Origin of the sequence: Yoonia sp. 72 (assembly GCF_034652275.1) — a bacterium.
In the GTDB taxonomy this organism is placed as follows: domain Bacteria; phylum Pseudomonadota; class Alphaproteobacteria; order Rhodobacterales; family Rhodobacteraceae; genus Yoonia.
On record NZ_JAXIWG010000003.1, the window covers coordinates 445210 to 499626 of the forward strand.

Genomic DNA, 54417 nt, shown 5'->3' on the forward strand with positions numbered 1-54417 from the left:
ATGGCCTATACCTATCTGGTACCCAGCTGGGTCATCGTCTGGGGTGTGGCACTGGGTGGTGTAATGCCGCCCGCCATCGTCATGGCGGGGCTTGGCGTCACGATTGTGGCGCTGGTTCTGCTTCTGCGGGAAGACTAGCGAATTCGCGGTCCAGAAACGCCTCGAACGCGTCCAGATCGACAGGTTCCATCTGCCCGAACCCCGCCATCCAGACCGAGGCCGCGCGCAAGGCATCGGGTTCGAGCTTGCACCATTTCACGCGCCCGCGCTTTTCCTGACTGATCAGGCCTGCGGCGGTCAGCACGCCCAGATGTTTGGAAATCGCCGCCAGCGACATCGCAAAAGGCTCGGCCACATCCGTCACCGCCATATCGTCCTCGAGCAGCATCGACAGGATCGCGCGGCGCGTGGGGTCTGCAAGTGCTGCAAAGGTAATATCAAGTGTGGCGGCCATGTCTGCGCATATGCGATCCATTGATAAAACGTCAACCATCCGGTTGAATATGGATATACGGCAGAACAGGCGCGCCACACCCTTCTTCCAGCTTCATATTTCAAAAATACTCAATTAAAACAAATGTTTAATGTGATTTTGTCGTAGCTTGACTCTGTGACTGCACCACCCTAAACCCACGACAACCTTCCAAAGGGGCCTGACCGATGACGGAACCGCAGGACGCAGATCGCCTGAAGGCGCTCGAGGCGAAGATTGCGGCGCTCAAGACACCGGCCAAGGTCAAGGACCATTCGGAAGAACATTATTCTCAGGCACAGCTTGCCTGGCGGATGGTGGTCGAACTCGTGGCCGGTCTTGGGATCGGTTTCGGCATCGGATACGGACTGGATACCCTGTTTGGGACCATGCCGATTTTTCTGGTGATATTCATATTCCTCGGCCTTGCGGCGGGTGTGCAGACGATGATGCGCTCGGCGGCCGAAATACAGTTGAAGCAGCAGCGCGCTGCACAGGAAAAGGGTGACGCAAGTGGCGACTGAACCAGAAACCCAAGGTGGTCTTGTCTTCCATCCGCTGGACCAGTTCATCGTCAAGCCAGCTTTCGGTGATGGCGCGATCAACTGGTACACTGTGACCAACGTCACCGTCTGGATGGGGATCATCCTCCTGGCGATCTTCGCGCTGTTCGTGCTGGGCAGCCGCGGCCGCGCGATCATTCCGTCGCGGGTGCAGTCGATCGTCGAACTGATGTACGGCTTTATCTACAAGATGATCGAGGACATCAGCGGTAAGGACGGGGTCAAGTATTTCCCCTATATCATGACGCTGTTCCTGTTCATCCTGTTTGCCAACTACCTTGCGCTGATCCCGATGTCCTACAGCCCGACCTCGATGATCGCGGTCACGGCGACGCTGGGTTTCGGGGCCTTCATCGCGATCACGATCCTTGGCTTCGTCAAGAACGGCATGTCGTTCCTGAGCCTGTTCTGGGTCTCTGCCGCACCCTTGCCGCTGCGGCCGGTCATCGCCCTGATCGAGATTATCTCTTACTTCGTGCGCCCCGTCAGCCTGTCCATCCGACTGGTAGGCAATATCGCGGCCGGTCACGTCGTTCTGAAAGTGTTCGCCGGCTTCGCGGCGGTCACGCTGGCAAGCCCTGCTGCAGTGCTTGGCATCGTCGCCATCTATGGGCTGGAGGTGCTGGTCGCCGGCATCCAGGCCTATGTTTTCACGATCCTGATCTGTGTCTATCTCAAGGACGCACTTCACCCGCATCACTAACACCGGATGGGTGAGATCACCCATCCTACCTCTCAACTTCCAATCGTAAGGAGAATTCACATGGAAGGCGAACTCGCACATCTGGGGGCCGGTCTGGCCGCATTCGGTTCCGGCTTTGCAGCACTCGGCGTCGGCAACGTGGCTGGCAGCTATCTGTCGGGCGCTTTGCGCAACCCATCGGCAGCCGCTGGCCAGACAGCCACGCTGTTCATCGGTCTGGCATTCGCAGAAGCGCTGGGGATCTTCTCGTTCCTCGCTGCACTTCTGCTGATGTTCGCAGTCTAAGACACGACCCAAATCCTTACGACCGGCCGACGGGTGTGAACCCTGTCGGCCGGTAAACCTGCAAGGTATCCGGGGACCATCATGGAAACAGAGACAACAAACATTGCAGGGGCCTGCGTCGACGCTGGTGGATATGCCATCGGCATGCCGCAGCTTTGCGCCGAATGGATGCCGAACCAGATTTTCTGGCTGCTCGTCACCCTTGTCGCCATTTTCTTCTTGCTGTCGCGTATCGCGTTGCCGCGGATCGGTGCGGTCCTTGCGGAACGTTCCGGCACGATCACCAACGACATCGCCGCCGCGGAAGACCTCAAGAACAAAGCGGCCGAGGCAGAAGCTGCCTATGAGCAGGCGCTGAAAGATGCCCGCGCCAAAGCGCAGGAGATCATCGCCAAGGCCAAGGCCGAAATTCAGGCCGAACTCGACATCGAGATGCAAAAGGCCGATGCCGCCATCGCCGCCAAGACGGCCGAAAGCGAAGCCGCCATCGGCGAGATCCGCGACAGTGCCATCAAGAACATCACCGCGGTCGCCAAAGACACGGCCAAGGAACTGGTGCTGGCCATGGGCGGCACTGCCGATGCCAAGACCATCACCGCCGCGGTCAACGCGCGGATGAAAGGATAAGTCATGCGAATTCTGGTCACCGCCCTTTTCGCTGCTGCTGCCTCGCCTGCATTGGCGGCGGATTATCCTTTCGTGTCGCTGCGGAACACGGATTTCGTGGTTCTGATCGCCTTTGTGATCTTCATCGGCATCCTGCTTTACTACAAAGTACCGGCACTTATCGCTGGTTTGCTGGACAAACGTGCGGCCAATATCCGCGCCGAACTCGACGAAGCCAAAGCCCTGCGCGAAGAAGCCATGGCGCTGCTGGCCTCTTACGAGCGCAAGCAGAAGGACGTGCAGGTGCAGGCCGACCGGATCGTTGCATCCGCCAAGAAAGAAGCGACCGAGGCGGCCGCTGCCGCCAAGGAAGAGATCGCGAAATCCATCAGCCGCCGTATGGCTGCCGCCGAGGAGCAGATCGCATCCGCACAGGCCGCCGCGGTCAAGGACGTGCGTGATCAGGCTGTGACTGTCGCCATCGCCGTTGCGAAAGAGGTGCTGGCAGGCCAGATGGATGCGAAATCCGCAGGCGCGCTCATTGACGATTCTATTGCTGTCGTCGCTGACAAGATGCACTGACGCAGCAATTGCCGCGATTTACAAAGCCCGCGTGCCGCAAGGTGCGCGGGCTTTTGCGTTGACAGGCAAGGGTCTGGCTTGAAGACTGCGGCGCAACTTGTGCAGGAGAAGGCTTGATGTCGCAACTCGGGCGCGGGCTTGGCGCCGCTGCCGTCTATATCCTGTGCATCCTGATGGCGACAGCCTACAGCTATCGCTATGCCGATCCGCCAGCGGACGTGCCCGCAACGCTTGTCAGGCTGTTTGTGTTGCAAATCCTGCTGGTGCTGGTCTGTGCGATCTTCGTGGCGCGCTTCGGATCGTGGCGGGTCTTCGGCTTTGGCCGTGTCAACTGGCCCGCGTTAATCTGGCTGTTCCCGTCCTTTGTGGTGATGGGCGCGATGGCGGCAGGGCTGGCGCCCGCGTGGCAAGCAGGGGCGTTCGAAGGGCTGGCCCCCTGGGTCTGGGTCTTGCTGATCGGAGTGCCGTTATTGATCGGTTTTGGCGAAGAGGTGATGTTTCGCGGAATCCTTTTGCGCAGTGCGCAAAGGACCCTTCCGGTCCCGCTGGCCATGACGCTGAGCGCTGTCTTGTTCGCCGCCATGCATGCTCCGTCCGGCCTGATCGCACAGCCCGCGTCGGCGACCTTGCAAAACACGCTGTTCGCTCTGACGGTGGGGCTTTTTCTTGCCCCAGTCGCTTTGCGGCTGGGCAACCTGTGGCCGCTGATCATCTGGCACGCGGTCTGGAACATGCTGGTGTTCGCCAGCCAGATCGCAGGGGTCCAGCATGGCTTTGTGCTGATCGGTGTTCTTATTCAGGCGGCGGTGGCAGGCTGGCTCTGGCGGGATTTCGTGCGCTATCCGGTCCGTCTAGCGTCGTAATTCGTGCTGGAACCGCTTTTGCGCAAAGGTCTCGTTGCGATCGACCTTTTGCTGGTCGGACAGCGCTTGTTCGACATAGTTCAGATGCGCCTCGACCGCTGTGCGTGCGGCGACGGGATCGCGCGATTGCAGGCCGGTGTTGATCTGGCGATGCTGGTCCAGCAAGGCATCCCGCGTCGTGCGCTGCTTGAACATGATACTGCGGTTGTAGAACACGCCTTCGCGCAGCAGGTCATACATCGACCGCATCATGTGCAGCATGATGATGTTGTGGCTGGCTTCGATAATCGCAAGATGAAAGCTGGCGTCAAGGCTCGCCTCTTCGGCCGGATTGCGTTTCTGGTGGGCGGCTTCCATTTTCTGAAAGATCGTGTCGATGACCTTCAGATCCGTGTCGGTGCCCAAACGCGCGGCGCGTTCGGCGGCAAGCCCCTCCATATCGCGGCGAAAACTGATGTAGTCGAAGACCGCTTCGTCATGCGATGCAAAAAGCGTGACCAGTGCGGGCGAAAAAGCGGAGCCAAGCACATCGGCGACGAACACACCTGCCCCTGCACGCGACACCAGCAAACCGCGTTCCTGCAGGTCTGCCAAAGCCTCGCGCAGGGACGGGCGCGACACATCCATTGTCTCGCTCAATTCGCGTTCTGACGGCAGGCGTTCGCCGGGGCGCAGGATACCGCGCAGGATCAGCCCTTCGATCTGGCGGACAATTCCCTGTGACAGTTTTTCCTGAAGAACCGGCTCGAACGGCATGCGCATACTTTCCATATTGGTCAGATCACATGACCACATTTTGCCTGCCGTGATCAAACGAAAAGGGGCCGCGTCATGCGGCCCCTTTGCAGGTGGATAGCCCGAAAATCAGTTCGGGGTGATGATGATTTCCACGCGGCGGTTCAACTGACGGCCTTCGGCGGTGGCATTCGATGCGATCGGCTGGTTCAGGCCAGCACCGATCGACCGGATACGGGCCGAGGACACGCCACCGCTGCGCAGAACGGCGGCAACTGACTGCGCGCGACGCTCGGACAGATCCTGGTTGAATGCGGCGGAGCCGACGTTGTCGGTGTGGCCGATCACGTTGACGGTCGAGTTGGGGTAGTTGTTCAGCGACCGCGCCACGATCAGCAGGTCGTTCTGGGACTGTGCCGACACCTGGGTGCTGTTGGTTGCGAACAGCAGGTCCTGCGACAGCACGACGACAAGGTTGTTGCCGTTGTTGGACACGCCCACGTCGTTGCGCAGCGCGCGGCGCAGTTCTTCGGCCTGACGGTCGAGGCTGCTGCCGATCCCGCCGCCGACGCCTGCACCCAGTGCCGCACCGACCAGCGCCGCACGGTTGCGTTCGCGCACTGTGCCGTCGCCGCCGACGATGGCGCCTGCAGCCGCACCACCCAGTGCGCCGATCAGTGCACCCTGACGGGCGTTTTCGCCCTGATTGGGCATTCCGGGGTCACACGCTGCCACGAGCAGAACAGAAGAGGCGGCAATCGCGAGCGGAAATTTCGAAAAGATCATGACAGTGATTCCATTACTATGAGTGCGCAGACCTGCGCTGTTTACACGCTCTCTTATGCCAACAAGCGTGATGCTATCCAATAACGCTTTTACAGGAGCTTTGGTTCCAGAACTTTTTCGCCGGTCTGCGTGCCTGCGTCAATGCGCGCGGATTCCCATGCCAGCATCGCCCGTTTGACCGGCAAACCCCAGTGATAACCGCCCAATGCGCCTGACTTGCGCAAGGCCCGGTGGCAGGGGATCAGCCAGCTGACAGGGTTGCGCCCGACGGCCGTGCCGACCGCGCGCACGGCTTTGGGGTTGCCGATGGCCCCTGCAATTTCTGCATAGGTCGTCACATGGCCCGAGGGAATCGCCAAAAGCGCCTCCCATACCTTGAGCTGGAACGGCGCGCCGATCATGTGCAACCGCGTCTCGCCTGTCATACCAAGCGCGGCCTCGGCCCAGTCGCGCAAGGCAGCGGGGTTTTCGACGAATGTCGCCGAAGGCCAGCGGCTGCACAGATCTTCCATCGCGGCCTCAGTGCCGGTTTCGGTGGCAAAAGCCAGCCCGCAAATCCCGCGATCCGTCCCCATGACCAGCGCAGGGCCAAAGGCGCTGTCAAACCAGCCCCAGAAAATCGTGAGCCCCGCGCCGTCGCGCGCATAATCACCGGGGCTCATCGCCTCCCAGCGCAGGAACAGGTCATGCAGACGCCCGCTGCCCGACAGCCCGATGGCATGGGCGGTGTCCAGCGTGGTGAACCGTTCTCGCAACAGGGTCTTGGCATGCGACAGGGTCAGATATTGCTGATAGCGTTTGGGCGACACGCCGACCCATGATGAAAACAGCCGCTGGAAATGCGCAGGGCTCATCTGCATCTGCGCCGCCAGATCGGCCAGCGACAAAGGCGCATCACCCGCCGCATCGATCAGCGCGATGGCGCGGCGCATGACGTTGTAATGATAGGTATCCATGTGTTCCATACCGCCGACCCTAGTGATTCCGCGCGCGCCCCGCGACCCGAATATTGCGCATCCTGCGCTTGCCCAGCCGCAAAGGGCGTTGCATACCAAAGTCATGGCAAAGCAGCTTGATTATCATTCCATCCGCGCGATCTTTGCGCGCTTTCAGGCCGCCGAGCCCGAGCCGAAAGGCGAGCTTGAGCATGTGAACGCCTATACGCTGGTCGTAGCCGTGGCCCTGTCGGCGCAAGCGACCGACAAAGGCGTGAACAAAGCCACGCGCGCGCTGTTCGCAGTCGCTGACACACCGCAAAAGATGCTGGATCTCGGGCTGGACGGCGTGACCGAACATATCAAGACGATCGGTCTTTTCCGCCAGAAGGCCAAGAACATCATCAAGATGAGCCAGATCCTTGTCGACGATTTCGGCGGCGAGGTGCCCAATTCCCGCGCCGCCCTGCAATCTCTGCCCGGCGTGGGGCGCAAGACTGCCAATGTCGTGCTGAACATGTGGTGGGGCCAGCCCGCGCAAGCGGTGGACACGCATATCTTTCGCTTTGGCAACCGCAGTGGTGTTGCACCGGGGCGCGATGTCGATGCGGTTGAACGCGCGATTGAAGATCACATCCCCGCGGATTATCAGCTGCACGCGCATCACTGGATGATCCTGCACGGGCGCTATGTCTGTGTCGCACGCAACCCCAAATGCGGTGTCTGTCTGATCCGCGATCTCTGTCTCTTTGAGGAAAAGAACCTATGAAAAAGTATCAGGTTGTCGGCATCGGCAATGCCATGGTCGATGTGCTGGCGCGTGCCGACGACGGATTTCTGGACACCGCTGGCGTGCAAAAAGGGATCATGCAACTGATCGACATGGACCGTGCTGTGGCCCTTTACGACCGGATCGGTCCGGCCAAGGAGATCAGCGGCGGGTCGGCGGCCAACACCATCGCGGGGATCGCGCAACTGGGCGGGCGCACCGCCTATGTCGGCAAGGTCAAGGATGACCAGTTGGGCGCGATCTTCGCCCATGACCTGCGCGCGCAAGGCGCCGATTACGCGACCCGCCTGGCGCCAAAGACCGAAGTGGCCGAAACCGGACGCTGCATCGTGATCGTGACGCCGGATGGCGAGCGGTCGATGAACACCTATCTCGGCGTGACCGAATTCCTGTCCCCCGACGATATCGACGAGGCCCAGATGGCCGATGCCGAGTGGATCTACCTGGAAGGCTACCGTTTCGACGGCCCCGACAGCCATGCGGCCTTCGCCAAGGCGATTGCTGCCTGCAAGGGGGCGGGCGGGCGCGTGTCGATCACCCTGTCAGACCCGTTCTGTATCGAACGGCACCGCGATGCCTTTGCTACGATGATCCGCGACCATGTGGACTTGCTGTTCTGTAACCGTGCCGAAATGTTGTCGATGTACCAGACCACCGATTTCGAGGCTGCCTTGGCCCGTGCGGCGGCAGAGGTGGACACCGTGGCCTGCACCGACAGCGGCAACGGCGTGCATATCCTGTCGGGTGGTGCACGCTGGCATGTGCCTGCCGTGCCCACCGCTATCGTCGATGCGACAGGGGCGGGCGATCTTTTCGCGGCAGGGTTTCTTTGGGGGCTGACCGCAGGGTTCGATCTGGAAACCTGCGGCAAGATGGGCAATCTCGCCGCGTCCGAGGTGATCAGCCATATCGGAGCGCGGCCGGAAACCGATCTCAGGACGCTGTTTGCAGAACACCGGCTGCTTTGAGCCAGCGCCGGTCGAGCGCATCGATGGCAGCGGAATCGAAGCGCTCTTCCTCTTTCCAGTACTTGCCGGACGGGACGTAGTAGCCAAGCCGCGCTTCTTCGGCCAGTGCGGCCTCGGCTTCTGAACGCTCATAATGCAGTGGTTGCGCGATCGCTGCGGACTGCGGCGTGCTGCGCGGAAAAACCAGTCGGCTTTCGTCCTGCGACAGGTTGACGACAGCGCAGCCGCGCGACGCTGCCATGACCATGAACCTTGCCGATTTCGCCTCGAGCGAGCGTAGCGTGACATCGGCGCGCAACGGGTCGGCTGTGCCGGTGCCGTAGAAATGGGTCTGGCTTTGCGCGGGATAGACCATGTCGCAACCCATCATCGCGATGACACGCGGCCGGAGCGCGGCAAGCGCCCAATAGCCTGCGGTAAAAGCCATCGTGCCACCGGCATAGACAAAGCCGCCCAGTTCGTTCTGCAAAGGCACATAGTCGGCGGCCCTGATGATCCGCTGCTCTGGTGCCAGCGCGCGCGGCATACGTTCGGCCGGAAAGTCATCAGGATGGATCAGGTCGTCCCAATCGGTACGCACTGCCCAGGCATTGTTGATCGCAACGATGCGGTCGAACGGGTGGCGCGGCCAGTCACGGGTCTCGACAACATTGGGGCCGCTGCCCAGCACCAGAACAACCGACATCGCCATTTTCCCCGTTGCACCCGATGGTTGGCAGATAAGGCGGCGCGTGCCGTTGTCGAGAAAAACTTTGATGCCTCCGGCGGGGATATTTGGGCTCGGAAGATGAAAAGATAACCGCCACCCGATGCGTCAGTCGCCCGGCGCTGCACAAAAGGTGACGGCATCTTCGTCGGCGGTCATCGGCATCCCTGCCTGTACCGCGCGATGATCGTGCCGGATTAACCTTAAAATCTCATTAATTTGCATCTTCCGAGCAAAAATATCCTCGGGGGTGAGGCGCGCCAGCGCCGAGGGGCAGATAGCCCCCTTACCGCCCCAGCTTGGCATGCACCTCGTCGAGGTCAATCTCGCCCACGGGCATCTTGTTGGCCGGATTTTCGAAATCGTATTTGAACAGCCGGAAATCGCGTTTGTAGATTTCATAGACCAGATGCATCGACAGATCGTCGAAATAGTCCTCGACCGGATGCAGCCGCTTGGGGCCATGCCCTTCACTTTCGTTAAAGCGCGGGATGCTGGCGAGGTCGATCGCATGGGGCCGCTCGGTCCGGTCCAGCACCTCCTGCATGCCTTCGTCGAACCTCTCGGTCCAGAAGATGTGATCGTAGCGCCCGCCGTTGGCGATATAGGTCGCGATATGGCCGGACATGGCGGACCAGTGGATGTCGGGGTCCATCGGTTTGCGCCAGCGGATCGTGTCGCGGGCGAACAACAGAAAGCGCCGGAAGCTCTTGATCTGGTCGAAGGCGAAACCATCCGCCGGATTGCCCACATCGATCCCGTATTTCTGGATCAGTTGCGGGACGAGGTTCCCGCGATAGTAATTGCCGTTGCGCTGCACGCCGCAGATCTTGTCGAAGAAGGACGACAGGATGCGGGTATAGGGGTTGCGCACGCAGGTGAAGGCATAGCTTTTATGCGCCAGCACATTGTCGCGGATCGGTTGCTGGCTGTCCTCCAGCGCCCATTTGTGCAGGCCCGACTTTGCGTCATGAATGTCGCCGTCGAAGAACGTGCCGTGATCGGAATAATACATGATCTGTCCGATGGTCGAACAGGCGCATTTCGGCACCACGCGGTAGACCATGCTTTCGCTGGTGGTCATCCAGATTCCGGGGAAATTGGCCACGAAGATGCTCCTTTGCGGCAAGATGATCCAGCCTTGCCACATAAAGGCAAAGAAACCCTGTCATTTCAACGCATCTTCGCGCTAAGACGCGACAAAGCCGCTTCTGGAACGATCTGATCATCATGGCACGTATCGCGTTCATCCTGCTTTGCCACAAGGACCCTGAGGCCATTCTGGATCAGGTGACACAGTTGACGGCTGCAGGCGATTATGTGGCGATCCATTTTGATGCCTCGGCTGCAGCCGCTGATTACCGCCGGATCGCAGCTGGGCTGGCGGAGAATCCCAATGCGACTGTCGTCAAGCGTCGTGTCCGTTGCGGCTGGGGCGAATGGAGCCTGGTGGACGCCACCTTGCGCACATTGCAGGTGGCATTGGATACCTTCGACCGCGCGACCCATTTCTACATGCTTTCGGGCGATTGCATGCCGATCAAATCCGCCCGCTTCGCGCACCGGTTTCTGGACGAGCACGACAAGGATTTCATCGAAAGCTTCGATTTCTTCAACAGTGACTGGATAAAGACCGGCTTTCGCGAAGAACGGCTGATCTATCGCCATTACTTCAACGAGCGCAGCCAGAAACGCCGATTCTACACGGCCTTCGCCCTGCAAAAGCGGTTCAATATCACCCGCCCCGTGCCATCCGGTATCGACGTGATGATCGGCAGCCAGTGGTGGTGCCTGCGGCGCCGCAGCGCCGAGGCGGTGCTGGATTTCACCCGCCAGCGCCCTGATGTGACGCGCTTCTTTCGCACAACATGGATTCCTGACGAGACTTTCTTTCAGACCCTCGTGCGCCATCTGGTGCCCGGCCGCGAGATCGAGAGCCGCACGCTGACGTTTCTGATGTTCAGCGATTACGGTATGCCGGTGTCGTTCTATAACGATCAGGAGGATCTGCTTCTGGCGCAGGACGCGCTGTTCGCGCGCAAGATCAGCCCCGACGCGATAGGGCTGAAAAGGGCGCTGGGCGCGCTTTATGCCAGCGACCGGACGGATTTCACGATCTCGAACGAGGGCCGCACCCTGTTCAAGTTCCTGACCGAAAGGGGCCGCACTGGCCGCCGTTTCGCGCCGCGATTCTGGGAGGCGGAAACAGCAATCGGGGCCGGACGTGCCTTGCGGATCATCGTGTGCAAGAAATGGCATGTCGCCAAACGACTGGCCGAAGCGATCCGCCGCCACACGGATATTCCGGCCTTCGATTACCTGTTCAACGAAGAAAACACCCCGCTTCCAGATATGGGGGGCATCGAAAAGTCGCTGGCGAAACGTGGCAGGCATCGCCGTGCCTTCATGCGGATGCTGCTTGATCATGAAGGGACCGACCAAGCCGTGATCTGTCTGGATACATCCAGCCTTGATCTGATCGCCGATTTCCATGCCGACCGCGCCGATGTCCGCCTGCTCGAGATCGAATGCGCACTCGGCGACGACTATCTGATCGGCCATGCGATCCGCGTGGGATTGGCGGGGCCGCAGACGTCGTCCGGCACTTTCGCCCGCTTGCTGCCCACGATCCGGCGTGACATGATGCATGAACGCGACGCGATCCGCGATGCCCGTTTCAAGAATGCCGGCCGCCTGCGTGAAACCGCGACCGAGGCCGAAAACGCCGCAGCGATCGCGGCGTTCCTTGAAGTGGATAACGCGACCGCGCTGGCGCTGGCGCAGACGCCGCACCTGTTTGTCGATTGAGGAAGACCGATGACCTTTGACTATGACGACCAGAATATCTTTGCGAAAATCCTGCGCGGGGAAATCCCCAACCAGACGGTTTATGAAAACGACCATGCGCTGGCCTTCAACGATATCAACCCCCAAGCGCCCGTGCATGTGCTGGTGATCCCCAAGGGGGCCTATGTCAGCCTTGACCATTTCGCGCGCGATGCGTCACCTGCCGAACAGGCCGCTTTCATGCAGGCCGTGGCCGAGGTTTGCCGTCTGACCGATGTGGCGCAAGGGTTCCGCGCCATCGCCAATGCCCGCACCCATGGCGTGCAGGACGTGCCGCATTACCACCTGCATATCATCGGCGGGCGGCAATTGGGGCGGATGCTGCAAGGCTGATGTCACGATGTCAGTGACAGGAACACGTCTTCGAGGTCAGCCTCGCGGCTTTGCACGTCCTTGATGATGATCCCCGCCTCGCGCACCAGTGACAGGATCGCATCGGCAGGGGTCGCGCCTGCGCTGTAGGTAAAGCTGAGCCGCCCGTCGTCATGCGCCTGTCCGGTGATCCCCGCTGGCAGGGCGGGCAGGGCGGCGGCCTGCGTCGGCGTGATGACCAGTGTCTTGCTGTCGAGCCGCCCCAAGAGGTTGGCGGTGCTGTCGCGGATCACCACAGCGCCGTGGTTGATGATCGCGATCTCGTCGCACATTTCCTGCGCTTCTTCGAGGTAGTGGGTCGTCAGGATGATCGTCATGCCCTGCTGGTTCAGCTTGCGCACATTGTCCCAAAGCATGTTGCGCAGCGCGATATCGACCCCAGCGGTTGGTTCATCGAGCACAAGGATCTGGGGGCTGTGGACCAGCGCCTTGCCCAGCAAAAGCCTGCGCCGCATCCCTCCCGACAATGAACGTGCATAGGCGTCCGCCTTGTCGGTCAGCCCGATCAGATCAAGGATTTCGGCGGTCCTGCGCTGCGATTTCGGCACACCGTAAAGCCCCGCCTGCACGTCCAGCGACCCCGCGGGCGTGAAGAACGGGTCAAGATTCGGCTCCTGCGGCATGATCCCGATGGCCGCGCGCGACTGGCGCGGGTTCTTGTCCTGATCGAAGCCCCAGATTTTCACCGATCCGGCCGATTTCACCACCAGCCCTGCCAGAATGTTGATCAGCGTCGATTTGCCCGCCCCGTTCGGCCCCAGCAGGCCAAAGATCGTGCCGCGCGGGATCGCCAGGTCGATGCCCTTCAGTGCCTCATGCGCGGGTGCGCGGGCGGTGGCGGCATAGGTTTTGCGCAGGCCCGTGATTTCGATGGCATTGTCGGTCATGCTGGTCTTTCCCCTGTGTCGCGGCTGCGGTATAGGGTGTCACATAAGGCGGGCGGCGCCCCGCGGCAATCAGACAGGCAAGATCCATGACCACACCCGCCCCCGAGACCCGCATCGTGCAAGACTGGCGCGTGTCCTGTGACGGTGGCGAAGGCGCGCTTGGCCATCCCCGCGTCTGGCTGCAGATCCCCGAAGGACGCGGATGGATCGAATGCCCCTATTGCGATGCCAAGCTGATCCACAAGGATTTCGAAGGCAAGGTCTAGCTGATCGGAATATCGCCCTGCACGCAGGGCAGGGCGGCACCAAAGGCCCCCTGCGGCGTCAGGAATTGCAGCACGTTCTCACCGGACCAGACGCGGATCGCGCGGCCATCGCTGGTTTGGCCCTGACCGATCACGGTGCCGGTGATATTGTCCTGATTGTAATAGATCACGTCGATATCGGTCCCGTCGTCGCAGGACAACTGCGACAAACCTGTGCCCATCGGTCCGTTCGAATCCCATGTGCCGCGACAGGCGGCACCGTCCGACATCAGGCCCGTGACACCTCCTGCGTCCCATCCGCGCGCCTGCCCGTCGAATGTCACCCCCTGATCACCGACGCAGGCCAGCACGCGCACGCAGTTCTTGGTGCTGAAAGGCACGTTGCGGCAAATGCTGCTTTCCTGCGCGGCAGCGCTGCTGGCGGCAATGACGGCTGGAAGGATCAGGCGGATCATGGCAAAACCTCTCGGAGCGGATAAAAGGATCATAACGATGGCGCACACATTCGGCAAAGGCTGTCACCTGCATCTGATCGACGGATCGGCCTTCATCTTTCGCGCCTATCATGCGCTGCCGCCGCTCACGCGCAAGTCCGATGGTCTGCCGGTGGGGGCGGTCAGCGGCTTTGTGAACATGCTGCAGCGCTATGTCGAAAACAATTCGGGTGCCGATGCAGCGACCCATGTGGCGGTGATCTTCGACAAGGGCAGCCACACCTTCCGCAACGACATGTTCGACCAGTACAAGGCCAACCGCGAGGCGATGCCCGAGGAATTGCGCCCGCAGATCCCGCTGACGCGCGATGCGACCCGCGCCTTCAACATCGCCTGCGAAGAAGTGGAAGGCTTCGAGGCTGACGACATTATCGCGACCCTTGCCCATCAGGCGCGCCGTGCGGGGGGCCGTGTCACCATCGTCAGTTCCGACAAGGACCTGATGCAGCTTGTCGGTGACGGCGTCGAAATGCTCGACCCGATGAAGAACAAACGCATCGACCGCGACGGCGTGTTCGAGAAATTCGGCGTTTATCCCGACCGCGTCGTCGATGTGCAGGCGCTGGCAGGCGATTCGGTCGATAACGTGCCGGGTGCGCCGGGTATCGGGATCAAGACCGCCGCCTTGCTCATCAACGAATTCGGCGATCTGGAAAGCCTGCTCGACCGCGCCGGCGAGATCACACAACCCAAACGCCGCGAGACACTGGTGAACCACCGCGCGCAGATCGAATTGTCCAAACGGCTGGTGCAGCTTGATTGTGACATGGTTTTGGATTTCGGGCTGGATGATCTGGAAATTCGCAAACCCGACCCCGACACGCTCTTGGCGTTTCTGGCCAAGATGGAATTCCGCACCGTTTCCAAACGGATCGCGGACAAGCTCGGCGTCGCGGCCCCCGTGATCGAGGCGCCAGCCCCCGCGACCGAAACCGCAGCCGCCGAAGCCGTCCCCTTCGATGCGGACAGCTATGAATGTGTGCGCGATGCCGCCGCCTTGCAGGTCTGGATCGACCGGATTTACGAGGCTGGCCATGTCGCCGTTGATACCGAAACCACGAGCCTTGATGAAATGCGCGCCGATCTGGTCGGCATTTCGCTTTGCGTAGAAGCGGGGCAGGCCTGCTACATTCCGCTTGCGCATAAGGCGGGGGCGGATGACCTGTTCGGCTCGGACGCCAAGGCCGAAGGGCAGATGGACATGGCGCAATGCCTCGCCATGCTCAAACCCGTGCTGGAGGATGCAAGCATCCTCAAGATCGGGCAGAACATGAAATACGACGCCAAGATCTTTGCGCTCTTGGATATCCACGTCGCGCCCATCGACGACACGATGCTGATGTCCTACGCGATGCATGCAGGCCTGCATAATCACGGCATGGACACGCTGTCCGAACGCTATCTGGGGCACACGCCGATCCCGATCAAGCCGCTATTGGGCACCGGCAAATCCGCCGTGACCTTCGACCGCGTGCCGGTCGCCGATGCGGTGAAATACGCCGCCGAAGATGCCGATGTCACCCTGCGCCTGTGGCAGACGCTCAAGCCGCAACTGCATGTGAACCGCGTCACTACCGTCTATGAAACACTGGAACGCCCGCTGGTGCCGGTGCTCGCGCAGATGGAAATGCACGGCATCAAGGTCGACCGCGATACCTTGTCGCGCATGTCCAACGCTTTTGCGCAAAAGATGGCGGGGTTGGAGGACGAGATCCAGAAAATGGCAGGCCGCCCGTTCAACGTGGGCTCGCCCAAGCAGCTGGGCGAAATCCTGTTCGATGAACTCGGCCTAGCCATGCCCGACGGCAAACTGCCCGCCAAAGGCAAGACGGGTGCCTATTCCACCGGTGCCGATGTGCTCGAAGACCTCGCCACGATCCACGACCTGCCACGGCGAATCCTCGACTGGCGGCAATTGGCGAAACTGAAATCGACCTACACGGACGCGCTGCAGGACCATATCAACCCCGACACGGGCCGCGTGCATACGTCCTATTCCATCGCGGGCGCGATCACGGGGCGGCTCGCCTCGACCGATCCGAACCTGCAAAACATCCCCGTCCGGTCCGAGGAAGGGCGGCGCATCCGCGAAGCTTTTGTCGCAGCCCCCGGCAATGTGATCGTCAGCCTTGACTACAGCCAGATCGAATTGCGCATCCTCGCGCATATCGCGGGGATCGACGCGCTGAAACAGGCGTTTCTGGACGGCATCGACATCCATGCGATGACGGCGTCGGAAATGTTCGACGTGCCGCTGGACCAGATGACACCCGATATCCGCCGTCAGGCCAAGGCGATCAATTTCGGGGTGATCTACGGGATTTCGGGCTTCGGCCTCGCGCGCAACCTGCGCATCCCGCGTGGCGACGCCCAAGGCTTCATCGACCGCTATTTCGAGCGCTTCCCCGGCATCCGGCAATATATGGATGACACCATCGCCTTCGCCCGCGACCACGGCTATGTCCAGACCCTGTTCGGCCGCCGGATCAACACGCCCGAGATCAACGCGAAAGGCCCACAGGCCGGTTTCGCCAAGCGCGCCGCGATCAACGCGCCGATCCAGGGCACCGCTGCCGATGTGATCCGCCGCGCGATGATCCGCATGCCCGCCGCGATCAAGGACCTGCCCGCCAAAATGCTGCTGCAGGTGCATGACGAACTCTTGTTCGAGGTTGATGCCGCCGCCGCCGAGGATCTGATCGGCATCGCCCGGCAGGTGATGGAAACCGCCAGCGACCCTGCCGTCAAACTCGACGTCAAGCTGGCCGTGGACGCAGGCCAAGGCCCGAACTGGGCCACCGCTCATTGACGAAGGGCGCGAGGTAAACCCCGCGCCCCCGACTTCTTTTTTCCAAAAATACTCCCGCGCGGAGCGCTCCGTCGCGGCAGCGGCGGATCAGTTCACCGACTTGGCTTCGACCAGATTGGCCTCGGACGGGCGCGCGGGTGCAATCGCGATCCGGCGGGGTTTCAGCGCCTCGGGCACTTCGCGCACCAGATCAATATGCAGCATGCCGTTTTCATGCAACGCACCCGTCACCTGCACATGATCGGCCAGATGGAACCGGCGTTCAAAAGCGCGGGTCGCAATCCCGCGATGCAGGAACTTGCGGTCGCTGTCGTCGCCGTCCTTGCGGGCGGTGACATGCAGCGCGCGGTCCTTCACCTCGATGGCAAGCTCGTGGTCTGCAAAACCTGCCACGGCGATGGAAATGCGCCAGGCGTCATCGGCGGTTTTTTCGATATTGTAAGGGGGATAGCTGTTCTGGCCCACATCACTTGCCAGCGCGCGGTCCAGCAGGTCGGCGATCTGGTCAAAGCCGACAGTGGCACGGTAGAGCGGGGTCAAATCAAAACTACGCATAGGGTCATCCTTTTCATCAAGCGATAACATTGTATGGCCTTCCGCAACCGGACAGGCCGTTGTCGCAGGGCCCGTCAGTGGCACCCTGCTGCTGATGATTTGGGAAAGGATCAGATGCGTTTCAAGACCCTAGTCGACGGTCACGAACTTGGCGCCGGTGTCGTTCCGCTCGCCCAGTGTCATCACCCGCTGGCTGCCGCCGGGGCGCGCTGGCCCTTGGGATGCGAAATGCGCCATCAGCGCGGTCAGCGGCCCTTCGAGGGACGTGCCCAATGACACCTTTTCCCCGCCGACATGCGCCATTGCCGACACGACCGAGGCGATCCGTGTCTCGCCGTCGCGCAGGATAAAGACGGGCGACCCGCTTGACCCGTAATCGACATCGCAGGTCATGATGATCACGCCGGTCTGACGGCCAAGAACATTGCACACTTCCTGCAGGCTCGGGGCCTCTTCGCGGCCACGGCCGTAGGACACGACCCCGACCTCGTCCCCTGTCAGCGGACGTTCCGCGATCAGATAGGGGCGCAGGCGCGTTTCGCGGATCGGGCGGTCCAGTTCCAGCACAGCGATATCCATCGCCACGGCCGAAGGGCGCGTCATCCCCTCGTCATGGGTGTAATCAGGATGCGCCACCGCCCGCGTCACGCCGCGCGTCGCGGCTGCGCGCCCGTCGCGCAGGCCTGCGCGAAATTCGAACCTGTCCGCCGCGATCAACGAACCGTCGGTGTCATAAAGACAATGTGCCGCCGTCAGGATCAACCGCTCGCGGATCAGCGCCGCCGTACAGAACCCCTTGCCCGCGATATCAAGGCGCCCCACGGCCTCCCAGCCCTGGCTGTCCTGCCGCGTCTGCAAGGTGACAAGCCCGCTTTCCTGCGCCGCCACCGCAAAGGCGCCGGTCAGAACCATCAAAGCTGCCGCGAACACCTTGCGCATCTTGTCTCCAATCATCGGCCGATGGCGGAATGATACACAAGGCGGACCCGTGACGCTAGCGCAGGATCGGCACGGGCGGCGCGGTCTTTCCGGGTGCCGTCAGCGCAGGCGGCTGCGGCCCGCCTGTCGCCCAGTCGAGCAGTTCGACGGTGTGGACAATCGGCACGCCCGTGCCGCTGCCGATCTGCATCATGCAGCCGATATTGCCTGCGGCGATGATATCGGGCACCAGCGCCTCCAGCGTTTTGACCTTGCGGGCCTTCAGCTGCTTTGAAATCTCGGGCTGCATCAGGTTGTAGGTGCCTGCCGACCCACAGCACAGGTGGCTGTCGGCGGGTTCGAGCACGGTAAAGCCGGCCTTTTTGAGCAGGTCTTTGGGATAGGTCTTGATCTTCTGGCCATGCTGCAAGGAACAGGCGGCATGATAGGCGACCTTGGTGCCTTTGTCGGCACCCGCAGGCAGGTCGAGTTTCATCAGCACTTCTGACACGTCCATGGCAATGGCGGCAACCCGCGCGGCATCGGCGGCCAGCGGATCGTTGCGGAACATATGTCCGTAATCCTTGACCGTCGTCCCGCAGCCCGAGGTGTTGATGACGATGGCATCCAAGCCCCCCTCATCCATCTCGCGCACCCAGGCGCGGATATTGGCCGCCGCCGCCGCGTGGCTTTCCTTTTCCTTGCCCATGTGATGGGTCAGGGCCCCGCAACAGCCCGCCCCCTTTGCCACGACGACTTCGGCCCCGAAACGGGTCAGCAAGCGGATCGTGGCATCATTGATATCGGTGTTCAGCGCCTTTTGCGCGCAGCCCGTCATCAGTGCGACGCGCATCTTTTTATCGGCGACGGCAAAGGTCTGCGGATCATCATTGCGGCTGACCGGCGGGATCGTGCGCGGTGCCATCTCCAGCATCGCACGCAGGCGCGGATCAGGCATGAACCGTGCAAACGGCCGTCCGATCTTGGCCCCCAGCAGCGCCAGCCTGAACCGCATCGGATAGGGCAACACCTGCGCCAATATCCAGCGCAAGGCACGATCCGACCACGGGCGGTTATAGTTCTTTTCAATATAGGCGCGGGCATGATCGACCAGATGCATGTAATGCACGCCGGACGGGCAGGTCGTCATGCAGGCGAGGCACGAAAGGCAGCGGTCGATGTGCTTGACGGTCTTGGCATCGGGCACACGCTCGTTTTCCAGCATGTCCTTGATCAAATAGATCCGCCCGCGCGGGCTGTCCAACTCGTCGCCGAGGATCTGGTAGGTCGGGCAGGTCGCCGTGCAGAACCCGCAGTGTACGCAGGTCCGCAGGATCTGGTTGGCCCGCGCTGTGCCGGGGTCCTGCAACTGTTCTGGTGTGAATGTCGTCTGCATCAGCCCATTATCCCCGGATTGAATATCCCGCGCGGATCGAATTTCGCACGCAGCCCTGCGCTCAGCGCCGCGACAGGGGCCGGTTCAGGCTGGAACACCGGCACATCCGCTTGCCCCCGGATCAACGTCGCATGGCCCGCAAAATCCGCGAGCCTCGCGCGCAGATCGCCATCTGCCAGCAGCCAGACCAACCCGCCCGCCCAGTCATAGATCACCGCCCGCGCGCCCGACTTGGCCACCAGCGCAGGCGCATCCGACGCCTTGACCGACAGCCGCCAGACGCAGCCCGTTTGTCCGGCAAAGGCCGTCACATCGCGGATTGCGGCCCAGATTGCCGCCCCCTGTGCGGGATCATCCAGCACCGTGACCGTGCCGAACGGCGCGAGGACCCCCGCCAACGCCTGCGCGCGATAAGCAACCGAGGCGGCAAAGCCTTCCAGCCGCAACAGCGTGCGCCCCGCTGCGGGATCATGCGCCGCCCCCGTCACCTCGAAAGGCGAGGACATGGCCGCCGCCATCGCGGATACGGCCGTGACATCATCGAGCCCGTCCAGCACCAAGGCCGCCTGCGTTTCCACATCCGGCAGCACCTTCAGCGATACTTCGGTCAGCACGCCCAAGGTGCCATAGGACCCCGTCAGCAGCTTGACCAGATCATAGCCCGTGACGTTCTTCATCACGCGGCCGCCGTTCTTGATGATATGGCCCGCGCCATCGACAAACCGCACGCCCAGCATGAAATCGCGGCAGGCCCCCACGGAAATGCGCCGTGGCCCTGACACATTGGCGGCAACCATGCCACCGATGGTCGGCTCTCCACTGGTGCCAAGCAGCGCACGATGATCCATCGGTTCAAACGCCAGCCGCTGGTTTTCCGCCGCCAGCCGCGCCTGCACTTCGGCCAAAGGCGTGCCCGCCTTGGCCACCAGCGTCAGCGCGCCGGGTTCATACAGCGTGATCCCCGCCATGCCCGCAAGCGACAGCGCAGCGCCGGTGCTGCGCCCGATGGGCCGCGTGCCGCCGCCCACGATCCGCAGCGGGCCATCGGCCTCTGCCACCATGCGGGCAAGCTCTTCCTCGTTCTGGGGTGTCATATCATCGTCCGAGCACAAATATCCTGGGGGAGTCCCGGACAAGGTCCGGGGCGGGGGCAAAGCCCCCTCAAGCGGCGCGCCGGGGCGCAGAGCTATCCAGCGGAAACACCTTGGCCGCATTCAGCAACCATGCCGGATCGAACACATCCTTGACCGCCATCTGCGCTTCCAGATCGGCGGGCGCGAATTGCACATGCATGAGGTCGCGCTTTTCGATCCCCACACCATGTTCGCCGGTCAGACAACCGCCGACCTCGACACACAGCCGCAGGATATCGGCACCGAACGCCTCGCACAGCTCCAGATCGCCGGGTTTATTGGCATCAAACAGGATCAGCGGATGCATATTGCCGTCACCGGCATGGAACACATTGCCGACGCCAAGCCCGTATTCCTTGGACATCTCGCCGATCCGGCGCAGCACATAAGGCAGCGCCGATACGGGGATCGTCCCATCCAGACACATGTAATCATTGATCTGGCCCATGGCACCAAAGGCCGATTTGCGCCCGAGCCAGATGCGGCCTGCCTCGGCGGCATCCTTGGCCTCGCGCAGTTCCACCGGATTGTGGCGGCGCGCGATGTCCATGATCAGGGCGAGCTGCGCGTCGATCTCGGCGGGGGATCCTTCGACCTCGACGATCAGCAGCGCCTCGCAGATCGGATAGCCGGCTTTGGCGAAAGCCTCGGTCGCCTCGATGCAGGGGCGGTCCATGAATTCGATGGCGACGGGCAGGATGCCCGCCTTGATGATGTCGGTGACGACCTGACCCGCGACTTCGGAACTGTCATAGCCCATCAGCACAGGCCGCGCGCCTTCGGGCTTGGGCAGGATGCGCAGGGTGGCTTCTGTCACCACACCCAACTGCCCCTCGGACCCGCAAATCACGCCAAGCAGGTCCAGCCCGCCCGCATCCATATGCGCGCCGCCGATCTCCATCACCGTGCCGTCCATCGTGACCAGCGTCACACCCAGCAGATTGTTCGTGGTGACACCGTATTTCAGGCAATGCGCGCCGCCCGAATTCATCGCGATATTGCCCGCGATGGCACAGGCAAGCTGGCTGGACGGGTCGGGGGCATAGAAAAAACCATCCGCCTCGACCGCCCCTGTCACTGACAGGTTGGTGCGGCCGGTCTGCACGCGGATATAGCGGTCGGGGTAATTCGTCTCGATCACCTGCGTCATGCGCGCGACCCCAAGGATCACGCAATCGGCCGTCGGCAATGCACCGCCCGCGAGCGATGTGCCGGACCCGCGCGGCACAACCGGCACACCAAGTTCGTGGCAGACTTTCAGCACTGCCGCGACCTCCTCGGTCGTGGATGGCAGAACCACCGCCAAAGGCGGACAACGATAGGCGGTCAGCGCGTCGCATTCATAGGCGCGGGTTTCCGCGATATCCGACATCAGCGCATCGGGCGGCAACACGGCGGCCAAGCGGGAAACGATCTGGTCTTTGCGGGACAAGACTCCGGCATTCGGCACAGGCATTTGCATGGATGATCCTCCCATCGCGACAACTGGTAAAATTATATGACCAATTTTGCCATCTGGCAAGTCGGAACGTGACTCGTTACAGATTCTACATGACCTTACTGGAACATCTTGCCCTTCTGAGCCTGTTTGACGCAATCGCCGCGGCGCTGATCGTGCTGGTCTGGTTCGCGATCGGCTGGCGGATCGAACATCCCAGTGCAAAGCACCCATCGGTCACGATGTTGATGTCCGAACGCAGGCGCGACTGGATGAAGGTCTTTGTCGCCCGCGATCCGCGTATCTTCGACAGCCAGATTCTGGGCGGCCTGCGCGAAGGCACCGCGTTTTTCGCTTCGACCAGCCTCTTCGCCATTGGTGGCGTGCTGGCGCTGCTTGGCAATACCGAAAGCCTGCGCGGCGTCGCGGCAGAGGTGACGGATACGCAGGTCCCCGTGCTGATCTGGCAGTTGAAACTGGCGCTGGTCGCGCTGTTCCTGACCAACGGTTTTCTGAAATTCGTCTGGTCCAACCGCGTCTTCGGTTATTGTGCGGTGGTCATGGCCTCGGTGCCGAACGATCCCGCCGACCCTATCGCCTATCCGCGCGCGGCACAGGCGGCAGAGCTTAACATCCGCGCGGCGCTGAATTTCAACCGCGGTCTGCGGTCTATGTATTTCGCACTGGCCGCTTTGGCCTGGCTTGCCGGACCCGGCGCGCTGGTCGCGGCGACGGCGGTGGTCGCGTGGATTATCTGGTCGCGCGAATTCACGTCATTGCCGCGCAACGTGCTGATGAACGATTAGCGTCGCCCTTCGCGCAACCACGCCCCCACGCTCAACATCGCGGCCAGCAGCAGGAACAGCCATGCCGGCACCAAAGGCGTGATCTGGATATCCGCTGTCTGGAACGCTTCGCGCGGGGTGATTCCGATCCAGCCGCGCCCTGTGGCAGGACGACCCGGGCGCACGGCGCGGATATCGACGGACCCCGCCGACACCGGCATGATGCCGCCGCGCTGGGCCTCGATCAGGGGTGCCAGCACGTCACCCGTGGCGATCGTCTGCTCGAATTCGCGGGGGGCTGCAGGCCCAAGTGCGATGACAGCCTGCTCGTCCCCGTCATCCAGCCGGTAAAGCCCGATTTCGGGCGCATCCCAGAGTGTCTCGAACCGGCCGGGCGACACTTCTGTGAGCGGCAGGACGGTCTCGGTCCCGTCGGGATGCGTGACCGTCACGTCGCCTGTGGTTTCAGACAGGGTGCGGCGGATGATCCGCATCTGTTGGCCCACCGGTTCGACGAACAGCGCTTCTTCCTCGAGTTCGGGTTCGCGCATCAACCAATGCGCCGCACGGCGCAGCAGTTCCAGCTGCGGCCCACCGCCTTCATAGCCGCGATCCCAGAGCCACGAATGATCCGACGCCATCAGCGCCACACGGCCTTCGCCGACACGGTTCAGCACCAGAAGCGGGCGGTCATCAAGGCCCGACATCACGACCGACGCATCCTCTGGCACCAGCACATCGACCAGCCGGAACCAGCGGCCCCAGCCCGGACCTTCGCCATCGGCAGCCGGTGGCGAGAGCGCATCAAGCCCCGCCGTCACCGGATGGCGCGCGCCCAGATCGGTGATCTGCGGCACGTATCCTTCCTCGAACACGCGCGCGGTCGGCGCGCCGGGCAGCACAGCCCCCAGAGGCGAGCGATAGATGCTTTCGGCCCCGCCATATTCCGGCCCGGACGAGATCAGCACAGCCCCGCCCTGTTCGACATAATTGCGGATATTGTCGAAATAGGCGTTGGGCAAGATGCCGCGCCGGCGATACCGGTCAAAGATGATCAGGTCGAATTCGTTGATCTTTTCCAAAAATAGTTCGCGGGTTGGAAAGGCGATCAGCGACAGTTCATTGACCGGTACACCGTCCTGTTTGTCCGGCGGACGCAGAATGGTGAAATGCACAAGGTCCACGGCGGCATCCGATTTGAGCAAGTTGCGCCATGTCCGCTCGCCCGGATGCGGCTCGCCAGAGACGAGCAGCACGCTCAGCCGGTCGCGGACGCCGTTGATCTGGATGACGGCCGCATTGTTGCGGTCGGTCAATTCGCCCTCGGCGGTCGGAATGGTGAATTGCAGCACGTTCATGCCCGCGTGCTCCAACTGCACGGGCAGTTCGATGTCGCGGCCGATGGGTACAGGCAGTGTCATCGGCGTATCGCCGTCGATGGAAATCGACAGATCAACCGTCTGCGTGGCCGGTGCTTCGCCCTGATCCTCGATCCGGAGCGTCAGGTTGAACGTCTCGCCCAGAATGGCAAAGGCGGGGGCGTTGGACACGACCAGCCTGCGGTCCCAGTCGTCAGGTTCACCCGTCAGCACCAGATGCAGCGGCGCGGGCAGGGCGGGGGCGTTGTCCATGTCATGCACACGCCCGTCCGAGATCACGACGATCCCCGCGATCCGGCCCTGCGGTTCTTCGGCCAATGCCTGAGACAAAGCAGTCATCAGGGCGGTGCCCTGATCCCCCTCGGCATCGCCCAAAGTGACAAGGCGCATTTCGGTATTGGGCTGCCGTTCCAGTTCGGCGGTGATGTTCGCCAGTGCCTGCGCATTCTGGTCGGGGCGGCCCGCGATGCGCTGGCTGGCACTTTCGTCGACCACGACCATGACGATATCGCTTAGCGGCGCACGATCCTCGCGCTGCAAGGACGGGTTCGCCATCGCCGCCAGCAAGGCGACGCCCGCCAGCCCGCGCAGCCACCAGCCCGCCAACCGCCGCCAAACGGCGAGCGTGACCGCCAGGACGACCAGCCCCGCCAGACCATAGACCGCGATCAGCGGGATCAGCGGATCAAAGATTACCGTGCCGGTCATTCACCAACGCCCCTACATCGTTCGAGCCCAAGTATCCCCGCCGGAGGCGTCAGATGTCGTGACATCTGACAGAAATAGTTCAGCCGAATTCTCATTGCCCGAGCCTGTTAAGCAGGTCCGGCACATGGACCTGATCGGATTTATAATTCCCCGTCAGCACGTGCATGATCAGGTTGACGCCAAATCGCAGCGCGATCTCGCGCTGGCGTTCGCCTGCGGTGCCGCGCCCGACAGGGAACATCGGCGCGCCGTTCGAGGTAACAGCCCAGGCGCGCGCCCAGTCGTTGCCGCCGATCACCACCGGCGTCACCCCGTCGTTGAGATTGCGAAACGGCATCCCGTCGATCTGTACGGCGTCCACAGGGGCGGCCTCGACCCAGACATCGCGGCTGGCGTGGCGCCCCGGAAAGTCCTGCAACAGGTAAAAGGTGCGCGTCAGCACATGGTCGGTCGGGATCGGCTCCAAGGGGGGAATATCCAGCGACCGCGCAATCGCCTGCAGCCGCGCGCCTTCGGGCGAGCCCGAGCCGAACCGTGCCGTATCGGCGTCGCGCGTGTCGAACAGGATCATCCCGCCGGTGCGCAGATAGCGGTTGAGCTTGCCATAAGCCTCGCGGCTGGGCAGCGGTTGATCTGCCGTGATCGGCCAATAGATGAACGGGAAGAACGCCAGTTCATCTGTTTCGATATTCACGCCCATCGGGGCTGCGGGCTCGATCGAGGTGCGCCGGAAAAGCGTTTGCGACAGGCCCAGAAGGCCGGCTGCAGTCACCTCGTCGACCTGCGGATCGCCGGTCAGCACATGGGCCAGCACCACCTCGGTCGTGGCCTGCAGCGCGAAATCCTCGGGGCTTTGCGCCTGCGCCTCGGGGGCAGCCAGCAAGGCCAGCACAAATGCCGCCGCCACATCCGCGCGCGGTCCGCGCAAGCGGCCGCCCACAGCAAGCGAGGCGATGATATCGACCAGCAGCAGCGCCAGCGCCGCGGTCAGAAGCCAGCCCTTCAGGGCCGTGGCGCGCAGAACATCCATTCCTTCGACAGCGATCCGCGCAGGCCAGGCCGCAGGGGTCAGTACCGTCTCCGGCCCGATCACATTCACAGCGATCTGGCGGTCGCGCGCGGCGTAAAGCCCGGGCTGCAACTGCGGTCCGGTGACACCTTCGGCCAGCACCTCGCCCGCGACACCGGCCAGATCGCGCCCGTCCTGCAAACGCCCGTAGGCATCCAGCAGGGTCTGTGGCTGCCATGTCGTGCCTTCGAGTTCGGTGGCCTCTGGCGTGGCAGGGCGGGTGGACACGGCCAGCCGTTCCAGCATCTGCACGAAGAGGCCCGACAAAGGCAGGCTCGACCATTCGGCATTGGCCGTCACATGCACCAGCACGACCTGTCCGTCACCGCTGAACTTGCGTGTGACCAGCGGCGTGCCATCGGCCAGCTGCGCGATCACGCGGTTGGCCAGCGTCGGGTCGGGCTGCGCCATGACCTGACTGGTGACGGTCACATCGTCGGGGATGGTCAGGCCAAAGAACGGCGTGTCGGGGGCGAAGGGCGCCAGTGCCTTGGGTTCGCCCCAGCTCATCGCACCACCCACGCTGCGCCCGCCTTCGCGCAGGCGTACGGGCAAAAGCGGGTCCTCGCTTCGGCGGCCAACGTCAGAGGCCGCGAGACGCGGCCCTGCAAAACGCAACAGCAGGCCCCCCGCCTCGACCCAATCGGCGATGCCTTGCGCCTCAAGATCGGTCAGGATCGCGACATCGGCCAGCACGATCACATCGGGGTTGGCCAGAAGAACATCCGCCAGATCACCGTCGATCAGGTCGGCGGTGGGCGCCAATGCCTCTCGCAGATAGAAAAGCTGCGATAGCAGTTCCAGCCCTTCGCGGTCACCACTACCTGCGATCAGGGCCACCTCGCGCCGTCGCAACGCATCATCCACAAGACTGACCGCCGCGGCAGAGCGGGTGCCCGTCAACTCGAACCGCGTGATCCGGTTGCGCAATTCGGGCGGCAGGTCGAGCGTGGTTTCCGCCACCTCTTGCCCCGCCTCAAACGCCAGCTGCACAGAGGCCAGCGCCCGTTCCACGCCTGCCGGATCAAGCCCGATGGCAGTGACGGTCGTCTCGCTTGGCGCACCGACAGGGGTGCGGGTGGCACTCACACGGACCTCGCCATCCTCGAACCTTGCAGGGCGCAGGCCCGTCACCTGACGCGGAGTCTGGAACACGGTCACAGTGCCTGCCGCCTCGAAGGCCGCCAACAGATCATCGCGGCCCGCATAATCAAGGCCGTCGCTGATCCAGTAGGTCTCGAAATCGCCCTGATCCGCGAAATAGGCGGCAGCATCGACAGGCTGCCACGGTCGCGGTTGCAGGTTCGCCAACCGGTCCTGCCATGCGCTGGGGGCGGCAAAGGGCAGGGGTTCGGCCAAGGGCAAGCCCGTCAGCGTCACGACCGCGACGCGGCGTTCGTTGACGGCCGCCTCGGACAACAGCGCCGCCACACGGTCGATCTTGGCCTGCCAGTCGGGTGCACCGGCCCATGTACCATCAAGGGCAATGACCAGATCACCCCGTCCGTCGCGGGCGTCTTGCGGGTTCAGCACGGGGCCGGCAAAGCCGATGATGACGGCGGCAATGGCCAGCAGCCGCAACAAGAGCAGCCACCACGGGGTGCGGTCGGACTGGCTTTCGTCGTCTGTCAGCCCCAGCAGCAGTGCCACACCGGGGAAACGCCGCCGTACGGGGGCAGGCGGCACGGCGCGCAGCAAAATCCACAGGATCGGCAGGGCGATCAGGCCAAGCAGCAGCATCGGCGCTGCAAATCCGACAGGGCCAAGCATGAACATCAGCGCCGCCTTTCCAGCGCGCCATAAAGCCAGAGCAGCGCTTGCGTCGCGGATTGCCCGGTATGATGCGTGTGAAACTGCCAGCCGGTCATGCGGGCCAATCCCGCCAGTTCGTCCTTGCGCGCCGCCAACCTGTCGAGATAGCGCGATTTGAGATCACGGGCGCGCAGCGTTTCGTGCTGCACACTGCCGGTCATGGACTGGAAAATGGTGCGCCCGTCAAACGGAAACGCCTCTTCCTGCGGGTCGAGAACCTGCAGCAGCGCGCCTTTGACACCGCGATCCGCGGCACGGAGCAGCGCGTCGCGCACGCCGTCAATATTGCCCAGAAAATCGCTGACAAACAGCGCGCGCGAATGCGGCAGCATGCCGGTTGCGTCGGGTGATCCGTGATCGGTCGTGGCATCCTCGGACAGGATCTGCGCCATCTGCTGCAACTGTGCGCCGCCGCGTCGTGGCGGCAGGCGCAGACCGGTCAGCCCGACCCGTTCCCCGCCGCGGATCAGCAGCACCGCCAGCGCCATGGCCAGCGTGCGGGCGCGGTCGCCCTTGGTCGCGTGATCGTCGGACGCAAAGCCCATCGACGCGCCCTGATCGACCCAGAGGATGACCGATTGCGCGATCTGCCATTCCTTGTCCTGCACAAAGCGCGCATCCGACCGCGCCGACCGCCGCCAGTCGATACTGCGCGCGGCGTCGTGGTTCTGTGCGGGGCGGTATTGCCAGAACGTATCGCCAGTGCCCGCCCGCCTGCGCCCGTGTTCGCCCAGCAGCACGGTAGCGGCCAGGTGCTCTGCCTCGGCCAGCAGGGGCGGCAGATGGGCGGCAAGCGTTTCCGCCTGCGAACGAAGCGTCAGCGGTGCCGTCATGCCGCCGCTGCGACCTGTGTGATCTGGCTTGCGACTTCGTTGATGATGGATTGCACATCCTCGCCGCGCGCGCGGGCGGCAAAGGACAGCGCCATGCGGTGTTCCAGCACCGGCACTGCCATGTTGCGCACATCCTCTGCCGAGGGCACCAAACGGCCGTCGAGCAGCGCCGAGGCGCGCACCGTCAGCATCAGCGCCTGTGCCGCCCGCGGGCCGGGGCCCCAGCTGACATTCTGGCGGATCACATCGGGGGCGGTTGCGTCATCGGGGCGGCAGGCGCGCACCAGATCGAGGATCATGTCGAGGATATGTTCCCCCACCGGCATCCGCCGCAACAGCGCTTGCGCGGCCAGCAATTCCTGCGCCGTGAATACGGCGGTCGCCTGTGCATCCTCGACCCCAGTCGTCGCGATCAGGATGTCCTTTTCGGTCTGCCGGTCAGGGTAGGGCACGTCGATCTGGACAAGGAAACGGTCCAGCTGCGCCTCTGGCAGCGGATAGGTCCCTTCCTGTTCCAGCGGGTTCTGGGTGGCCAGCACATGGAACGGCACGCCCAGCGGGCGGTGCTGGCCTGCGATCGTGACCTCTTTTTCCTGCATCGCCTGCAGTAGCGCGGACTGCGTGCGGGGGCTCGCGCGGTTGATCTCATCGGCCATCAGCAACTGGCAGAACACTGGCCCTTCGATGAAGCGGAACGCGCGGCTGCCGTCGGCGGCGGTCTCCAGCACTTCGGACCCCAGAATGTCGGCAGGCATCAGATCGGGTGTGAACTGGATGCGGTTGCCGTGCAGCCCCATGACGGTGGACAAAGCATCCACCAGCCGCGTCTTGCCAAGGCCCGGAAGGCCAATCAGCACCGCATGGCCACCGCAGATCAGCGCCGACAATGTCAGGTCCACGACCCGCCGCTGGCCGATGAAACGGGCGGCGATACTGTCGCGCGCCTCGCCCAGTTTTGCACCCAGTGCGTCTATCTGTGCGACAAGATCGGCGTCGTCGGCCATGACTTTCCCCTCGGATTACCTATATGCTGTAAAAGATCAGATAATCCTGTCGATCCCAATGGCAAAAAGAATGACCACACAAAAGATTGTTGCCCCCACCGCCGACGGACTGGCCCAAAGCGTGCTTGCCGCGCAAAAAAGCGGCCCCAAAGGCGGATTGCCGCCGGTCCATCTGTGGAACCCGCCGCATTGCGGGCATATCGACATGCGGATCGCGCGTGACGGGACATGGTTCTACATGGGCACGCCCATAGGGAGAGAAGCGCTGGTGCGCCTTTTCTCGACCATCCTGCGGCGCGACGGGGATGATTACGTGCTGGTGACCCCCGTCGAAAAGGTCGGAATCACAGTCGATGACGCGCCGTTCGTCGCCGTGGATGTGGACCGACAGGGGGACGGTCTGATTTTCCGGACCAACGTTGGCGACAAAGTGACCGCAGGCCCCGACAACCCGATCCGCGTGGTGCGCGACTCGCAGACGGGCGAGCCGTCGCCCTATGTGCTGGTCCGCGCGAACCTCGAAGCGCTGATCGACCGCAAGTCCTTCTACCGGCTGGTCGATCTGGGCGAACATGCCGAGCATGAGGGTGAGCGGTGGTTCGGGGTGCGGTCGAAGGGTGCGTTCTTCGCGATCATTCCGTCGGTGGAGTTGGGGTAGGAGCACTTGCGCAAATAATGCCCAATGACTGCATTGAGCCTCTTTGACTCACCCTTTGCTAACGGAAACACGGATTCAGTAATGGAAAAAGTCGGCAAAACGGGGCATATATGACCATATTAGATATTGATGGTCTGACGGACTTTCTTTCTCGCTGGTACGCGGTCACGGATATTGGTCTGCCAAGTAGTGCAATTGATTCAGGAGTGATTGTTCCTGAGACTTTGAAACTAGCATGGGTGAAAATTGGACGCTTGTCAGCTGGCTATGAGGAATGGGTGCGAACAGGTAATCCATCACCTCTTGCCTGCCAAGATGGCCTTGCAGCGCCTGGGCCTCTTCTCGTTCGCGATGGGATTGCCCAAGTCGTTACCGAGAACCAAGGGAATTGGTCTATAGGCTATAAAGACGGGGATCAAACGATTGATCCACCCGTATTCACTGATTTTTTGGAACAAGAAATAGGAGGAGTTGGGTTTGTACCTTTAGGTTGCAACCTATCGGACTTGATAATTACGTCGGTTCTTTCGGAAACAGTTTTCTTTGGTTTGGTCTCATCTCCAAGCATCGAAGAACTTGCGGCCGAGTGCAACGAAACCATCTGGACTGGACACTATTATAATGCCGTTGGCAAAGGCGATGTGTTTGAGGTTCCCAGCCATCAGATAAGGACAAACAACGAGGAAAACATGCTTTGCTTGTATTGGGGAGGCAAGTTCAGTGGTTTCCTGGCAAGTTCATCGAAAGGCCGTGAGCGTCTAAAGCCGTTTTTGTAGGGAGCGTTCGTTGTTCAGGAGAGATCACTAATGGCAGCAATGTCCCGCCTGTCAGACCTTTGTACCTGACAATCGGCGGTTCATTCCCACCCACCCCCCACACACGCAAATGTAACTGGCACGTCCCGCGCGCTGTCCTATCCTTCACCCAAGCAACAAAAGGATTTGCCATGCCGATGCTGGGACGCCGCGCTGTCTTGTTGGGGGCTGCGGCCACGTTGGGGACGCCGCTGGTCGCACAGTCGGACCCTTGGGCCGCTGTGGCCGAGCGTGTGCGCGCGCTTGACCAGTGCCGCGCCATCGTGATCCGCCAGTCGGGGGCCGAGGTGCTGTCGCAGGCGTTTCGCGGGCCGTCGCTGGGCAATGCCGTGCCTGTGAAATCGGTGTCCAAGACCATCGTTGCCGCATTGACGGGGGCGGCGCTGGATCGCGGCGAACTGCCCTCGCTCGATGCGACCTTGGGCGAGGTTGCGCCGAACCTGATTCCATCTGGGGCCGATCCGCGTGTGGCGTGGATTACGGTGGAAAACCTCGTAACGATGCAGGCGGGGTTGGAGCGGACCTCGGGCAGCAATTACGGGCCTTGGGTGAACAGCCGCAACTGGGTTGCCAATGCGCTGTCGCGGCCTTTCGTGGCGGAACCGGGGGCGCAGATGCTTTATTCCACGGGGTCGTTCCATATCCTTGGCGCGGTGCTGTCCGACGTGTCGGGGCGGTCGCTGCTGGACCTTGCCCGCATACGGCTGGGCCAGCCTTTGGGCATCGACATCCCCGCATGGACCCGCGATCCGCAGGGGCGGTATCTGGGCGGCAACGAAATGGCGCTGACGCTGGATGGTATGGCGCGCTTCGGCGAGATGTACCGCATGGGCGGGCAGTTCGGCGGCGCGCTGGTGCTGAGTGCCGATTGGGTCGCGCGGTCGCTGGAACCGCGCACGCGGTCGCAATTCTCGGGCCTCAGCTATGGTTATGGCTGGTTTCTGGGGCAGGCGGACGGCGTGCAATATGCGCTGGCGCGCGGCTATGGCGGGCAGGTCATTTGCACCGTGCCGGCGCTGGAAATGACGCTGGCGCTGACGTCCGACCCGAACCTGCCCGCCCGGTCCGCAGGGCATTTCGGCGATATCATGCGGCTGATCGAGGGCGAGGTGATCCCGCTGGCGCGCAGCCAGTTGGCGTGAAGAGCGGGGCAAGCCCCGCCCTACAGGTTTACACGCTGGTGCAGATGTACTTCATCTCCATGTAATCATCCATGCCGTGCGATGACCCTTCACGGCCCAGACCGGATTGCTTGACACCGCCGAACGGCGCCACCTCGGTCGAGATGATCCCCGTGTTCACGCCGACAATGCCGTATTCCAGCGCCTCGGCCACCTTGGTCACGCGGCTGAGGTCCTTGGCATAGAAATAGGACGCCAGACCAAAGATCGTGTCATTGGCCTGAAAGATCACGTCGTCTTCATCCTCGAACATGAAGAGCGGCGCGAAGGGGCCGAAGGTTTCATCCGTGCTGACCAGCATGTCCTTGGTTGCATGCGTCACGATGGTGGGTTCAAAGAACTGCCCGCCCAGATCATGCGGCTTGCCGCCTGTCAGCACCTTGCCGCCTTTGGCAAGCGCATCGTCCAGATGTTCCTGCACCTTCTTGACCGCTGCCGCTTCGATCAGCGGGCCAAGCGTGGTGCCATCGGCCAAGCCGTCGCCCACGCGCAGTTTTTCGACCGCGACTTTCAGCTTGGCGGCAAAGGCGTCATAGACGCCTTTCTGCACATAAATCCGGTTGGCGCAGACGCAGGTCTGGCCGTTGTTGCGGAATTTGCAGGCGATGGCCCCTTCGACGGCCGCATCGAGATCCGCATCATCGAACACGATGAACGGTGCGTTGCCGCCCAGTTCCATGCTGCATTTCATCACCTGATCGGCGGCCTGTTTCAGAAGGATCCGCCCGACTTCGGTCGATCCTGTAAAGGTCAGTTTGCGCACGATGGGGTTTTCGCAGAACTCCTTGCCGACCTCCGACGAGGAGGTCGAGGTCACGACCGAGAACAGCCCCTTTGGCACGCCCGCCTCTTCAGCGAGTTTCGCCATGGCAAGGGCCGACAACGGCGTCAGCGAGGCAGGGCGCACAACGAACGCGCAGCCTGCGGCCAGCGCAGGAGCAACTTTCCGCGCAATCATCGCATTGGGAAAGTTCCACGGCGTGATTCCCGCCGCTACCCCGATGGGCTGCTTGATGACGGTGATGCGTTTGTCGGGCATGTGGCCGGGTATCGTCTGGCCGTAAACGCGCTTGGCCTCTTCGCCGAACCATTCCACGAAGGACGCGCCATAGGCCACTTCGCCGCGCGCCTCGGCCAAGGGTTTGCCTTGCTCAGAGGTCATGATGATCGCCAGATCTTCCTGATGTTCCATCATCAGCTCGTACCATTTGCGCAGCACCTTCGACCGTTCCTTGGCGGCCAGTGCGGCCCATGGTTTCTGCGCTTTTTGCGCGGCATCAATCGCTTGGGCAACTTCGGCGCGGCTGAGGTCGGGGATATGGGCGATCACGTCGCCGCGCGCTGGATTCGTCACGGCAAAGGTCTTGCCACTGGCGGCCTGCTTCCATTCTCCGCCGACAAACGCCGCGTCACAGACCAGATCGGGGCGGCGCAGCAGGGATTTAAGGTTGGTCGTATCATCGAGCATGGTAGTCTCCTTTGACTTTCGCCTAATGTGGCCCCTGCATGGGGCAAAGGTAAAGGGGGGACCGGCAGATGGAACTCGATGACGCTTATGCGAATGCGGCCTATATTCCGGGGGGCGCGGATTACCCCGACCGATGGACGCAGCAGGCCGCCGCTTTCCGCAGCACCGCGCGCTGCGAGCTTGATCTGGATTACGGCGAAAGCGACCGGCAGCGGTTCGATCTTTTCCATCCCGACAGGCTGGCGCGCGGGGTCGTGATCTTTGTGCATGGCGGCTATTGGCTGCGGTTCGACAAATCCTTCTGGTCGCATCTGGCGGCGGGACCTTTGGCACTGGGCTGGGCGGTGGCGATGCCGTCCTATGATCTTTGCCCCAAGGTCGGCATTGCGCAGATCGGCGACCAGATCGCACGTGCCATTGACGTGATTTCGCGGCGTGTGCCGGGGCCGATCCGGCTGGTCGGGCATTCGGCAGGCGGGCAGTTGGTCGCGCGGGTCATGGCACCGCGGCAGGATGCGGGCTGGCAGCAGCGTGTGGCTGGCGTGGTGCCGGTGTCGCCGGTGGCGGATCTGGAACCCTTGATGCAGACCTCGATGAATGCCGATTTGCGGATCACGCCTGATGTGGTCGCCAGCGAAAGTCCGGTGCATTTGCCATCTCCGACGGTGCCGGTGACGGTTTGGGTGGGGGCTGCGGAACGGCCGGTGTTTCTGGATCAGGCCGGTTTGCTGGCCCGCGCATGGGATGCGCCATTAATGACAGCGCCGGGGCGGCATCATTTTGATGTAATCGACGGGCTGGCTCTGGCGGACAGCGATCTGACCCGCGCGGTGCTGGCGTAGATTTTCCCATTCCTGCGGATTGGAAAGCGCGCTGCGCGGCGATATTTACACGTGGAACATGGGCAGGATCAGCGCATCGGGGTGAACATTGCGTCATTCAGGCTACAATCGCGGATCACATCGGCGCCGCAGGTGCGGAAATCAAGGTCCGGTGTCATGCAGATGCGCGCCTCCTGGATATGGCCGGATCGGCAGGTGATGGTGATCTGGTCGGCGCGCAGACCGGGATTGTCGCGCAGGAACGCGTCTTCGATCACCTTTGCGGGCAGGGTGATCGGTTGATGGATGCCGCGAAACACCGGCGGGCGGACCACGCGGGCGTAAGCATCGCGCGATAGCGCATAATAACCGGCAGGCGACAGGCCCGAACAGGTGCCATGTTTGCGCCACTGGTGCCATGCCAGCCCTGACGAGCCCATGATATCGGCCATCGCTGCCGTCTGGCTACGGCTGGGCGGCGCATGCGGGCTGTTGCAATCTGCCGGATAGCCGGTTTCATATTGCGGCCACAGCCCGTGCAGCACCCAGTCGAAACCGCTGCCACGGTCGCATTGCTCGGACCCGCGTGCGTCGCCTTCCAGCGCGCAAAAATTGGCTGACCATGACAGCGACAGGATGTAGTAATCGAAATCCGCAGCCCGGTTCTGCGCTGCGGCGGGCGCGGCCAGCAGGCAAAACAAGGCAATCATCCTGAACATTTTTTGATCTTTCTTCTTTGTCGCAGGAATACTATACACTGCCCAAGTTCCCCGACAATGCGAACCCGGCCCATGCGGTCTGCCCCTGCAAGGGCTTGGGTAAGGCTTGTCCGTCAGATCAGGAGACCAAAGATGTCTGATAAACCAATCATGGCCAAGGCGACTGCCGTCTGGCTTTGCGACAATACCACGCTGACCTTTCGGCAGATCGCGGATTTCTGCGGGTTTCACGAACTCGAAGTGCAGGGCATCGCCGATGGCGACGTGGCCGTGGGCGTCAAGGGGTTTGATCCCGTCGCCAACAACCAGTTGACGCAGGACGAAATCACCAAGGGCGAAGCCGATCCGGCCTACAAGCTCAAGCTGAAGTTCTACGCCGCCGCCTCGGGTGAGGAAAAGCGCCGTGGCCCGCGCTATACGCCCCTGTCCAAGCGGCAGGACCGTCCGGCGTCGATCTACTGGCTGGTGAAGTTTCACCCCGAATTGTCGGATGCGCAGATTGCGAAACTGGTCGGTACCACCAAGCCAACGATCCTTGCGATCCGCGAGCGCACGCATTGGAACATCAACAACCTTGATCCGATCGATCCGGTCGCACTTGGCTTGTGCAAGCAGTCCGAGCTTGATGCTGCAGTGCAAAAGGCCAATGCCAAGAAAGCCCGCGAAGGCGGTGCGATGACCGATGACGAACGCCGCAAGCTCGTCAGCACCGAAACATCGCTGGGCATGGCCCCCGAACCCAAGATGCCGACCGCGATGGCGGGCCTCGAGACCTTCAGCCTGAGCGATCCGCGTGATGAGGCCGAGGACGAAGAAGACACCCGTGACGTCAAGGATGCGGACAGCTTTTTCAACCTGCCCGATGACGATGATGATGACGAGGATGACGACCGCCGTCGTTGATCCTGACCGAGTCTGATAAAGAACGCGCGGCCCACCGGTCGCGCGTTTTGCGTTTGTCAGTCCGCGCTGGTCAAAACGGCGACCATTTCGCGCAGCGCATCGTCGGTGGTTTCATCCTTGTTGGCGTAAACCTTCACCACCGCTGTCGCGCTCAAACGTTGCCGTGCTGTTCCCTCTGGCAGTCGTTCCAGATCGGTAATCCAGAGTTCTGCCGTCGCCAGTTGCAGGCGCCCCACGACACAGGGGCCGAAACTGTCCCGCAGGGCATCGCACAGGTCTTGGGCCTGCTGCATCACTGCAAGGCGCGCCTCGGCGTCAAAGACCGGCTTGTCGGCGTCCGGCATGGTGTGGAACCGCGCAACCGTCGTGAAAAAAGCGCCATTCGCAATTTGCGCCGGATCGCCCAGATAAGCGGCCGGAATATAGGCAAGGTCTGCGGAAATCTCGATCCGGCCATCGTCCAGCACATTGGTCGAGGTTCGGGCGACATCGCAGGTGGTCGCGAAGGCCGCGACAACCTCCTCGCAGTGCAAGGCCATGCGGGCAGGTGCGCGGGCGGCGGCATAAAGTGGCAGGCGTGACGGGTCTGGCATCGCCTCACCCTGCGCCAGCAGGTCTTCGGCAGCGATGATGGTCGTCACCTCAACAATGCGCCGGTCGGTCAGTGCTGCCGTCCCGAAGGTGTCCTGCAATTCGCCCCTGTCTCGCATGAACTGCAGCGGGCTGGCCGGAAGGGGCATTGACGCAGGCGGGGTGCCATCTGCCAGAGAGGTGTCGTTCTGGCGGGTCTGCTCGATCACCCAGAACGTCATCTGAACGCCCCAGACGTTCACCGCGACCAGCGGGATGGCGACGCCCAGCACGACAATGGCAATGATGATGCGCAGCACTTTCATGGCGTGTTTCTTTCCACCGGTGCGGGGTCGAGCAGCGCAACGTCGCCACCGATGGCATCGCGCAACAGCGCGCCATGCAATGCGTCCAGCGTGGCCTGCAACGTGACAGGATCACCGCTGACCATGTGGTCGGTGCGCATCAGATGCACATCGCGCCCGTTCATGGCCTGATAGGCAAAAGGGGCCGGTGGCAGCGGCCCGACAAGGACATGCGCCGCCTGTTCAGGTGCAACAAGGTTCGTGCTTGCATCAACGCCAAGGGTGCCGGTGTACCATGCGTTGTAGGCTGCATACCCTGTTGTGAAACTCTGCATCTGGTTGCCGTAAAGCGTGTCGCCCTGTGCGCGCTGCATGGCGACCCAGTCGGGCTGTGGCTCCCGCCAGGGGCGGATCATGCAGGCACGGACCGTGTCGTCGGCGCCGAAGGTGTGGCGCGGCACGAAATCGGCGACAAGCAACGCCTCGAAGGTTGCGTCATCAGGCGGGTTGACCAGCCCCGAAAAGCCGTCAGACACAATTGCCACATGCGCAAGCGTGACGCCGGGGGCGGTCTGCACGTTCCAGATGACCCCGTCGGTCAGGTTTTGCAGCACCAGATAGATCGGTGCGCTGGTATCGGTCAGGAACACGTCGACGCCCGTCATCGGGGCGCGCACCTGTGCGCCCCAGTCGTAAGCGCGGCCATCCTGCGTCACGGCGGTGATGTTCCTTGTCAACTGCGCGACAAGCGTTTCATCCGAAAAGGCGCGCACAGGCACAGGCAAAGTACCCTGTTCCAGCCGCACATTGACCACCTGCTCACCGTCGAGCGGTCGGCGCAGGTTGCATTGGTCGTTGCGGTCGAACGGGATGATCCGCCCGATCTGTGTGGTGTCATCGGGCAAGGTGGCGCCTGTCACCAGATCGGCCAGCGTTAACGGGTCGGGCAGGGTGCTGGCGACGGCGGGGCTTGGCAGGTTGGCCCCGCGCATGCCGGCATCCGATTGTGTCTCGGCAGTGAAGACGCCCGATCCATCCATCGATTGCACCGTCGCGCCCGACGAAAAGACCGCCCCGATACTGGCAAGGCTTGCGGACATTTCAGGAGGCACCGCCTGCAAGGCGAAATAACCACCAGTGGCCATCCCCGCCACGATTACCCCCCAGATGATCCCGTTGCGCAGCCTGTGGTCTTGGGGCCCGCCGCTGTTGTCATAGGTCAGGTCCTTGCGCACATGCGCAGGCAGGACAGGTTGGCCCTGTTTCTTGCTTTCCTCGATCCGACGCAGCCGTTCGGCAAAGTCGTTTGGACGTTTGTCGCTAGTCATTGCATCACCCACCAGTCAGCCTCAGCCTTAGGCGCGAATTCTGGCGGATGCAGCACCAATCTGCGGCAAATTGAAGGAAAAGCTTGGTGTCAGAGCGCCTTGCGCGCATTGAGCGCCGCCGTGATCGTGCCGTCATCCAGATAATCCAGCTCGCCGCCCACCGGCACGCCCTGCGCTAGCGAGGTGACCGTTACGCCGGGCAGTTGGTCGGCGATGTAATGAGCGGTAGTCAGACCGTCGATCGTGGCTCCCAGCGCGATGATGACCTCGGTCACGTTTTCGGCGGCGATCCTGTTGATCAGCTTGGGGATGCGCAATTCGTCCGGCCCCACGGCATCAAGTGCGGACAGCGTGCCCCCCAGCACGTGATAGCGCCCTTTGAACACACCCGAGCGTTCCATCGCCCAAAGATCGGCCACATCCTCGACCACGGCGATCTGGCCGGTGGCGCGTTTGTCGGACAGGCAGATATCGCACAGATCGGCCGTGCAGATATTCCCGCAGTTGAGACATTCGCGCACGGTTGCGCCGACCTTTTGCATGGCGTCGGCCAAGGGTAGCAGCACCAGAGAGCGCTTTTTGATCATATGCAGCACGGCGCGCCGCGCCGAGCGTGGCCCGAGCCCTGGCAGTTTCGCCATCATGGCGATCAGGTGGTCGAGGTCTTCGGTGCCGTGCGACATGGGGGCCTATGTGCTGGCCGCCAAAAACTTTGATGCCTCCGGCGGGGATATTTGTGCTCGAACGATGATCAGAAGGGCAGTTTCATGCCCGCAGGCAGGCCCATCGCCTCGGCCATCTTGCCCATTTCCTGCTGGCTGCGTTCGGCCGCCTTGGACTGCGCATCCTTGATCGCGGCAAGGATCAGGTCCTCGACCACTTCCTTGTCGTCGCCGTTGAAGATCGACGGGTCGATATCGAGGCTTTTCAATTCGCCTTTGGCCGTCGCCGTGGCCTTGACCAGCCCCGCGCCGCTGACGCCTTCGACCATGATATGGTCAAGGTCTTCTTGCATCTGGGCCATTTTGCCCTGCATTTCCTGCGCCTGTTTCATCATCTTGGCCATGTCGCCAAGGCCGCCTAGTCCTTTGAGCATCGGATGTCTCCTTGTTCTGTCATCTTTGAAATAGGTCGTCGGGGGCTGCCCCGCAAGCGGATCAATCCTGCTCGAACGGGTCCCATTCATCCTCGACCTCGGGCAGCGCCTCGGCTTCGGCCTCTTGTGCCTTGCTGGCGGCGGTGCGGATGTCTGTGATGCGCGCCTTGGGGAAGGCTTTGAGCACGGCCTGCACCAGCGGATGCGCGCTGGCCTGATCGCGCAGGGTGGTTTCGGCTGCATCGCGGGTCTGGGCGATGGTCGGTGCGCCGCCTTCGCTGACGACAGAAATGGCCCAGCGGTTGCCTGTCCACAGTTGCAGCCGCGCGCCAAGCCTGCCCACCAGATCCGAGGCGGCATCCGCGGTCGGTTGCACGGTGATCCGGCCGGGCTGGTAGGACACAAGCTGAAGGCCGGTTTCAACCTCGACCAGCAGTTTGACATCGCGGTGGCGGCGGATCAGCTCGACCACATCCTCGAACCGCGCGTAATGCTGCAGGCCATCGGGGGCGAGCGCGGGGGCTGTCTGCGCGCTGCCGTGGGTCACAGCGGTGCTGCGCGCGCTGGGGCCACCCGCAGGTGGGGCAGGCGGCACGCGCGCCGGGCTGGATGGCGGCGGGGTCGCGTCTTTGAGCTTGCGCACCAGATCGTCGGGGCTGGGCAGGTCGGCCACATGCGTCAGCCGGATCACCGCCATTTCAGCGGCCATCATCGCATTGGGGGCCATCGCTACCTCTTCCAAGGCTTTCAGCAGCATCTGCCACATCCGTGACAGCACGCGCATCGGCAGACCCTCGGCCATGGCTTGGCCGCGCGCGCGTTCATCGGGGCCGATTGTGGGATCGTTGGCGGCCTCGGGCGTGATCTTGACCACGCTGACCCAATGGCAGACTTCGGCTAGATCGCGCAGCACGGCCATGGGATCGGCGCCATCGGCATATTGGCCCGAAAGTTCCGTCAGCGCATCGGCGGCGCGGCCATGCAGGATCATGTCGAACAGGTCGAGCACACGGCCACGGTCCGCCAGCCCCAGCATGGCGCGGACCTGAGCCGCGCTGGTCTCGCCCGCGCCATGGCTGATCGCCTGATCGAGCAGCGATTGCGCATCACGCGCCGACCCTTCGGCGGCACGGGTAATCAGCGCCAGCGCGTCATCACTGATCTCTGCCCCTTCGGCGGTGGCGATCTTGCGCAAAAGCGCGATCTGGGTCTCAGGCTCGATCCGGCGCAGATCGAAGCGCTGGCAGCGCGACAGGACGGTTACCGGTACCTGCCGGATTTCGGTCGTCGCAAAAATGAATTTCACATGCGCGGGCGGTTCTTCCAACGTCTTGAGCAGCGCGTTGAAGGCGTTTTTCGACAGCATGTGCACTTCGTCGATGATGTAGATTTTATAGCGAGCCGAGGCCGCGCGGTAATGCACAGAATCGATAATCTCGCGGATATCGCCCACGCCGGTGCGGCTGGCGGCATCCATTTCCATCACATCGACATGCCGGCCTTCCATGATGGCCACACAATGTTCGCAGACACCGCAGGGGTCAGTCGTCGGCCCGCCTGTGCCGTCAGGGCCGATGCAGTTCATCCCCTTGGCGATGATCCGCGCAGTGGTGGTTTTGCCCGTCCCCCTGATCCCCGTCATCATAAAGGCCTGCGCGATCCGGTCGGCGGCAAAGGCATTGCGCAGCGTGCGCACCATCGCATCCTGCCCCACCAGATCGGCAAAGGTTTCAGGCCGGTATTTCCGGGCCAGCACTTGGTAACGGGGTTGATCGGTCATGGTGGCTTTCGGGATTCGGGCGATGCCACAGCCTAGGGCCACGCGCGGCAGAGGTCCACCAAGCTGTTGCCGGTCAGCGCGCCATCGGGCAGGGTGCAGCCAAAGAAGGAGCCCCCGATGCCGCAGTATCAGATTTTCGCCTTGCCCGTCGCGGGTGGCGTGCTCGCCCTCTCGCCTTTGCCGCAGGGTGATGCGGTGCAAGACCTGCTCGACTGGCGGCCCGATCTGGTCGTGTCGATGACAGGACAGGAGGAAATGGACAGGCTCGGCGCAGGTGATCTCGGCGCGGTCCTGCGCGCGGCAGGTGTCGCCTGGCATCACCTGCCGGTCGTAGATTACGGCACGCCGGCCAGCCCCGATGTCACCGTGATCGAAGGTGCGGCCCTTGCCACGCTGCGCGCGGGCGGCAAGGTGCTGACGCATTGCCGCGGTGGGTGCGGGCGGTCGGGGATGATGGCGCTGCGCCTGATGATCGCGGCGGGCGAAGATCCGGACGTCGCCCTGACCCGCCTGCGCGCGCTGCGTCCCTGTGCGGTGGAAACCGATGCACAATTCGCTTGGGCGAAAGGTTAGGCAGCACGCTCATCATCTTCCGAGCCCAAATATCCCCGCCGGAGGCCCAAAAGTTTTTAGCTTCAGTGCGTCAGGACTTCTGACGCGGCTTTTTGCTGCCTTTGCCCGTACGCCCCTGTTTGCGCAGCTTGTCGCGGGCTAGCGCGATGGCCTCGGTCGCTTGCGTGTTCTCGGATTTCAGTTTCTTGAACCGCGCCAGCCTGTCGGGGTCGATCAGTCCGGCCTTCACTGCCTTTTGCACCGCACAGCCCGGCTCGCCCTCATGCGCGCAATCGCGGAATTTGCATTGTTCTGCCAGTTCCGAGATTTCGGGGAAGGTCGCGTCGATGCCGAAACCGACCTCGGCCAGCCCCAGCCCGCGCATGCCCGGCGTGTCGATCAGCCAGCCACCCGCCAGCATCCGGTGCAGTGACCTGCCGGTTGTTGTGTGCCGCCCGCGCGCGTCGTCATCGCGGATGTCGCGGGTCGCGGCATTGCCCCCCGTTAGCGCATTGGCAATCGTCGTCTTGCCCACGCCCGACGTGCCCGCCAGCGCCACGGTCTGCCCCGGCCCGCAATAGGGGGCGAATTGCGCGACCAGATCCGCGCCTTTGGCATTGACCGCCAGCACATCGAGATCGCGGCCCAAGGCGCGCGCCTCGGTCGCAAAGCTTTCGGGGTCTTCTGCCAGATCCGCCTTGGTCAGCACGATCACAGGGCGCACGCCCGCGTCATGCGCCAGCGCCAGATAGCGTTCCAGCCGTGCGGGGTTGAAATCTGCATTGCAGGATGTGGTGATGAACAAGGTGTCCAGATTGGCCGCGATCAGCTGCTTGTCGCCGGTGTGGTATTCGGTGCCGCGCGACAGTTCTGTCTGCCGGTCCAGCACGCGGATCAGCCGGTATTGCGCGGGCGCGCAAAGCACGAAATCCCCCACCGCGACCACCGCAGTCGTCAGCCCCGGATCAAGCGTCAGGTCGATTGAACCGTCGGCGGTCAGGGCCACCACGCGGTCGCGATGCACATTGGCGATGCGGGCAGGGGTCAGGTCGGCGTCATCGGGGCCAAGCTGGCTTTGCTGGAACGCGTGCCAGCCAAGCGCGTCCAGCGCGGTGGGGGCCGTCACCATTGCAGCCCGTTTGCGCGAAATTCGGTAATCGGAGTGACCTCTCGTTATGTTGATGGCACCCTGCGGGTCCATCGGACCTCATCGTAAGCAGCGCGGGCAGGTGCTGCAAGCCCGTTGCGGCCAGCGGAACGAACCGGCGTCACGCGGCGTTGTCCTCCAAACCAAAGGAGAAAACCCATGGACCTGTTGCGCATCCTGATCGCCATTCTACTGCCGCCTGCCGGTGTCTTTCTGCAAGAAGGGCTGGGCAAGCATTTCTGGATCAACATCCTGTTGACCCTGCTGGGCTATATCCCCGGCATCGTGCATGCGGTCTATATCATCGCACGCGACGACCGCCGGACGAACTGACGCAGCCCTATGGCATCAGTCGATGGCAAGACTGCCGCGCGCCTGCCGCAAGATCGCGGCGATTTCACGGAACCTGTCCGCATGCGGCGACGTCGCCCGCCACGCCAGCACGACGCGGCGCGGGCAGGCACCGGGCAGGGGTGTCAGCGCCAGATCATGCCCCCGCGCGATCCCCGCATCGACCGCAAGCTGGGGCAAAAGCGTGATGCCCAACCCTTCCTCGACCATCGACATCAGCGTGGGCAGGCTGGTTGCGGCAAAGGCGTCGCCGGCGGGGGCGGCCATATCGCTGTAAGCCTGCAAGGCATGACGTTGCAGGCAATGCCCTTTTTCCAGCAAAAGCAGTCTGGTCGTGGCGAGTTTCGCCCCCGTTACCTCGGGGTCGGATGCCAGCCTGTGGCCCAGCGGTGTGGCAAGCTGGTAGCCGTCCTCGAACAGCAGTTCGGTTGCGATGGCACCCGTGGGATGCGGCAGCGCGATCAGGATCAGGTCGAGCCGCCCAGCGATCAGCCCTTCGACCAACGTTTCCGTCAGTTCTTCGCGCAGAAAGATATGCTGGTCGGGCCAGCGCAGGCGCAGCAGGGGCAAGGCGCGTGGCACCAGAAACGGCCCAATCGTGGGGATTGCGCCCAGCCGCAGATCACCGCGCACCTGTCCTGCGTGTTCCTGCGCCAGTGTAGCAATATCTGCGACATCATTCAGCACGACACGGGCGCGGCGCACGATTTCGGCGCCCAAGGGTGTCATCATCACCGCCTGTTTGGATCTTTCGGCCAAAGGCACGCCCAGATGATCCTCCAACTCCTTTATCGCGCTCGACAGGGTGGGCTGGGTGACATGGCACATCTCTGCCGCGCGCGAAAAATTCAGCGTGTCGGACAGGGCAACAAGAAAGCGAAGCTGGCGCAGGGTCGTCATGGTCAGCGTGTAATAGATTTCATCTATCACAACAAGTCAGACAATCAATTTCCTCAATGTGGTGTGGATGGCTATCTCTGCTGCATCGCAACCAGAACCCCAGAGGACGCCATGCTTGATACCGCCCACACCCCCGCCGGCCTGCCACGGATGAACGAACCCGCCCCCGATTTCACGGCGCTGACCACGCATGGCATGAAATCGCTGGCCGACTACAAAGGCAAATGGCTGATCCTGTTTTCGCATCCGGCGGATTTCACCCCTGTCTGCACCACCGAATTCATGGCCTTCGCCCGCCGTGCCGATGATTTTGCGGCGCTCAACACCGCACTGCTGGGCTTGTCCATCGACAGCCACTACGCGCATATCGCATGGGTCCGGTCGATCGAGCAGAGCTTCGGCGTCAAGATCGATTTCCCGATCATCGCTGATCTGGATATGAAGGTGGCGCAGGCTTACGGCATGATCCAGCCCGGTGCCTCGGACACGCAAGCCGTGCGCGCGACCTTTGTGATCGACCCCGACGGCAATCTGCGGGCCATGGTCTATTACCCGATGACCAACGGCCGCTCGATTGACGAATTCTACCGCCTGATCGTGGCGCTGCAGACCTCGGCCGAACACAAGGTCGCCACACCCGAGAACTGGGTGCCGGGCCAGCCGGTGATCGTGCCGACCCCGCAGACCACGCAAGCGGCTGACGCGCGGATGACCGAAGGGCTGGATACCGTCGATTGGTATTTCAGCACCAAGACACTGTAACACCAAGACCAAGACAGCGCGCCCGGCCAGCCCGGGTGCGTGACCTGAAAGGATAAGCCATGACACAGTCACCAAAAGTCGCCGCCTTCTGGGATGCACCGACCGGAAGCTGGCAATATGTTTTCCACGATCCCGCCACGATGAAAGGGGCCATTGTCGATCCGGTCTGGAACTTTGATCCGCTGTCGGGTGCGACCAGCATCAGCGATGCGCAGAAACTGCTGGATTATGTGCAAAAGACCGGCATCGACGTGGAATGGGTGCTCGATACGCATCCACACGCCGACCATTTTTCCGCCGGTGTCTGGCTGAAACAGAAACTGGGGGCCAAGACCGGCATCGGCGAACATGTCGTCAAGGTGCAGGCGCTGTGGAAGGATATCTACAATCTCGGCGATGATGTCCCGACCGACGGCAGCCAGTGGGACCACCTGTTCGCAGACGGCGACACGTTCATGGTCGGCAATCTGGCGGTGAAGGTGATGTTTTCACCCGGTCACACGATGGCCTCGGTCAGCTATGTCGTGGGCGATGCGGCCTTTGTACATGACACGCTGATGATGCCCGACAGCGGCACCAGCCGCGCGGATTTTCCGGGCGGGTCGTCGGCGGCTCTTTACGACAGCCTGATGCAGATCTTGGCGCTGCCCGATGACACGCGACTGTATGTTGGCCATGATTACGCGCCGGACCGTGAAGCGGCCTGCATGGCGACCGTCGCAGAGCATCGCGCACGCAACATCCATCTGGCCGACAGCCCCGACAAAGTGGCGTTTCAGGCCCGCCGCGATGCCCGCGATGCGACCCTGCCGCTGCCCAAGCTGATGCTGGCCGCCTTGCAGGTCAATATCCGCGGCGGCCGAGCGCCAAAGGCTGAAAGCAACGGGCGCAGCTACCTAAAGCTGCCGCTCGATTATTTCGAGGCGCGCTGATAATGGCGGAGCGGTGGCGCTACCTGTCTTGCGCCATCGCCCGGAAGCGGCCCATCCAGTCGTTCACGCGACCCAGATGGGCGCTGCCTTCGTTGCTCAGATGGCCGAAATCCATGTAGACAAAAGTGCCGTCCTGCATTGCGTCGCACATGCCGTTCCGGCAGAAATCGTCGTGCAGCCAATAGACCGGGACCTCTTCGGCCACCATGCGCAGCATGACATCAACAGCACTGTCGGCGCGCAAGGCAAAGTCGCAGGTGGCCTCGTCCATGCCGAAATAGACGCTGCGCATCAGGCATTGCCCGATGTTCCAGCCCGTGCGTGGCATCGGCGATACGATGATGACATCGGCCCCTGTTTCACGGATCGCCTGCGCGGTCGCGATCAGTTGCTCCGCGACAAAGGGCAGGTCCGGTCCGGGGATCAGGTCACCGCTGGCGGCTTGCAAGCCATCCCGAAACAGATGGTCGAACGGCGATGACAGCACGACCAGCCGCAGATCGGTCTGCGCCCGCACCCACGCCAGCACGCGGTCGTTGAAAGCGATACACCCCTCTGCCCAGCCTTGGGTGAACACTTGTGCGATGCCTAGAACGGGCGCGCAGCTTTGCAGTGTGAATTGCTGCATCCCGAGGCTGGCTTCGCTGGCGATCATGCCCGGTGCCAGATGGCCGGCAAAGCTGTCGCCCCATAGCAGCACGTCAGGTGTGGGCGATGTCAGACAGGGCGGGGCGGCGATATAGTTCCCCATACAATCGCGATGCAGCCCGGGATTCGGGGCCAGCCTGTTGTCGAGCGTGGCAAAGCTGATCTCGCCGTTCTTGCGCGAGGGAAACCCGTCACCCAGATGCACGACAAGGCCGATGGCGACGATCAAGGCACCAAAGGTCCCGCTGGCAAGGAAAACATGGCGCTGTGACCGCAGCAGAGGGGTGCTGCGGTTGCGGAAAGGCTGTTCGACCCAGTACCACGTGGCCCAGGCCAGCAGCAATGCCGCACAAGCTAGACCCAGCATCAGCGCTTCGCTTGGCTCTGTGGTGCTGCGCAGGCGGGCGAAGGCGAACAGGGGTTGGTGCCAAAGATAGGCGCTGTAGGAAATCAGGCCGATCCCGACGAAACCGCGTGTCGCCAGCACCCGTGCGGCCCAAGTGCGCTGCCCCGCGAACAGGATGACCAGCGCGGTGCCACCGACCGGCAGCAGCGCATAGACACCCGGAAAAGGTGTCTGGTCGTCGAATGTAAAGACAGCGAATACGATCAGACCAAGCCCAAGCGCGGCAAGGGGTTCGTTTGACCGCTGCGCGCGGCCATAGGTCAGAAAGGCGCAAACCGACCCGACAAGCAATTCCCATGCGCGTGTGGTGATCAGATAGAAATTCGCGTCGGGGTCGCGGCGTCCGGTCAGTTCCGACAACAGCAGGCTGCAGACCGCAACCGCGATGATTCCCCACAGCAGACGGGTGCGACCAAAGCGCCAGCCCCACAGCAGGAACACCGGAAACAGCAGGTAGAACTGTTCTTCGACAGCAAGGCTCCATGTGTGCAGCAGCGGCTTCAACTCGGCGGCGGCGGCGAAATAGCCGCCTTCGAGCCAGAACAGGACATTCGATCCGAAAAAGACCACCGCGATCAGGCTTTGCCCGAAAGCCTGCAACTGCGAAGGCAACATCCACATGTAGGCGAAAGGCAGACAGGCCAGCATGACGACAAACAGGGCGGGCAGAATCCGGCGGGCGCGGCGTTCGTAGAACCGCAGGATCGAAAAATGGCCCTGCGCCATCTCGTCGATCAGGATGCGGGTAATCAGATAGCCGCTGATCACAAAGAAAACGTCCACGCCGACAAAGCCGCCGCTGAATGCGCTGAAACCGGCGTGAAACAGGATGACGGGCAATACGGCGATCGCGCGCAATCCGTCGATCTCTCTTCTATAGTGCATTGAGGCCATGTGTCTGGGCTGGATCGCGTTGCGCCGACACCTAGCACCCGTACCCCGAGCTGGATAGAAAAATCGCACCCCGGCGGGCGGTTGCGGCAAACCGTGCTGTCGCATCCCGTGATGCTTGAAATTCGGGCAGGCACCCGTTGCGGGGGGCTGGAAACCGGCGGAACCAAGCCTATTTTCAATACGTTGCGTCGTGGCTTCTTGTGCTTTGCTGCACTGCCGCAATATGAGCAGCAATCGCACGCGCACAGGCGAATCGCCTGACGCGGTGATCGCTTGAAAAATCGGATGATCTGGGGACTTACATGGCTTTTGCGACACGCATGAACAGACGTCAGTTGCTGCGGTCGGGCGCTGCGACCGCTGCCGCTCTGATGGCCTCTGGCGTCATGGCGCAGGATGCAACCGTGCAGGCCGATCCGGTGCCGTTTTCCTTCGACATCCTGACCGAGACCGCGCAAGCGCAGGCTGCGGCCCCCTATGCCGAACCCATCCGCCCCGAGGGATTTCTGGGTGCGCTCGATTATGACGACTACCGGCTGATCCGCTTCCGTGCCGATCGCGCGCGCTGGGCCGAGAGCGACGCTGGCTTCCATGTCCATGCGTTCCACACCGGCTGGCTATTCGGTGAACCTGTCAAGCTGTTCGAGGTCACGCGCGACGCCGATAGCCTGATCGCGACACCGATGGTCTTTTCGACTGCGGATTTCGAATATCTCAACGATCTGGCCGACCGCGTGCCTGCGGGGGCCGAACTGCCCGGTGTGGCCGGTTTCCGGCTGAACACGCCGCTGAACCATCCTGACCGCTTCGATGAACTGGTGTCCTTTCTGGGGGCCAGCTATTTCCGCGCCCTTGGCCGCGACAGCCGCTATGGGCTGAGCGCGCGGGGACTGGCGCTGAACACCGCAGGCCCCCAGCCCGAGGAATTCCCCCGCTTCACGCGCTTTTATCTGGAACGTCCGTCGCAGGGTGCGGGTGAAACAATCGTCTATGCCTTGCTCGACAGCCCCAGCGTCAGCGGTGCCTACCGCTTTGTGATCCGCCCCGGTGACACGACCGAGATGGACGTGACCGCGCGTCTGTTCTTCCGAGCCGATGTGGCCGAAATGGGGATCGCGCCCCTGACCTCGATGTTCCTGTTCAACGGCGTCAACCGCGCTGGGTTCGATGATTACCGCCCCCGCGTGCATGACAGCGACGGGCTGCGGATCGTGCAGCGCGGCGGTGATGTGATATGGCGTCCGCTGAACAACCCGTCCCGCCTTGCGGGATCTTATTTTGTCGAAAACAACCCCGTCAGTTTTGCGCTGCACCAGCGCGAACGCGACTTTGGCAAATACCTTGACGCGGGCGCGCATTACGAAATGCGCCCCTCTCTCGAGGTGGTGCCGCAGGGCGATTGGGGGCCGGGTCATGTGCGTCTGATCGAGATCCCGACCGCGCTGGAGGTTGAGGACAACATCGTCGCCTATTTCATCCCCGAAGGCACAGTTGCAGCAGGGGATACGCGTGAATTCGCCTACCAGCTTCGGTGGGGCGATCTGCCTGAAAGCGATGGCGCTGAACTGGCGCATGTCGTGGAAACGCGCGCGGGTGCGGGCGGTGTATCCGGCGTCATCAACCCCGAGAACAAGCGCAAATTCGTCATTGATTTCAAGGGTGGCTTCTTGTCCCGCCTGACGCAAGCCGACGAACTTACCCCCGTTGTCACCGCGTCGGGGGGCGAGCTTGTCGCTGTTACGCTGGCTCCCGTCGAAGGCAGCGATCTTTGGCGCGTGGTGATCGACGTGCAATCCGACAGCGATCTCGTTGAACTTTCTGCCCATGTCGCGGGTTATGGCCGCAAGTTGACGGAAACTTGGCTTTACCAGTGGATCAGACCCAATGCGTGATTTTCTCCCCGAAGAGGATTCGGACATCGAACGGATCATCGCCGCGATTGGAGCGCCGCCTGCGGCACCTATGGTCGTTGTTCGGCAGGAACTTGAACGGTCGGGCACGCAGGTGTCGCACGGGCTGTTCCCGCGGCTGATCGGTGTGTTCATGCCAAAGGCTGGCCAGTAGATCATGCAAGACGCACAGCGGGGCGACCGCGATGTGACCGCTGTCCGCAGGTTGGCGCTGGCGGCCAGTGTGGCGGCGGGGCTTGTCGCTTTTGTCTTTTTCCTGCGCTTCGGGATCGCGGACGGGCTGGACGGAATTGACGTGCTGCGCAGCCTGTTGCTGCTGGTATCGACCTTCTGGCTGTCATGGGGCGCGATGCAGGCCTTCATCGGGCTGACCACACATGCGGCGCCCCCCGTGATCGACCGCAGCGCGCCGCTTGATGCGCGGATCGCCGTGCTGGTCCCGATCTATCAAGAAGACCCCGTCACTACCTTCGCGCGGATCGCGGCGATGGATATGTCGCTGGCCGCGACAGGCCACGGTGACAGGTTCGATTTCGCGATCCTGTCGGATACCCGCGATGATGTCGTCGCAGCGCGCGAGAGGCTTTGGTATCTGCGCCTTTTGCGCGACCGGAACGGGCAGGGACGCATTTTCTATCGCCGCCGCGCCAGCAACAAGGGCAAGAAAGCGGGCAATGTCGAGGATTTCATCCGCACGTCGGGTGCGGCCTATGAATTTGCGATCATCCTTGATGCCGACAGCCTGATCGAAGGCGAAACCATGGTCGAGATGGCCCGCCGGATGCAGGCGGACCCTGATCTGGGCCTGTTGCAGACCTTGCCGCGTATCATCGGCGCGCGGTCGCGTTTTGGCCGCGCGATGCAGTTTTCGGCGGCGTTCAATTCGCCCGTATTCGCGCGCGGCCTTGCGATGATGCAGGGGCGCACCGGCCCGTTCTGGGGGCATAACGCGATCATCCGCACCCGCGCCTTTGCGCAAAGCTGCGGTTTGCCGGAACTCGCAGGCAAGCCCCCGTTCGGCGGCCATATCCTGAGTCATGATTACGTCGAAGCCGCGCTGCTGGCGCGCGCGGGCTGGACCGTGCGGCTAGATGACGATCTGGGCGGCAGCTACGAGGAAGGGCCGGAGAATATCGTCGATCATGCCAAACGCGACCGGCGCTGGTGCCAAGGCAACCTGCAACATGCGCGGCTGCTCTTTGCCCCCGGTCTGCGCGGGTGGAGCAGATTTGTCTTTCTGCAAGGCATCCTCGCCTATCTGGCCTCGGTGGTCTGGCTGGCGTTCCTGCTGGCAAGCGTGGCCGCCCCTGTTTTTGGCCCGCCTGTCGTCTATTTCCCGACCCAGTACTGGCCCTTGCCGGCGACGCCGCCCGATCAGACGACGCTGGCCGTGGCCTTGGTTATCGGCATTTTCGGTCTGCTGATCCTGCCCAAGCTGTTGATCGGTGCCGATGCGGTGCTGCGCGGGCGGGCGCGCGATTTCGGAGGCTGGTGGGCTGCGACCGCCTCGACCATGTCGGAACTGCTGCTGTCTTCGGTTACCGCTCCGATTTTCATGATGTACCAGACGCGGTCGGTGTTTCAGGTCCTGCTCGGACGTGACGGCGGTTGGCCTGCGCATGACCGAGGCGACGGGCGGTTGCGTGTGGCGGATGCCTTTGCTGCCTGCCACTGGATCGTGGTCTGTGGGCTGTTCGGTCTGGCTTTGGCCGCCACCCTGTCGCCGGGCCTTCTGCTGTGGTTCCTGCCGGTCACGCTGCCGATGGTGTTTTCGCCTTTCATCATCGCATGGACATCGCGCCCCGGCGCGCCGCAGCTGTTCCTCACACCCGAGGAACTGGCGCTTCCGCCGGTGATGCGGCTGCGCGCCACGGTGCTGGACGGATGGCAAGCCGGCGACGTGAACGACGAGCCCGAGCTTTTGTCGGGAGACATGCGCTATGTCTGACATGATCGGCACCCCCGTCGCAGCAGGACGCGACCCCCGGCTGGATGTATTCCGCGGGCTGGCGCTGGTGATGATCTTCATCAACCATGCCCCGCGCAACTGGCTCGAAAATTTCACCAACCGCAATTTCGGCTTTTCGGATGCGGCAGAAGGTTTTGTCTTCATGTCGGGGATCGCCGCCGGTATCGCCTATTCGGGGTCTTTCCGGCGCGGTGATCCGGTGACGGGAATCGCCCGCGTGCTGCGCCGTGTCTGGACGCTGTATCAGGTGCATATCCTGATCACCTTGGTTGCTCTTGCTATCGCTGCGGCTGCCGCACATTGGTTCGGCGCGCCCGAGATGATGCGCAAGCATGGTATTTGGGTGCTGGTGACCGACCCGCTGGGCTTTCTGATCGGGGTGCCGCTTTTGGGGCATCAGCTTGGCTATGTGAATATCCTGCCGCTGTATCTGGTGCTGTTGCTGCTGGTCCCGCCCGTGATCTGGGGCGCGCTGCGCTGGCCGCTGGTCGTGCTGGGCCTGTCTATCGCCGTCTGGCTGGCGGCGGGTATCCTGCGCGTCAATTTTCCGAACTACCCCCAGCAGGGCGGCTGGTTTCTTAACCCGTTCTCCTGGCAACTCTTGTTCGTCGTCGGGCTGCTGACAGGCGTCGCGCACAAGGCGGGGCGGCGGTTCGTGCCGGTCCTGCCGTGGTTGCAATGGCTGACGGGGGGCTTTTTGCTCTTGTCTCTAGTCTGGATGCAATGGCCCGATTTCGCGGCCGTCATGCGCGGCGGGCTGAGGGCGGCGCAGGATGCAGGCGTGCCGTGGGTGATTACGGGGTTCAACAAGACCTATCTGGCCGCACCCCGCCTGCTGCATATCCTTGCGCTGGCCTATTTTCTGTCGAGCTTTGCTATCGTCAGACGGGCCTGCCATCATGCGATCGTGGCACCCTTGGCCCTGCTTGGCCAGCAGGCGCTGCCGGTTTTTGCGCTGGGCACCGTGCTGGCCTTTGCGATTCAGGCGGTCAAGACGGTGACGGGGCAGGATTTCGTGCTTGATACGCTGATGATCGCGGGCGGGCTTATGGCACAACTGGCCTTGGCCGCGTCCAAGCAATACTGGCCCAAGCCGCGCTAAAGCCTGTCGCCCAAGTTTATTCTGCAAGGCCGCTTGTGGCGTGCGGCGTGGATGCACAGCTTCTGTCGTGGCAGGGCAGGGATGCTGCCCGAAAGGATTTCTTTGATGGATTACTTCTATGTCGTGGCTGGCCTTGTCGGCCTGTTTTTTGGTGGCGAAGCATTGGTGCGCGGCAGCGTCGGTGTCGCGCGGCGGCTGGCGATCCCGCCTTTGCTGATCGGACTGACTGTCGTGGGTTTCGGCACGTCGACGCCGGAACTGCTGGTGTCGGTGCAGGCAGCCCTGCGCGGCGTGCCAGACATCGCGGTGGGCAATATCGTAGGGTCCAACATCGCCAATATCCTGCTGATCGTCGGTGTGACGGCGCTGGTCTGGCCGATCACCGTGACGGGTGCGACCCTGCGCCGGGACACGCTGGTCATGGTCGCTGCCGCGCTGGTGCTGGTGCCGGTCTTTGCGCTGGGGGTGATCGGGCGTCTGCCGGGGCTGGTGCTGGTGGCGGGGCTGGCGGGCTATCTGGTTTGGGCCTACCGCACGCCGGGTGCAGCCGAACCCGAGGATGCCGACCTGCCCGCGCCGTCATCCACATGGGTGTCGGTCCTGTGGGTGGTGGGCGGCCTAGTCGTGCTGATGGCGGGGGCACGGTTTCTGGTCGACGGGTCGGTCAACATCGCCCGCGGTTTCGGGATTTCCGAGGCCTTCATCGGGCTGACCATCGTGGCCGTGGGCACGTCCTTGCCGGAACTTGCGACATCGCTGATCGCGGCGTTCCGGCGCCAGTCGGAAATCGCCATCGGCAACATCGTGGGGTCCAACATCTTTAACGTGCTGGGGATTCTAGGGCTGACCGCGATCATCACGCCTGTCCCTGTGGCGGGCCGGTTCCTGACCTTTGATCTGCCGGTGATGATCGTGGCGTCCCTTGTGCTAACCGCGCTGCTGCTGACCCGTCCACAGATCGGGCGCGTGATGGGTGTGGGGCTGCTCGTGGCTTATGTCGGCTACGTCTGGGCCGCGCAGGGGTGATGCCGTCAGGCTGGCGTCAGGGTTATCGGCGAAACCCTCTCGACCCATGACATGAACCACGGCAGTCTGCGGGCTGTTCCGCCCGATCCTGAACGAAAGCCTGCCCCTGATGCGCGTCCTGCTTGTCGAAGACCATCCCCCGCTAGCCGAAGCTGTCTGCGATGCGATGCGCCGCGCCGGTTTCGCCGTCGATCACGCAGGCACCGCCGCCGATGCGCGCGAGATGGCGGCGCTGGCCGATTACGGGCTTGTCCTGCTCGACCTTGGCCTGCCGGATGGGGATGGGACCACGCTTTTGCCGGTGCTGCGCGATGGCGGGCGGGTGCCGGTGATCGTGCTGACCGCACGGGACCAGCTGGCTGACAGGATCGCGGGGCTGGACGGCGGGGCCGATGACTACGTCGTCAAGCCGGTCGAGATGCCCGAACTGGTCGCCCGCTGCCGCGCGATCCTGCGCCGCCCCGGTGACCGGTCT

The 54417-nt window shown here is 62.6% G+C and carries 56 protein-coding genes (2 of these 56 cut by a window edge); 29 read left to right on the forward strand and 27 right to left on the reverse strand.

The genetic code is table 11. The features are described from left to right. Positions 1-138, forward strand: the final stretch of a protein-coding gene (locus VCK47_RS14585; RefSeq protein ID WP_322890155.1) for a DMT family transporter. The gene continues 741 nt to the left of window position 1, outside the view; 138 of the gene's 879 nt are visible here — the last part of the coding sequence; its start codon lies beyond the left edge, outside the window; its stop codon occupies positions 136-138. Here VCK47_RS14585 and VCK47_RS14590 read toward each other — a convergent pair. Then, on the reverse strand, positions 98-454 hold the full coding sequence (locus VCK47_RS14590; RefSeq protein ID WP_322890154.1) for a metalloregulator ArsR/SmtB family transcription factor: 357 nt from the start codon (positions 452-454) through the stop codon (positions 98-100). The genes VCK47_RS14585 and VCK47_RS14590 overlap by 41 nt on opposite strands. Before the next feature lie 206 nt (positions 455-660). On the opposite strand from VCK47_RS14590, the gene VCK47_RS14595 reads away from it, so the two are divergent. The 6 genes from VCK47_RS14595 (at position 661) to VCK47_RS14620 (ending at position 4074) form a co-directional block, all read left to right on the forward strand. Continuing rightward, the gene (locus tag VCK47_RS14595) at positions 661-996 is read left to right on the forward strand and encodes an AtpZ/AtpI family protein (protein ID WP_322890153.1); all 336 of its coding nucleotides are present in this window, start codon (positions 661-663) and stop codon (positions 994-996) included. Then, complete coding sequence (locus tag VCK47_RS14600) at positions 986-1738, forward strand: F0F1 ATP synthase subunit A (protein WP_322890152.1); 753 nt, start codon at positions 986-988, stop codon at positions 1736-1738. Before VCK47_RS14595 ends, VCK47_RS14600 begins: the two co-directional genes overlap by 11 nt. Before the next feature lie 60 nt (positions 1739-1798). Next, on the forward strand, positions 1799-2023 hold the full coding sequence (locus VCK47_RS14605) for a F0F1 ATP synthase subunit C (protein WP_322890151.1): 225 nt from the start codon (positions 1799-1801) through the stop codon (positions 2021-2023). A gap of 81 nt (positions 2024-2104) precedes the next feature. Further along, positions 2105-2650 (forward strand): F0F1 ATP synthase subunit B', encoded by a 546-nt coding sequence (locus tag VCK47_RS14610; protein WP_322890150.1) that lies wholly within the window; start codon positions 2105-2107, stop codon positions 2648-2650. Positions 2651-2653: 3 nt separating this feature from the next. Then, on the forward strand, positions 2654-3211 hold the full coding sequence (locus VCK47_RS14615; protein ID WP_322890149.1) for a F0F1 ATP synthase subunit B: 558 nt from the start codon (positions 2654-2656) through the stop codon (positions 3209-3211). A 116-nt stretch (positions 3212-3327) separates the two neighbouring features. After that, positions 3328-4074: a CPBP family intramembrane glutamic endopeptidase gene (locus VCK47_RS14620; RefSeq protein ID WP_322890148.1), complete on the forward strand. Its 747-nt coding sequence runs from the start codon at positions 3328-3330 to the stop codon at positions 4072-4074. Here the strand turns inward: VCK47_RS14620 and VCK47_RS14625 are convergent. From VCK47_RS14625 to VCK47_RS14635, 3 genes are all read right to left on the reverse strand, one after another. Beyond that, complete coding sequence (locus VCK47_RS14625) at positions 4063-4830, reverse strand: FadR/GntR family transcriptional regulator (RefSeq protein ID WP_322890686.1); 768 nt, start codon at positions 4828-4830, stop codon at positions 4063-4065. The two genes, VCK47_RS14620 and VCK47_RS14625, sit on opposite strands and share 12 nt — an antisense overlap. A gap of 108 nt (positions 4831-4938) precedes the next feature. Then, positions 4939-5595 (reverse strand): OmpA family protein, encoded by a 657-nt coding sequence (locus VCK47_RS14630; protein WP_322890147.1) that lies wholly within the window; start codon positions 5593-5595, stop codon positions 4939-4941. 89 nt (positions 5596-5684) lie between these two features. Beyond that, positions 5685-6560: a bifunctional helix-turn-helix domain-containing protein/methylated-DNA--[protein]-cysteine S-methyltransferase gene (locus tag VCK47_RS14635; protein ID WP_322890146.1), complete on the reverse strand. Its 876-nt coding sequence runs from the start codon at positions 6558-6560 to the stop codon at positions 5685-5687. A 94-nt stretch (positions 6561-6654) separates the two neighbouring features. Between VCK47_RS14635 and nth the strand changes: the two genes are divergently transcribed. After that, complete coding sequence (gene nth / locus VCK47_RS14640; protein ID WP_322890685.1) at positions 6655-7299, forward strand: endonuclease III; 645 nt, start codon at positions 6655-6657, stop codon at positions 7297-7299. After that, positions 7296-8288 (forward strand): adenosine kinase, encoded by a 993-nt coding sequence (locus tag VCK47_RS14645; RefSeq protein ID WP_322890145.1) that lies wholly within the window; start codon positions 7296-7298, stop codon positions 8286-8288. Before nth ends, VCK47_RS14645 begins: the two co-directional genes overlap by 4 nt. On the opposite strand, the gene VCK47_RS14650 is transcribed toward VCK47_RS14645, so the two are convergent. After that, positions 8254-8979: a hypothetical protein gene (locus VCK47_RS14650; protein ID WP_322890144.1), complete on the reverse strand. Its 726-nt coding sequence runs from the start codon at positions 8977-8979 to the stop codon at positions 8254-8256. The genes VCK47_RS14645 and VCK47_RS14650 overlap by 35 nt on opposite strands. Before the next feature lie 301 nt (positions 8980-9280). Beyond that, positions 9281-10078, reverse strand: coding sequence for a sulfotransferase family protein (locus VCK47_RS14655; protein ID WP_322890684.1), 798 nt, complete (start codon positions 10076-10078; stop codon positions 9281-9283). Positions 10079-10224: 146 nt separating this feature from the next. Here VCK47_RS14655 and VCK47_RS14660 point away from each other — a divergent pair, with 146 nt between their 5' ends. Beyond that, complete coding sequence (locus VCK47_RS14660) at positions 10225-11802, forward strand: DUF5928 domain-containing protein (RefSeq protein ID WP_322890143.1); 1578 nt, start codon at positions 10225-10227, stop codon at positions 11800-11802. 9 nt (positions 11803-11811) lie between these two features. Further along, positions 11812-12174, forward strand: a complete 363-nt coding sequence (locus VCK47_RS14665; RefSeq protein WP_322890142.1) for an HIT domain-containing protein — start codon at positions 11812-11814, stop codon at positions 12172-12174. 2 nt (positions 12175-12176) lie between these two features. Here VCK47_RS14665 and VCK47_RS14670 read toward each other — a convergent pair whose 3' ends face one another. After that, entirely contained in the window at positions 12177-13100 is a 924-nt protein-coding gene (locus tag VCK47_RS14670) for an ABC transporter ATP-binding protein (protein ID WP_322890141.1), read from the reverse strand. An 86-nt stretch (positions 13101-13186) separates the two neighbouring features. Here VCK47_RS14670 and VCK47_RS14675 point away from each other — a divergent pair, with 86 nt between their 5' ends. Next, positions 13187-13366, forward strand: coding sequence for a zinc-finger domain-containing protein (locus tag VCK47_RS14675; RefSeq protein WP_322890140.1), 180 nt, complete (start codon positions 13187-13189; stop codon positions 13364-13366). Here VCK47_RS14675 and VCK47_RS14680 read toward each other — a convergent pair. Then, the gene (locus tag VCK47_RS14680) at positions 13363-13821 is read right to left on the reverse strand and encodes a hypothetical protein (RefSeq protein WP_322890139.1); all 459 of its coding nucleotides are present in this window, start codon (positions 13819-13821) and stop codon (positions 13363-13365) included. The genes VCK47_RS14675 and VCK47_RS14680 overlap by 4 nt on opposite strands. Positions 13822-13858: 37 nt before the next feature. Between VCK47_RS14680 and polA the strand changes: the two genes are divergently transcribed. Further along, on the forward strand, positions 13859-16669 hold the full coding sequence (polA, locus tag VCK47_RS14685) for a DNA polymerase I (RefSeq protein WP_322890138.1): 2811 nt from the start codon (positions 13859-13861) through the stop codon (positions 16667-16669). A gap of 87 nt (positions 16670-16756) precedes the next feature. Here polA and VCK47_RS14690 read toward each other — a convergent pair whose 3' ends face one another. From VCK47_RS14690 to VCK47_RS14710, 5 genes are all read right to left on the reverse strand, one after another. Then, entirely contained in the window at positions 16757-17224 is a 468-nt protein-coding gene (locus tag VCK47_RS14690; RefSeq protein WP_322890137.1) for an Hsp20 family protein, read from the reverse strand. 129 nt (positions 17225-17353) lie between these two features. Next, on the reverse strand, positions 17354-18163 hold the full coding sequence (locus VCK47_RS14695) for a trypsin-like serine peptidase (RefSeq protein ID WP_322890136.1): 810 nt from the start codon (positions 18161-18163) through the stop codon (positions 17354-17356). Between the two features lie 55 nt (positions 18164-18218). Further along, on the reverse strand, positions 18219-19538 hold the full coding sequence (gene glcF / locus VCK47_RS14700; RefSeq protein ID WP_322890135.1) for a glycolate oxidase subunit GlcF: 1320 nt from the start codon (positions 19536-19538) through the stop codon (positions 18219-18221). Further along, on the reverse strand, positions 19538-20632 hold the full coding sequence (locus VCK47_RS14705) for an FAD-binding protein (RefSeq protein WP_322890134.1): 1095 nt from the start codon (positions 20630-20632) through the stop codon (positions 19538-19540). The genes glcF and VCK47_RS14705 overlap by 1 nt, the downstream gene beginning before the upstream one ends. Positions 20633-20699: 67 nt before the next feature. Continuing rightward, complete coding sequence (locus tag VCK47_RS14710) at positions 20700-22133, reverse strand: FAD-linked oxidase C-terminal domain-containing protein (RefSeq protein ID WP_322890133.1); 1434 nt, start codon at positions 22131-22133, stop codon at positions 20700-20702. A gap of 89 nt (positions 22134-22222) precedes the next feature. Between VCK47_RS14710 and VCK47_RS14715 the strand changes: the two genes are divergently transcribed. Then, the gene (locus VCK47_RS14715) at positions 22223-22915 is read left to right on the forward strand and encodes a DUF599 domain-containing protein (RefSeq protein WP_322890132.1); all 693 of its coding nucleotides are present in this window, start codon (positions 22223-22225) and stop codon (positions 22913-22915) included. On the opposite strand, the gene VCK47_RS14720 is transcribed toward VCK47_RS14715, so the two are convergent. The 4 genes from VCK47_RS14720 to VCK47_RS14735 all read right to left on the reverse strand — a co-directional run bounded on the left by VCK47_RS14720 (position 22912) and on the right by VCK47_RS14735 (position 29699). Continuing rightward, the gene (locus VCK47_RS14720) at positions 22912-24981 is read right to left on the reverse strand and encodes a hypothetical protein (protein WP_322890131.1); all 2070 of its coding nucleotides are present in this window, start codon (positions 24979-24981) and stop codon (positions 22912-22914) included. The two genes, VCK47_RS14715 and VCK47_RS14720, sit on opposite strands and share 4 nt — an antisense overlap. 91 nt (positions 24982-25072) lie before the next feature. Next, complete coding sequence (locus VCK47_RS14725) at positions 25073-27826, reverse strand: DUF4159 domain-containing protein (RefSeq protein WP_322890130.1); 2754 nt, start codon at positions 27824-27826, stop codon at positions 25073-25075. Beyond that, positions 27826-28695, reverse strand: a complete 870-nt coding sequence (locus tag VCK47_RS14730) for a DUF58 domain-containing protein (protein WP_322890129.1) — start codon at positions 28693-28695, stop codon at positions 27826-27828. The genes VCK47_RS14725 and VCK47_RS14730 overlap by 1 nt, the downstream gene beginning before the upstream one ends. Further along, positions 28692-29699 (reverse strand): MoxR family ATPase, encoded by a 1008-nt coding sequence (locus VCK47_RS14735; RefSeq protein ID WP_322890128.1) that lies wholly within the window; start codon positions 29697-29699, stop codon positions 28692-28694. Before VCK47_RS14735 ends, VCK47_RS14730 begins: the two co-directional genes overlap by 4 nt. A 70-nt stretch (positions 29700-29769) precedes the next feature. On the opposite strand from VCK47_RS14735, the gene VCK47_RS14740 reads away from it, so the two are divergent. The 3 genes from VCK47_RS14740 to VCK47_RS14750 all read left to right on the forward strand — a co-directional run bounded on the left by VCK47_RS14740 (position 29770) and on the right by VCK47_RS14750 (position 32314). Next, positions 29770-30357 (forward strand): DUF1285 domain-containing protein, encoded by a 588-nt coding sequence (locus VCK47_RS14740; RefSeq protein ID WP_322890127.1) that lies wholly within the window; start codon positions 29770-29772, stop codon positions 30355-30357. A 110-nt stretch (positions 30358-30467) separates the two neighbouring features. After that, complete coding sequence (locus VCK47_RS14745) at positions 30468-31133, forward strand: hypothetical protein (RefSeq protein ID WP_322890126.1); 666 nt, start codon at positions 30468-30470, stop codon at positions 31131-31133. Positions 31134-31303: 170 nt separating this feature from the next. After that, a complete protein-coding gene (locus tag VCK47_RS14750) occupies positions 31304-32314 on the forward strand; it encodes a serine hydrolase (RefSeq protein WP_322890125.1) in 1011 nt (336 codons plus the stop codon). 28 nt (positions 32315-32342) lie between these two features. Here VCK47_RS14750 and VCK47_RS14755 read toward each other — a convergent pair whose 3' ends face one another. Next, positions 32343-33821 carry an NAD-dependent succinate-semialdehyde dehydrogenase gene (locus tag VCK47_RS14755; RefSeq protein WP_322890124.1) on the reverse strand — a complete coding sequence of 493 codons (1479 nt, stop codon included), beginning with the start codon at positions 33819-33821 and terminating at the stop codon, positions 32343-32345. A 68-nt stretch (positions 33822-33889) separates the two neighbouring features. Here VCK47_RS14755 and VCK47_RS14760 point away from each other — a divergent pair, with 68 nt between their 5' ends. Further along, complete coding sequence (locus VCK47_RS14760) at positions 33890-34663, forward strand: alpha/beta hydrolase (protein WP_322890123.1); 774 nt, start codon at positions 33890-33892, stop codon at positions 34661-34663. A 68-nt stretch (positions 34664-34731) separates the two neighbouring features. Here the strand turns inward: VCK47_RS14760 and VCK47_RS14765 are convergent, their stop codons facing one another. Continuing rightward, the gene (locus VCK47_RS14765; RefSeq protein WP_322890122.1) at positions 34732-35361 is read right to left on the reverse strand and encodes a ribonuclease T2; all 630 of its coding nucleotides are present in this window, start codon (positions 35359-35361) and stop codon (positions 34732-34734) included. Positions 35362-35493: 132 nt separating this feature from the next. On the opposite strand from VCK47_RS14765, the gene VCK47_RS14770 reads away from it, so the two are divergent. Continuing rightward, positions 35494-36264: a DUF1013 domain-containing protein gene (locus VCK47_RS14770; protein ID WP_322890121.1), complete on the forward strand. Its 771-nt coding sequence runs from the start codon at positions 35494-35496 to the stop codon at positions 36262-36264. Positions 36265-36320: 56 nt separating this feature from the next. Here VCK47_RS14770 and VCK47_RS14775 read toward each other — a convergent pair whose 3' ends face one another. The 5 genes from VCK47_RS14775 to VCK47_RS14795 form a co-directional block, all read right to left on the reverse strand. After that, complete coding sequence (locus tag VCK47_RS14775) at positions 36321-37160, reverse strand: hypothetical protein (RefSeq protein WP_322890120.1); 840 nt, start codon at positions 37158-37160, stop codon at positions 36321-36323. Next, complete coding sequence (locus tag VCK47_RS14780) at positions 37157-38467, reverse strand: hypothetical protein (protein ID WP_322890119.1); 1311 nt, start codon at positions 38465-38467, stop codon at positions 37157-37159. The genes VCK47_RS14775 and VCK47_RS14780 overlap by 4 nt, the downstream gene beginning before the upstream one ends. Before the next feature lie 89 nt (positions 38468-38556). Further along, positions 38557-39150: a recombination mediator RecR gene (recR, locus tag VCK47_RS14785; RefSeq protein WP_322890118.1), complete on the reverse strand. Its 594-nt coding sequence runs from the start codon at positions 39148-39150 to the stop codon at positions 38557-38559. A gap of 68 nt (positions 39151-39218) precedes the next feature. Further along, on the reverse strand, positions 39219-39563 hold the full coding sequence (locus VCK47_RS14790; protein ID WP_322890117.1) for a YbaB/EbfC family nucleoid-associated protein: 345 nt from the start codon (positions 39561-39563) through the stop codon (positions 39219-39221). A gap of 61 nt (positions 39564-39624) precedes the next feature. Continuing rightward, positions 39625-41343, reverse strand: a complete 1719-nt coding sequence (locus tag VCK47_RS14795; RefSeq protein WP_322890116.1) for a DNA polymerase III subunit gamma/tau — start codon at positions 41341-41343, stop codon at positions 39625-39627. A gap of 117 nt (positions 41344-41460) precedes the next feature. Here VCK47_RS14795 and VCK47_RS14800 point away from each other — a divergent pair, with 117 nt between their 5' ends. Beyond that, positions 41461-41916: a protein-tyrosine phosphatase family protein gene (locus tag VCK47_RS14800; protein ID WP_322890115.1), complete on the forward strand. Its 456-nt coding sequence runs from the start codon at positions 41461-41463 to the stop codon at positions 41914-41916. 70 nt (positions 41917-41986) lie between these two features. On the opposite strand, the gene rsgA is transcribed toward VCK47_RS14800, so the two are convergent. Then, positions 41987-43024: a ribosome small subunit-dependent GTPase A gene (gene rsgA / locus VCK47_RS14805; protein WP_322890114.1), complete on the reverse strand. Its 1038-nt coding sequence runs from the start codon at positions 43022-43024 to the stop codon at positions 41987-41989. A gap of 177 nt (positions 43025-43201) precedes the next feature. Here rsgA and VCK47_RS14810 point away from each other — a divergent pair, with 177 nt between their 5' ends. Then, a complete protein-coding gene (locus VCK47_RS14810; RefSeq protein WP_322890113.1) occupies positions 43202-43375 on the forward strand; it encodes a YqaE/Pmp3 family membrane protein in 174 nt (57 codons plus the stop codon). Positions 43376-43390: 15 nt separating this feature from the next. Here VCK47_RS14810 and VCK47_RS14815 read toward each other — a convergent pair whose 3' ends face one another. Next, positions 43391-44323 carry a hydrogen peroxide-inducible genes activator gene (locus VCK47_RS14815; RefSeq protein WP_322890112.1) on the reverse strand — a complete coding sequence of 311 codons (933 nt, stop codon included), beginning with the start codon at positions 44321-44323 and terminating at the stop codon, positions 43391-43393. Between the two features lie 81 nt (positions 44324-44404). Between VCK47_RS14815 and VCK47_RS14820 the strand changes: the two genes are divergently transcribed. Then, positions 44405-45055: a peroxiredoxin gene (locus VCK47_RS14820; protein WP_292251521.1), complete on the forward strand. Its 651-nt coding sequence runs from the start codon at positions 44405-44407 to the stop codon at positions 45053-45055. Positions 45056-45114: 59 nt separating this feature from the next. Further along, on the forward strand, positions 45115-45987 hold the full coding sequence (locus VCK47_RS14825) for an MBL fold metallo-hydrolase (RefSeq protein WP_322890111.1): 873 nt from the start codon (positions 45115-45117) through the stop codon (positions 45985-45987). A 19-nt stretch (positions 45988-46006) separates the two neighbouring features. On the opposite strand, the gene VCK47_RS14830 is transcribed toward VCK47_RS14825, so the two are convergent. Then, positions 46007-47926, reverse strand: a complete 1920-nt coding sequence (locus tag VCK47_RS14830; protein ID WP_322890110.1) for an acyltransferase family protein — start codon at positions 47924-47926, stop codon at positions 46007-46009. 311 nt (positions 47927-48237) lie between these two features. Here VCK47_RS14830 and VCK47_RS14835 point away from each other — a divergent pair, with 311 nt between their 5' ends. The 6 genes from VCK47_RS14835 to VCK47_RS14860 form a co-directional block, all read left to right on the forward strand. Beyond that, positions 48238-49827 carry a glucan biosynthesis protein gene (locus VCK47_RS14835; RefSeq protein ID WP_322890109.1) on the forward strand — a complete coding sequence of 530 codons (1590 nt, stop codon included), beginning with the start codon at positions 48238-48240 and terminating at the stop codon, positions 49825-49827. After that, complete coding sequence (locus VCK47_RS14840) at positions 49820-49999, forward strand: hypothetical protein (RefSeq protein WP_322890108.1); 180 nt, start codon at positions 49820-49822, stop codon at positions 49997-49999. Before VCK47_RS14835 ends, VCK47_RS14840 begins: the two co-directional genes overlap by 8 nt. 3 nt (positions 50000-50002) lie before the next feature. Continuing rightward, entirely contained in the window at positions 50003-51793 is a 1791-nt protein-coding gene (gene mdoH, locus VCK47_RS14845; protein ID WP_322890107.1) for a glucans biosynthesis glucosyltransferase MdoH, read from the forward strand. Continuing rightward, complete coding sequence (locus VCK47_RS14850; RefSeq protein ID WP_322890106.1) at positions 51786-52916, forward strand: OpgC domain-containing protein; 1131 nt, start codon at positions 51786-51788, stop codon at positions 52914-52916. Before mdoH ends, VCK47_RS14850 begins: the two co-directional genes overlap by 8 nt. A 105-nt stretch (positions 52917-53021) precedes the next feature. Further along, positions 53022-53942, forward strand: coding sequence for a calcium/sodium antiporter (locus VCK47_RS14855; RefSeq protein WP_322890105.1), 921 nt, complete (start codon positions 53022-53024; stop codon positions 53940-53942). A 109-nt stretch (positions 53943-54051) separates the two neighbouring features. Beyond that, a protein-coding gene (locus VCK47_RS14860) for a response regulator transcription factor (RefSeq protein ID WP_322890104.1) crosses the window boundary here: on the forward strand, positions 54052-54417 show its 5' portion. It continues 312 nt past the right edge of the window; 366 of the gene's 678 nt are visible here — the first part of the coding sequence; its start codon is at positions 54052-54054; its stop codon lies off the right edge, out of view.

What these genes read in the sequence shown, in the direction of transcription:
- VCK47_RS14590 (WP_322890154.1), bottom strand. Translation starts at nt 454, where the DNA reads ATGGCCGCCACACTTGATATTACCTTTGCAGCACTTGCAGACCCCACG.
- VCK47_RS14595 (WP_322890153.1), top strand. Translation starts at nt 661, where the DNA reads ATGACGGAACCGCAGGACGCAGATCGCCTGAAGGCGCTCGAGGCGAAG.
- VCK47_RS14605 (WP_322890151.1), top strand. Translation starts at nt 1,799, where the DNA reads ATGGAAGGCGAACTCGCACATCTGGGGGCCGGTCTGGCCGCATTCGGT.
- VCK47_RS14610 (WP_322890150.1), top strand. Translation starts at nt 2,105, where the DNA reads ATGGAAACAGAGACAACAAACATTGCAGGGGCCTGCGTCGACGCTGGT.
- VCK47_RS14615 (WP_322890149.1), top strand. Translation starts at nt 2,654, where the DNA reads ATGCGAATTCTGGTCACCGCCCTTTTCGCTGCTGCTGCCTCGCCTGCA.
- VCK47_RS14620 (WP_322890148.1), top strand. Translation starts at nt 3,328, where the DNA reads ATGTCGCAACTCGGGCGCGGGCTTGGCGCCGCTGCCGTCTATATCCTG.
- VCK47_RS14625 (WP_322890686.1), bottom strand. Translation starts at nt 4,830, where the DNA reads ATGCCGTTCGAGCCGGTTCTTCAGGAAAAACTGTCACAGGGAATTGTC.
- VCK47_RS14630 (WP_322890147.1), bottom strand. Translation starts at nt 5,595, where the DNA reads ATGATCTTTTCGAAATTTCCGCTCGCGATTGCCGCCTCTTCTGTTCTG.
- VCK47_RS14635 (WP_322890146.1), bottom strand. Translation starts at nt 6,560, where the DNA reads ATGGAACACATGGATACCTATCATTACAACGTCATGCGCCGCGCCATC.
- nth (WP_322890685.1), top strand. Translation starts at nt 6,655, where the DNA reads ATGGCAAAGCAGCTTGATTATCATTCCATCCGCGCGATCTTTGCGCGC.
- VCK47_RS14645 (WP_322890145.1), top strand. Translation starts at nt 7,296, where the DNA reads ATGAAAAAGTATCAGGTTGTCGGCATCGGCAATGCCATGGTCGATGTG.
- VCK47_RS14650 (WP_322890144.1), bottom strand. Translation starts at nt 8,979, where the DNA reads ATGGCGATGTCGGTTGTTCTGGTGCTGGGCAGCGGCCCCAATGTTGTC.
- VCK47_RS14655 (WP_322890684.1), bottom strand. Translation starts at nt 10,078, where the DNA reads ATGACCACCAGCGAAAGCATGGTCTACCGCGTGGTGCCGAAATGCGCC.
- VCK47_RS14660 (WP_322890143.1), top strand. Translation starts at nt 10,225, where the DNA reads ATGGCACGTATCGCGTTCATCCTGCTTTGCCACAAGGACCCTGAGGCC.
- VCK47_RS14665 (WP_322890142.1), top strand. Translation starts at nt 11,812, where the DNA reads ATGACCTTTGACTATGACGACCAGAATATCTTTGCGAAAATCCTGCGC.
- VCK47_RS14670 (WP_322890141.1), bottom strand. Translation starts at nt 13,100, where the DNA reads ATGACCGACAATGCCATCGAAATCACGGGCCTGCGCAAAACCTATGCC.
- VCK47_RS14675 (WP_322890140.1), top strand. Translation starts at nt 13,187, where the DNA reads ATGACCACACCCGCCCCCGAGACCCGCATCGTGCAAGACTGGCGCGTG.
- VCK47_RS14680 (WP_322890139.1), bottom strand. Translation starts at nt 13,821, where the DNA reads ATGATCCGCCTGATCCTTCCAGCCGTCATTGCCGCCAGCAGCGCTGCC.
- polA (WP_322890138.1), top strand. Translation starts at nt 13,859, where the DNA reads ATGGCGCACACATTCGGCAAAGGCTGTCACCTGCATCTGATCGACGGA.
- VCK47_RS14690 (WP_322890137.1), bottom strand. Translation starts at nt 17,224, where the DNA reads ATGCGTAGTTTTGATTTGACCCCGCTCTACCGTGCCACTGTCGGCTTT.
- VCK47_RS14695 (WP_322890136.1), bottom strand. Translation starts at nt 18,163, where the DNA reads ATGCGCAAGGTGTTCGCGGCAGCTTTGATGGTTCTGACCGGCGCCTTT.
- glcF (WP_322890135.1), bottom strand. Translation starts at nt 19,538, where the DNA reads ATGCAGACGACATTCACACCAGAACAGTTGCAGGACCCCGGCACAGCG.
- VCK47_RS14705 (WP_322890134.1), bottom strand. Translation starts at nt 20,632, where the DNA reads ATGACACCCCAGAACGAGGAAGAGCTTGCCCGCATGGTGGCAGAGGCC.
- VCK47_RS14710 (WP_322890133.1), bottom strand. Translation starts at nt 22,133, where the DNA reads ATGCAAATGCCTGTGCCGAATGCCGGAGTCTTGTCCCGCAAAGACCAG.
- VCK47_RS14715 (WP_322890132.1), top strand. Translation starts at nt 22,223, where the DNA reads ATGACCTTACTGGAACATCTTGCCCTTCTGAGCCTGTTTGACGCAATC.
- VCK47_RS14720 (WP_322890131.1), bottom strand. Translation starts at nt 24,981, where the DNA reads ATGACCGGCACGGTAATCTTTGATCCGCTGATCCCGCTGATCGCGGTC.
- VCK47_RS14725 (WP_322890130.1), bottom strand. Translation starts at nt 27,826, where the DNA reads ATGTTCATGCTTGGCCCTGTCGGATTTGCAGCGCCGATGCTGCTGCTT.
- VCK47_RS14730 (WP_322890129.1), bottom strand. Translation starts at nt 28,695, where the DNA reads ATGACGGCACCGCTGACGCTTCGTTCGCAGGCGGAAACGCTTGCCGCC.
- VCK47_RS14735 (WP_322890128.1), bottom strand. Translation starts at nt 29,699, where the DNA reads ATGGCCGACGACGCCGATCTTGTCGCACAGATAGACGCACTGGGTGCA.
- VCK47_RS14740 (WP_322890127.1), top strand. Translation starts at nt 29,770, where the DNA reads ATGACCACACAAAAGATTGTTGCCCCCACCGCCGACGGACTGGCCCAA.
- VCK47_RS14745 (WP_322890126.1), top strand. Translation starts at nt 30,468, where the DNA reads ATGACCATATTAGATATTGATGGTCTGACGGACTTTCTTTCTCGCTGG.
- VCK47_RS14750 (WP_322890125.1), top strand. Translation starts at nt 31,304, where the DNA reads ATGCCGATGCTGGGACGCCGCGCTGTCTTGTTGGGGGCTGCGGCCACG.
- VCK47_RS14755 (WP_322890124.1), bottom strand. Translation starts at nt 33,821, where the DNA reads ATGCTCGATGATACGACCAACCTTAAATCCCTGCTGCGCCGCCCCGAT.
- VCK47_RS14760 (WP_322890123.1), top strand. Translation starts at nt 33,890, where the DNA reads ATGGAACTCGATGACGCTTATGCGAATGCGGCCTATATTCCGGGGGGC.
- VCK47_RS14765 (WP_322890122.1), bottom strand. Translation starts at nt 35,361, where the DNA reads ATGTTCAGGATGATTGCCTTGTTTTGCCTGCTGGCCGCGCCCGCCGCA.
- VCK47_RS14770 (WP_322890121.1), top strand. Translation starts at nt 35,494, where the DNA reads ATGTCTGATAAACCAATCATGGCCAAGGCGACTGCCGTCTGGCTTTGC.
- VCK47_RS14775 (WP_322890120.1), bottom strand. Translation starts at nt 37,160, where the DNA reads ATGAAAGTGCTGCGCATCATCATTGCCATTGTCGTGCTGGGCGTCGCC.
- VCK47_RS14780 (WP_322890119.1), bottom strand. Translation starts at nt 38,467, where the DNA reads ATGACTAGCGACAAACGTCCAAACGACTTTGCCGAACGGCTGCGTCGG.
- recR (WP_322890118.1), bottom strand. Translation starts at nt 39,150, where the DNA reads ATGTCGCACGGCACCGAAGACCTCGACCACCTGATCGCCATGATGGCG.
- VCK47_RS14790 (WP_322890117.1), bottom strand. Translation starts at nt 39,563, where the DNA reads ATGCTCAAAGGACTAGGCGGCCTTGGCGACATGGCCAAGATGATGAAA.
- VCK47_RS14795 (WP_322890116.1), bottom strand. Translation starts at nt 41,343, where the DNA reads ATGACCGATCAACCCCGTTACCAAGTGCTGGCCCGGAAATACCGGCCT.
- VCK47_RS14800 (WP_322890115.1), top strand. Translation starts at nt 41,461, where the DNA reads ATGCCGCAGTATCAGATTTTCGCCTTGCCCGTCGCGGGTGGCGTGCTC.
- rsgA (WP_322890114.1), bottom strand. Translation starts at nt 43,024, where the DNA reads ATGGTGACGGCCCCCACCGCGCTGGACGCGCTTGGCTGGCACGCGTTC.
- VCK47_RS14810 (WP_322890113.1), top strand. Translation starts at nt 43,202, where the DNA reads ATGGACCTGTTGCGCATCCTGATCGCCATTCTACTGCCGCCTGCCGGT.
- VCK47_RS14820 (WP_292251521.1), top strand. Translation starts at nt 44,405, where the DNA reads ATGCTTGATACCGCCCACACCCCCGCCGGCCTGCCACGGATGAACGAA.
- VCK47_RS14825 (WP_322890111.1), top strand. Translation starts at nt 45,115, where the DNA reads ATGACACAGTCACCAAAAGTCGCCGCCTTCTGGGATGCACCGACCGGA.
- VCK47_RS14830 (WP_322890110.1), bottom strand. Translation starts at nt 47,926, where the DNA reads ATGCACTATAGAAGAGAGATCGACGGATTGCGCGCGATCGCCGTATTG.
- VCK47_RS14835 (WP_322890109.1), top strand. Translation starts at nt 48,238, where the DNA reads ATGGCTTTTGCGACACGCATGAACAGACGTCAGTTGCTGCGGTCGGGC.
- VCK47_RS14840 (WP_322890108.1), top strand. Translation starts at nt 49,820, where the DNA reads ATGCGTGATTTTCTCCCCGAAGAGGATTCGGACATCGAACGGATCATC.
- mdoH (WP_322890107.1), top strand. Translation starts at nt 50,003, where the DNA reads ATGCAAGACGCACAGCGGGGCGACCGCGATGTGACCGCTGTCCGCAGG.
- VCK47_RS14850 (WP_322890106.1), top strand. Translation starts at nt 51,786, where the DNA reads ATGTCTGACATGATCGGCACCCCCGTCGCAGCAGGACGCGACCCCCGG.
- VCK47_RS14855 (WP_322890105.1), top strand. Translation starts at nt 53,022, where the DNA reads ATGGATTACTTCTATGTCGTGGCTGGCCTTGTCGGCCTGTTTTTTGGT.